This window comes from uncultured Brevundimonas sp., assembly GCF_963975535.1.
Classification (GTDB): domain Bacteria; phylum Pseudomonadota; class Alphaproteobacteria; order Caulobacterales; family Caulobacteraceae; genus Brevundimonas.
Window position 1 is genome coordinate 54,870 of record NZ_CAXBHE010000007.1, and the last position, 57,127, is coordinate 111,996.

Sequence of the window (57,127 nt, forward strand, 5' to 3'; positions counted from 1 at the left end):
TTGCCGTCGTCGACGGCGACGGCGTAGTCGACCGATACATAGTCGAGCAGACGCCAGGCGATCTGGGCTTCCGACGCCGTTGAAGTCTGGGCCTGGGCCTGGCCTGCCACCACCAGGGCGAAGGCCAGGAAGATCAACCGGAGGATGGAATACATCGGCGAGCCTTACTGTGAATGGCTCGCATTAGCAATTGTGAACTCAGGAGATCCGGGTGAAGGGCCGGGCCCCGGCGGAACCGTTGTGTCCTTCCGCGCAGAGGGTGTGGTCGTGCAGGACCTCGATCACCTTGCAGGCTGAAATCCGACCGCCCGAGCATTCGGTGGTCATGCGCGAGAGTTCGGCCCTCAACACCTGCAACCGGGCGATCTTCTCGGAAACGTCGGTCAGGTGACGCTCGGCGATTGTGTTGGCCTCGCCGCAGGATCGATCCGGATGATCCGACAGATCCAGCAGGGACCGGATGGCGTCGAGGTCGAACCCGAGTTGCCGGGCATGCCGGATAAACGACAGTCGGCTCAAGGCCGCGTCGTCATAGAGGCGACGATCACTTGCCGTTCGGGGCGGCGGCGCAAGGAGTCCGATCTGTTCATAGAACCGGATGGTCGGGACCTTGACCCCGGTGGCCGCGGCGAGCTTGCCGATGGATCGAAGGGGCGAGGCAACGGAAGAGGTCATGGTTCGAAACTAAGTGCTTGATCCTCTAGCCGCTAGAGGATGCATGGATCGTCGGACGAGAACTGGAGCCTCCATGACCGACCCTCTGAACCAGGACAACCCTGACCCCGCCGCCGGCTCCTGCGGCGCGACGGTCAAGTTCGACGGTGCCTCGCCGGCCTATCGCCGCATCCTTCAGGCGGTGATCGCCATCAACGCCGTCGCCTTTGTGGCTGTGGCGGGCGGCGCCTTCGCGCAGGGCTCCGCATCGCTCGGCGCCAATGCCCTGGATTTTCTCGCCGACAGCGCGACCTATGTCATCAGTCTGTGGGCGATCGGCCGGTCCGTGCGGGTGCGATCAGTCGCGGCCCTCGCCAAAGGTGCCAGCCTGGCGCTTCTCGCCCTGTTCATCCTGGGGTTCGCGATCTGGCGGGCGGTTTCGGGCGCGGCTCCCGAGGGTCTGGTGATCACGAGCCTGGGGCTGTTCGGCTTCCTCGCCAATGTCTTCGCCGCCCTCCTGCTCGTGCGCTATCGCGACGGCGACGCCAATGTCCGCTCCGTCTGGCTCTGCACGCGTAACGACCTGATCCAAAGCCTCGTGGTCGCGGGGGCCGGAAGTCTCGTCTGGATGACCGCCTCGCGCTGGCCCGACCTGATCGCGGGCGCCGTTCTCGCCGTGGTTTTCCTGCAATCGGCCTGGTCGATTGTTCGCCAATCGCGGCACGAACTGCGGGCCGCCACGTGAAGCCCGCAAGGCCTGTCACCCCATCCGGGCGCAAGAAGCCTGCGACGATGGTGCGATTGCGGACGCGTCAGACCGTGTTATGGAGCGCCATGGGATACTCCTCGGCCAGGCACGGTTGGATGGCGGCGCTGCTTGCGTCGTTCCTGGCCCTGTTCGTCCTGGTCTCCGCCGCCGAGGCCGCCACCTGCGCCCCTGAAGCGGTCACGGCACATGCTTCAGAGCAACTTGCCGACGCGCCGGCCGACCCCGACGACAATGACCGGCCCGACCAGCACGCAATCTGCGCGCATGGCCACTGTCATCACAGTTCTGCGGCAACCAACCAGACACCCGAGATCCTGACTCCGACGATGAACAGTCGCGATTCGGTACTGCCTGCGACCGATCGACTCGCATCTCGCAAACCGACGGGACCAGACCGCCCTCCCAGAGGCTGACGGGTTCGCGCGCCCACGCGCGTCTTCCACGTCAACCATCCGGGAAACAGGACTATGCTATCCTCAAATTGCCGTCTGCCGCGCACCGCGGCCGGCGGAGCCGCGATCACCCTCGCGGCGATCCTGGCCATGCTGGCTCCAGGGCCAGTCTTCGCCGAACCCGTCACCCTGGCCGAGGCGCTGGCGCGCACCGCGACCTCATCGCCTGCGTTGGCGGCCGCCGAGGCCGACGTCGCCGCAGCCCTCGGTCGGGCCCGACAGGCCGGATTCAGACCGAATCCGGAGCTCGATCTTTCGGTCGAGAATTTCTCCGGCACGGGGGCCTTCTCCGGACTAAACGATGTCGAGAGCACACTGAGTGTCGGCCAGAGGTTCGAACTCGGCGGCAAGCGGCCCGCGCGTGAGCGCGCCGCCCAGGCCGAGGTCGACGCCGCCCGGCTGCGCCTGGCGGTCGCTCGCGCCGATCTGCAGCAACAGGTCCGTGACGCCTACGCTGAAGCCTGGGCCGACAGTCGAAGGGTGGCTCTCGCCCGTGACCAGTTCGTGCGGGCCGACAACCTGCAGGCCATCGCCACCGAGCTGGTCGACGCCGGCCGCGAGCCCCCGCTTCGAGCCCTGCGGGCGCGCACGGCGGCTCTCGAAGCCGTCGGCCGGGTTCGGGCCGCCGAGGCCGAATACGCGCAAGCCCAGCGGGCGCTCGCCGCGCTCTGGGGCGGTAGCGAGGACCTGCCCGAGCCGATTGCGCCGGAAACGCCATCGGTGTCCGCCGCCGTCATTGATCCGGCCAGCGCGCTCGACGTGCGGCTCGCCGAGGCGGAGGTCGCCACCTCGATCGCCGTCGTGGATCGTGAGCGCACCCTGTCGCGCCCGGATGTGACGGTCAGCGTCGGCGCCCGTCAGTTCCGCGGAACGGACGATACCGCCCTGGTATTCGGCGCCTCGATGCCGCTTGGTCTGTTCGACCGCAACCAGGGCAATATCGCCGCGGCCAACGCCGAACGGACCGGGGCCGAGGCTCGCCGCAACGCCGCCCTCGCCGGCGCCATCCGGCGGACGCGTGACGCCCAGGCCGCGCTTCGCACGGCCGAGGCGCAACTCGCCTTCCTTGAAAACCAGGCCGAACCCGAGGCGATCGAGGCTGTGCGCATCGCACGCGAAGGCTTCTCGGCCGGCCGCTTCACCCTGCTGGACGTGCTGGACGCCGAGGAGGCGCTCAACACCGTTCAGGCCGCCATGATCACCGCCGAGCTGGAGCGGGCGCAAGCCGTCGCCGCCCTGACCCGCGCCTCTGAAACCGAAGGATCCGCCCGATGAAGAGATTGACCAACAAGCAACGCCTCCTGGCGGGCGCGGCCGCGACGGTGCTGGTTCTGGGCGGCGGTTACGCCGTCTGGAGCATGACCCGCGGTGCGGACGCCGCACCGGAAGCCGCCGCCGGGGCTGAGGAGTCCCACGGCGCCGGCGAGGCCCTGGAAATGGACGCCGCCCGCATCCAGGCGGCCGGCATCGTCCTGGCGCCCGTCGGCAGCGGTTCGCTGAGCGCCGAGATCGTGGCCCAGGGCACCGTCGTGGGCACGCCCAGGGGCGAGGCCGTTCTGGCGGCCCGCGCCGACGGGGTGATCACCGGCGTCTCGCTTCGCCTCGGCGACAGCGTCCGCGCGGGCCAGACCGTCGCCCTTATCGAGAGCCGCGAGGCCTCCGCGATCGCCGCCGAACGGGCGACGGCCCAGGCCCGGCTGACCGCGGCCCGGCAGGCCCTGGCCCGCGAGCAGCGCCTGTTCGACGCCCAGATCACCGCCCGGCAGGATCTGGAAGCGGCCCAGACCGTCCTGGCGGAGGCCGAGGCGGAGGCGCGGCGGACCTCATCCGCCGCCGCCGCCGCTCGGGTCTCCCGGGACGGCCGCAGCACGGGTGTTGTCAGCCCGATCAGTGGCCGGGTGACTGCCTCCAACGCGACTCTTGGCGCCTTTGTGAGCGCCGGGACGGAACTGTTCCGGGTCGCCAACGCCAGTGAAATCCAGATCCAGGCCTCGGTCTCCGCCGATGACGCGAACCGGATTGCGCCGGGCGACCGGGCGTCCATCAGCCTGCCCGAAGGCGAGGTCCAGGCCACGGTGCGATCGATCACACCGGGCGTGGATGCGCAAAGCCGCGCCGCCACCGTCCTGCTCAACGTGTCCGGGGTCGGCGGCCTGCGACCCGGCCAGGCGATCGCCGTGCGAATCTACACGCGCGACGCCGCGACACCCGACGGCGTTTCGGTGCCCGAGGAAGCCATCCAGACCGTCGAAGGCCGGGAGGTGGTGTTCGTTCGGTCCGCCTCCGGCTTTACGGCCGTGCCGGTCATCGTCGGCCAGCGCAGCGCCGGCCGGGCGCAGATCACATCCGGCCTCAGGGCCGGCCAGACGGTGGCGACCCGCAACGCCTTCCTTCTGAAGGCCGCGCTGGGCGCCGGCGAAGTGGAGCACTAGGCCATGATCGCCAACCTTATGGCCCTGTCGGTGCGGGCGCGATGGATCATCATCGCCCTCGTGCTGGTCGTCTCCACCTACGGCGCCTGGCAGTTGACCCAACTGCCGATCGACGCCGTGCCCGACATCACCAACAACCAGGTCCAGATCAATACCCAGGACGCCTCGCTGTCTCCCGTCGAGATCGAGAAACGCGTCACCTTCCCGGTCGAGACCGCCATGGCCGGCATCCCCGGCCTTAAATCGACCCGATCCCTGTCGCGCAACGGCTTTTCCCAGGTCACGGTGATCTTCGACGAGAATGTCGATCTGTATTTCGCGCGCCAGCAGGTCAGTGAGCGCCTCGTCCAGGCCCAGGAAAACCTGCCCGACGGCGTTCAGCCGCAGATCGGACCCGTGACCACGGGTCTGGGCGAAGTCTTCATGTACGCCATCGACTACACCAACCCGGGCGGGCGTGGCGCGACCGTGCGCAACGGTCAGCCGGGCTGGCAGTCCGATGGGTCGTTCCTGACGCCCGAGGGTGACCGGCTGACCGACGACGTCTCCCGCGCGGCCTATCTGAGGACCGTTCAGGACTGGATCATCGCGCCACAGCTGCGGACGGTGAACGGCGTCGCCGGCGTCGACTCCATCGGCGGGTTCGAAAAACAGTATGTCGTCGAGCCCGACGCGACCCGTCTGGCCCAGTACGGCGTCTCCTACAGCGAGCTGGCGCAAGGGCTGGAAGCCGCCAACCTCTCGGTCGGCGCCAATTTCGTCGAGCGCGGGGGAGAAGCCTATCTGGTGCGCGCCGACGCGCGCATCCGCAGCCTCAGCCAGATCGAGGAGGCCATCGTCGCCACGCGCGGAGGCGTTCCCGTCGCCGTTCGCGATATCGCCACCGTGCGTCTCGGCGGCGATCTGCGGACCGGCGGGGCGACCATGAACGGCCATGAGGTCGTGATCGGCACCACCCTGATGTTGATCGGCGAGAACAGCCGTACCGTCGCGCGCTCCGTCGGCGAACAGCTGGAAGCGACCGTTCGATCCCTCCCGCCCGGAATCAAGGTCACCCCGGTTCTGGACCGCTCCAAACTCGTCAACGCCACCATCTCGACCGTCCAGCGCAACCTGATCGAGGGCGCCATCCTGGTCGCCATCGCCCTGTTCCTGCTGCTCGGCAACGTCCGCGCCGCTTTGATCGCGGTGGCGATCATCCCGATCTCCTTCTTCATGACCGCCATCGGCATGAACTACCTCGGGGTGTCGGGAAATCTGATGAGCCTCGGCGCGCTCGATTTCGGCCTCATCGTCGACGGCTCCGTCATCATCATCGAGAACTGTCTGAGACGGCTGTCCGAACGCCAGCATCACGAAGGCCGTCTGCTCAGCCTGCGTGAGCGGCTCGAGGAAACCACCATCGCCACCCAGGAGATGATCAAGCCCACGGTCTACGGCCAGGCCATCATCCTGCTGGTCTTCGCGCCGCTGCTGACCTTCCAGGGCGTGGAAGGCAAGACCTTCTCACCGATGGCCATCACCCTGATGCTGGCCCTGGTCGCCGCCTTCATCCTGTCCATCACCTTCATCCCGGCCATGGTCGCCCTGGTGATGCGCAACAAGGTCTCCGAAAAGGACGTGTTCGTCATCCGCTGGATCAAGGCGAAATACGAACCCGTTCTGCACCGGGCCGTGGCCCGCCCCTGGCCCTTCGTCGGCGGCGGGCTGGCCCTGTTCGCCGTGGCGGGGGTGATCTTCACCATGCTCGGCCAGGAGTTCATCCCGACGCTTGATGAACGCAATTTGGCGATGGCTTCCCAGCGCGTGCCGTCGACGGCGGTTGAGCAGTCCATCCGGATGCAGCGCGGCGTCGAGCGGGCGGTGACCGCCTTGCCCGAGGTGGAGGTCATGTTCTCCAAGACCGGCACCGCCGAGGTCGCCACCGATCCGATGCCGCCCAACATCTCTGACGGCTTCATCATCCTGAAACCCCAGGATCAATGGCCGGAGGGCGTCGACAACAAGGAAGACGTGATCGAACGGGTGGAGGCCGCGGCCAACGCCCAGGTGGGGCAGGGCTATGAGCTCAGCCAGCCTATCGAGCTGCGCTTCAACGAACTGATCGCCGGCGTTCGCGGCGACGTGGCCATCAAGATCTATGGCGACGATCTCGACAAGCTGACCGCCACCGCCAACCAGGTCGCGGCGCAGCTGAACGCCACGCCGGGCGCGGCCGACGTCAAGGTCGAACAGACCGACGGCGCGCCGTCGCTGGATGTGACCTTTGACCGACCCGCTATCGCGCGCTTCGGTCTGACCGTGGAGGATGTCGCCGATACGGTCGCCGCCGCCATGGGCGGACGCGAGGCCGGGCAGCTGTTCGAGGGCGACCGCCGCTTCGATGTGGTGGTCAGGGTGCCCGGCGCCAGTCGCAATGATCTCGACGCGATCGGCGCGATCCCGGTCATGCTGCCGGAGCAGGACGGTCGAACCCGCAGCTCCGTGCCCTTGCGTCAGGTGGCGTCGTTCAACTTCACGGAGGGTCTGAACCAGATCAGCCGCGAGAACGGCAAACGGCGGGTCGTGGTCCAGGCCAATGTGCGCGGCCGCGACGTCGGCTCGTTCGTCAGGGAAGCCATGCCCAGGGTCGAGACGGTCGCCCTGCCGGCGGGGTCCTGGATCGAATGGGGCGGCCAGTTCCAGAACCTGAAGGCGGCCTCGGATCGCCTGTCGCTGGTGGTGCCGATATGCTTCCTCGCCATCTTTGCGGTGCTGTTCCTCGCGGTCGGCACTTTCGGGCGGGCGGTGGCGGTCTTCCTGACCGTGCCCCTGGGCCTCGCGGGCGGCGTCTTCGCCCTGGCCCTGACCGGCATCTCCTTCTCGGTGTCGGCGGCGGTGGGCTTCATCTGCCTGGCCGGGGTGGCGGTGTTGAACGGCCTGGTGGTCATGTCCTCGATCCGGCAACGGCTCGATGACGGGATGGAGCTTTCCCGCTCCATCATCGAGGGCTGTATGGAACGGGTGCGGCCGGTGATCATGACCGGCCTGGTGCCCGCCATCGGCTTTGTGCCCATGGCCCTGGCCCACGGCACCGGAGCCGAGGTGCAGAAGCCCCTGGCCATGGTGGTCATCGGCGGACTGGTCACCGCGACACTGCTGACCTTGCTGGTCCTGCCGGCCATGAGCCGGCTGGTCCTGGGCCTCACCGAGGGGCGGCGCCCCAAACCCACCGACCTGCCGGCCATGGAGCCGGCCCCGGCGGAATAGTCCCGATCCCCGCCGTCCGTCCGGCGGCGGGGATCCCCCATCCAAGGAGGCGACCATGCCTGACCCGATCAAACTGATGCGGCTCTACACCGATGAGGCCGCCTATTTCGGCGACCGCAAGCTCTTCGAAATCGTGACCGGACGCGCCCAGGCGGCCGGTCTGGCCGGCGCGACGGTCCTGCGAGCCCTCGTCGGTTTCGGCCACACGCCACACCTTCATCGCCGCCATCTGCTCGACGACGACCAGTCCTTGATCGTCGAACTGCTCGACCGCGAATCCAGGCTCAGGGCGTTTCTGGAAACCCTGTCCGATCTCGAACACCTCGGCCCCGTCACCCTTGAGGCCGTGGAGGTCCTGCGCTGGCCGGAGCCCACGCCGGCAGACGCCCGTCAGGAGACCGTCGAATGACGTCTGGGGATATCGCGCGACCGAAGAGCGAAGCCCCTGCCGAAGGGGCGGGTGGCGGTCACGAACATGGCCACGCGGGCGTTCTGGGTCCCAACACCGAGGTGATTTTCGCCGTGGCTTCCGGCGCCGCCCTGGGCCTGGGCTTCGCGCTCGAAAAACTGGCGGCCGGCGTCCCGGACTGGGGCCCGCTCGCGCTCTATCTGCTCGCCTACGGTTTCGGCGGTCTCTTCACCGTCCGTGAAGCGTTCGAGAATCTCCGCCAGAAGCGGTTCGAGATCGACACCCTCATGCTCGTTGCCGCGGCGGGCGCGGCGGCGCTCGGCGCCTGGGCGGAGGGCGCCCTTCTGTTGTTCCTGTTCAGCATCGGCCACGCCCTTGAAAACTACGCCATGGGGCGGGCCCGGCGCGCGATCGAGGCCCTGGCGGAACTGGCCCCGCGGACCGCCCATGTGCGGCGTGACGGGCAGGTCGTCGAACTTCCGGTCGAGGATCTGCGGGTCGGCGACACCGTGGTGGTTCGTCCGAACGAGCGTCTCCCGGCCGACGGCTTCGTCGTGGTCGGGACGACGAGCATCAATCAGGCGCCGGTCACCGGCGAGAGCATGCCGGTCGACAAGCAGCCGGTCGCGAACGCGGCCGCGGCGCGGGAGCGACCGGCCCAGGTCGGACCGGCGTCCCTCGTCTTCGCGGGCACCATCAACGGCGCCGGGGCCATCGAGATCGAGACGACCCGCCTGTCGGGCGACACCACCCTGGCCAAGGTCGTGCGGATGGTGAGCGAGGCCGAGACGCAGAAGTCGCCGACGCAGCGCTTCACGGACCGGTTCGAACGGATCTTCGTTCCCCTGGTGCTCGCGCTCGCCTTCGTGTTGCTGTTCGCCTGGGTGGTGGTCGACGAACCCTTCCGCGACAGCTTCTACCGGTCCATGGCCGTGCTGGTCGCGGCCAGCCCCTGCGCCCTCGCCATCGCCACGCCCAGCGCCGTCCTGTCCGGTGTGGCGCGCGCCGCGCGCGCCGGTGTTCTGATCAAGGGTGGCGCACCCCTGGAGAATCTCGGCTCGCTCAATGCGATCGCGTTCGACAAGACCGGCACCCTGACCGAGGGCCGGCCTCGCATCACCGAGGTCATGCCGGTGCGCGGAACGAAGGAAGCCGACCTTCTGGCCACCGCCGTCGCCGTCGAGCGGCTCAGCGACCATCCGCTTGCGGAGGCGATTGCGCGCGACGGCGCTGAACGACTGGGCGACACGGGTCTCGCGGCCGCGACGGACCTAAAGAGCCTCACGGGAAAGGGCGTGACCGCCGAACTGGGCGGCGAGACGATCTGGATCGGAAAGCCCGAGATGTTCGGGGCCGACGGCGTGGCCGCCCTCGGCGATGAGGCGACGGCCGTCGTCGCCCAGCTCCGCCTGCAGGGTCGGACCCTGATGGTGGTGCGGCGGGGCGCGCGAGACCTCGGGGTGATCGGCCTGCTCGATACGCCCCGCGCCGCGGCGCGGCCGACGCTCACCGCGCTGCGGGCCCTGGGCATTCAGCGCATGATCATGATCTCGGGCGATCACCAGAAGGCGGCCCAGGCCATCGCCGGTCAGGTCGGGCTGACCGAGGCCTGGGGCGATCTGATGCCCGGGGACAAGGTCGACGCCATCAAACGCCTGCGCGCGGACGGCAAGATCGCCATGGTCGGCGACGGGGTGAATGATGCGCCGGCCATGGCCACGGCCACGGTCGGTATCGCCATGGGCGCGGCCGGCTCGGATGTCGCGCTCGAGACCGCGGACGTCGCCCTGATGTCCGACGACCTGTCCCAACTGCCGTTCACCATCGGCCTGAGCCGACGGACCCGCGGCATCATTCGCCAGAACCTCTACGTCAGCCTCGGCGTCGTCGCCTTCCTCGTGCCGGCGACCATCCTCGGACTGGGCATCGGTCCGGCCGTGGCGCTTCATGAAGGCTCGACCCTGCTCGTGGTGATCAACGCCCTGAGGCTCCTCGGCTACCGGGATCCGGCCCGGGACCCGGTCTCCAATGAAACACCGGTGGCTCGCAAGGGGGCACCGGCGGATACGAGGATATCGTCATGAAACGGATCGGATGGGTTTCCGCCATCGCCCTCTTTCTCGCGCTCTCGGCCTTCGCCTTCGGCATGCTCTCGCGGCAGCCTACCGGCGCGACCGACCGACGTCCTCCCATGGATGCACGCCCGATCGACACCGGGGCCAGCCATGGCGGGATTCCCGCTGACAGCCCGTCGACCCGCGCCTTTCGCGAGGCGAGCGCGCAGATGCATCGCGACATGAGCGTCGACTACACGGGCGACCCCGATATTGATTTCCTGCGCGCCATGATCGCCTATCAGGAGGGGGCGCTCGCCATGGCGCGGATCGCCGTCGAGCATGGCGAAGCGTCGGAGGTTCGAAGTCTCGCCGAAGAGATCATCGCGGGCCGAGATGTCGAGACCGTGCGCATGAAGGTCATGCTCGCGCGTCATGAGGATGCGCCGGTCACGGCCGGCAAGAGTTGACGCGGTGGCAGGCAAGCGCGGCCCCATTCCAAGCCGCGAACTCCGCTGGCGCGAAGGTCGTTGTGGCAAGCGGCGGCGCGTTCGGCCTCTGAGGCGGCCCGCGGAGCCGCGACCCTTGCGTGACGCGGTCATGGCCGTCGCCGTCGGGCTGGCCGCGGCCGGCATCGTTATCTCTGTGTCGTTCATGCTGCTTAGCGTGCACAAGGTGCCGCTTCACTACGGTTATGGCGTACTCCTCGGGATCTGGACCGTCGGCTGCCTGTTGGCGAAACCGCGCGATCGTGGAGACTTGATGATCACATGCGGGATCGCTTTCGTTTGGATATTGGGAACCGGCTACCTTTATTCCGCCCGCGATCAGATCCACCTCTATCTTCACGAGCACAATAGGCTGGCGGTCGTCGCCTTCCACCGGGAACCCGCCTAAAGTTTGGAGGCTATTGCGTCCCTCCCATCGTCTGGTCCTGCGAGCGCCGCGTTACTGACCCGACCTCCTGCAGGCCGCGGAGGGGTGCTGTCAGGCAAACGCTAAAAGGTCTCCGACAAAGTCGGCGTAAGCCGCTGTCAGGGATGGATTATTGTGAAGCCGATTTCGTTCAAGCGTCACCGGTTTCCGGCGGATGTGATCCGTCATGCCGTGTGGCTGTACTTTCGGTTCAGCCTGCGTTTCCGGGACGTCGAGGAGCTTCTCGCCCAACGGGGGATCGACGTCAGCTACGAGACGATCCGGTGCTGGACCATCAACTTCGGTCCCCTGATCGCCAGGCGGCTGAAGAAGGGGCGGTGCGCGCCCACGCCGCGGTGGCATCTTGACGAGATGGTCTACTGAGTCGGTGGGAAGCGGATGTATCTGTGGCGCGCGGTCGATGACGAAGGCGAGGACCTTGAACTCCTAGTCCAGCGCCGGCGGGACACTGAGGCCGCTTTGAGGCTGTTGAAACGCCTGCTGCACAATCAACCGATCGAGCCTGAAAAGATCACGACCGACGGTCTCCTGTCGTACGGGGCAGCGCTCGACCGGCTGGAACTGCGCCACATTCATCGACCAGGTCGCCTGCGGGACAACAATCGGTTGGAGAACTCGCACCTGCCGATCCGACGACGAGAGCGACAGCAGCAGCGGTTCAAATCGCAGGCCTTAGCGCAGAGATTCCTCACCACCCATGCGGCGATCTACAACACTTTCAACATCCAGCGGCATTTGATCCGCAGACCCACCCTTCGTCGCTTCCGCGCCGAGACGGCTTCCGATTGGGCGTCGGCGGTTGCCTGATTTCAGGCCGGGTAGGGCGGCCTTCGACTTGGCGCGGTTAACCTGACAGCACCATCTCCGAAACCGGCACTCCGTCCGCTCCCTGCTTCAAAATGAACGCCTTCTGGGCGTCCGAAAATGTTGATGCCTTCATGGTCTTCCGCTCCTTCCCAGCCAGGGAAATCTCAGCGGAAAACTCTAACGTCCAGTGATCCAGTTTCCGGGGAGCAGATCATTCACAGCTGATCTTGGGCTCCGGTGGGAGCGGCCGGGCGGCGCAGCTGTTCACGTCGCGCAGCCCTGCGTCGCTGGCAGATTGCCAATGGCCGGATCGCCGACGGCTATCTGACTGCGGTGATCGCTGACGAACTGATGAGCGCGCGCTAGAGCAGAAAACGGACCCGCCGCTAACCCGAAGGCCGGCGGCGGGCGCTGGCCTCAGTGTTGGTGGGCCGGTTCAGCCGCGGCGGCTGTGGCCGGGTCGTGCGCACCGTGATCCATACCCGCCATACCGCCGGCACAGGCCGCCATCATGGCCTCGTGCTTCGCCTTCATCGCCGCATGCTCTTCGCTCGACATATTGGAATGGTCCATGCCGGCCATCATGGTCTGATGTCGTTCCATCATCGCGGCCCGCTGCTCGGGGGTCATGGACGAATGATCCATACCCGCCATGCCTGCCATACCGGCTCCATCGGCCGAGGCCGCGCCATGGGTAGCCATCATGGTCTGACGGCGTTCCATCATCGCGGCCCGCTGCTCGGGGGTCATGGACGAATGATCCATACCCGCCATGCTGTGACAGGCCGACATGTTCGTCGCCGGCGCTTCCGGTGCCGCCGGTGCCGCCTGGGCCGCTGCGGCGTGGGCGGCATGGGCGTTGGCCACCGGAGGCGCGGTCTGGGCGGCCACGGGACCGGACGCCAGCGCAGCCAGCAGACCGGCGATGGCGAGCGACGAAGTTCGGGTTCTGGTCATGAGGTGTCTCCAATGATCACCGCCGGATGGCCATGCCATTGGGCACGGTCTCGACCGATCGGTTTTCTCTAGATTCTACGCACCGTCGGCTGTCTGCCCCCAAGGATAGCCGGCACTGCGGCCGCATGCCGCATGCCGCATGCCGCAGTGCCGGTGCAAATGATCTGTCATCCCTTCAGCCGCGAGGTTGCGCCGCCGGGGCTGCCCATCACCACCACGTTCAGGGCGTTGAGCCTGTCGCGGAACGGCTTACCGAGCGACTAAAGTTTGGGCTGACAGGACCGACTGGAGGCTCAACCCTCGCTTGGCGTTCTTCCAGGTAGGGTCAGCTATGGTGTTTGAAGCGCCAGCTGTCGTTGCCGGTCTCGACGATGTCGCAGTGGTGGGGGATGCGGTCGAGCAAGGCCGTCGTCATCTTGGGATCGCCGAACGCGAGGTTGGTCGTGACGTGTGGATGGACAGCAGAACGTTCGAACATCGGCCCTGTCAACCTCTCCCCAACTGATCAGTACGACGGAGGCACCCACGTCGATGTGACCTGTTTCGTCCACCTGGACGGAAGGCGTCGATGCAGCGCGATACATGTACTTGCGACCTACGACGGTACTGCGGATTTCACCCTGCGCGCTCCGATCCTTGCATGCTGCCATGACGGGCTCCCCACTGAGCGACGTCGAAAAACCTTGATCCAGGGACGACTAAGTCGATCCAGAAACTGCTTGCCTCAATTAAAGAACGTACATCAGAACCACGAGGCGGATGATCTCGGGCGAGCTGTCAAACCAGCGGAACGGGTTGGTCGATTTGGCCATGCCGGGAGCGTGGCGCGGACCGCCTTACCGGGCGACTAAGGTTTGGACCGACAGGACCGGCGCGACGGCTTTCAGGGTCGATGTGGGCTGGGCGGTTGTGGTGCCATGTCTGCGCCGAGCCGCAGACGTTTGAGCAAGAGGGCGTTGACCGCCACCAGCACCGAACTGCCGGACATCGACAGGGCGGCAATTTCGGGGCTGAGGGTGAAGGGATAGAGGACCCCCGCGGCCAGTGGGAAGGCGATCACATTGTAGCCGACGGCCCACCAAAGGTTCTGATGCATCTTGCGCAGGGTCGCACGCGACAGCTCGATGGCCTTGACGACATCGCCAGGGTCGCTGCGCATTAGCACCACGTCAGCGCTCTCGATGGCGACGTCGGTCCCGGTGCCGATGGCGAAACCCACATCGGCCTGGGTCAGGGCGGGGGCGTCGTTTACACCGTCGCCGACCATGCCGACCCTGCGACCTTCGGCCTGGAGCTCCTTCACCTTGAGCGCCTTGTCGCCAGGCAGAACCTCCGCCAGCACAATGTCTATCCCCAGTTCGCTGGCGATCCGCCGAGCCGTTCCGAGGTTGTCGCCGGTGATCATGGCCACCTTCACACCAAGTGCCTGCAGCCGCTGAATGGTCGCTGCGGCGGTGGGGCGCACGGCGTCAGCCACTGCGATCAGGCCGATTACCCGCCCGCCCCGGGCGACGTGGACCACGGTGCGGCCAGCACCCTGTAGTCGTTCGGATTCCGCCGCCAGCTCACCGAGCTCGACGCCGTTGTCGGCCATCAGCATGCGATTTCCGGAAAGTACGGTCCGCCCGCCTACCGTCGCCCGTAGTCCCTTGCCGCCGAAGGATTCAAAACCGGTCGCCGGCACTTCGGAGAGATGCTTCGCTCGCTCCAGCACGGCCTTGGCGATGTGGTGCTCCGACCCACGTTCCAGGGCCGCAGCCGTGGTCAGAAGGTCGGTCTCATCCACCCCAACCGCCGGGGTTACCTGGACCACTTTCGGCGCGCCCAGGGTCAGGGTGCCGGTCTTGTCGAAGACGATCACGTCCAGCTTGACGGCATCCTCGAGAGCGCCAGCGTTCTTGATCAGCACGCCGTGCCGCGCTCCCAGACCAGTGCCCACCATGATGGCCATGGGCGTGGCGAGGCCCAGCGCGTCGGGGCAGGCGATGACGAAGACGGTGATGGTCAGGGTCAGGGCGAACAGCAGGGTATGGCCCAGGACCCAGAACCAGATTCCGAAGGTGAGCAGGCCGATGACGATGGCCGCCAGCACCAGCCACTGGGAAGCGCGGTCGGCGAGGAGTTGGGCGGGGGCCTTGGAATTTTGCGCCTCCTGCACCAGCTTGACGATCTGGGCTAGGGCGGTGTCGACCCCGACCCGCGTCGCCCGATAGCGGAAGGCACCGGTCTTGTTGATCGCGCCGCCGGTCACGGAATCGCCGACGCCCTTCATCACCGGCAAGGATTCGCCGGTCAGCATGGATTCGTCGACCTCGGAGCCGCCGTCCTCGATGATGCCGTCCACGGGAATCCGGCCGCCCGGACGGACCACTATCCGATCGTCCACCAGTACCGCAGAGGTCGCGACCTCGACCTCGACGCCGTCGCGCAGCACACGGGCGGTCGGCGGAGCCAGATCCATTAACCTGCGGATAGCGTCCGATGCGCCTGCCCTCGCCCGCATCTCGAGCCAGTGGCCCATCAAAATGAAGACGAGCAGCAGGGCCGAGGCTTCGTAGAAGTCCGGCGCGTCGTAGAGGAAGGTGGCGCCGACACTGAACAAATAGCCGGTGCCGACGCTGAGTAGCACCAGCACCGCCATGTTGAGCACGCCGCGTCGCAGCGCTCGGATCGCGGCGATGTAGAAGGGCCAGCCGGGATAGAGGATGGCTGCGCTGGCCAGCACGAACAGCAAGGGCTTCAACGGGAGGCCGAACGGCGGCTCCACTCGCATGAAATCCATGCCCATCGGGGCGAGGAAGAAAATCGGGACGGTGAAGACGACCGCGACGAGGAAGCGGTTGCGCATGTCCCGGGCCATGGCCTGCATATCCATGCCGGGACCGTGTCCCATCTCCGCCATGTCGTCCGGGTCGGCGTGGGTCGAGGCGTCCTCATTGGCCGCCGCCCCAGCTTCGGGATGGTGGAGGTGTGAGGTCAGGGCGTCCAAGGTGTCCCTATGCGGCACGCAGAGGTGCCGGGGCACGACCTCGCCGCGGCAATGGAAGCCGCAGTCCCGCACGGCCTGTTCCAACTCAATCTGGCTGACTCGAGTCGCGTCATATTGGATTGTCGCAGTCGCTGAACCGAAGTTGGCGGCGACGTCCAACACGCCCTTTAGGCCACGCAGGTGTTTTTCGATCACCAGGGGATCGAGCGGCGTGCTGAAACCCGAAACATCAACGGTGGTGGTCGTCATATACAGAAACTCCGGTCTAATTAGATTTGGGGCCGTGAGGCACTGGTCCCGGGTATGGGTCGGAATCTGGGGATGAAGGCTGGCGTCGCTCGTCTGTATCCGGCCCATGCCGGGCCGAAGCGGGCGGCGGTTTCGCGCTCTTCCACCACGGCTAGGTGCCAGTACAGGACGACGAGCACCGGAAACATCGCGAGGGTGAGCAGCGTCGGCCACTGAATCAGGAAGCCGATCATGATCAGCACGAAGCCGGCATATTGTGGGTGACGGAGGGATCTGTAGGGACCGGTCATCGCCAGCCTGCCGTCGCGTTGGGCGCTATGCAACACCGGCCAGGCCGCGGAGATGAGCCAAAATCCGCCGCCGACCAGCAGCAAGCTGAGAATATGGAAGGGTCCGAAATGCGGGCTCGCCCTCCAGCCGAACACGGTCTCGAGAAGATGGCCCGCATCATGTGACCACCAGTTCACGTCGGGAAAACGGCTCTGCAGCCAGCCGGCCAGCAGAAAAATCGTCAGCGGGAACCCGTACATTTCCGTGAATAGGGCGATCAGGAAGGCGCTGAAGGCTCCGAAGGCCCGCCAATCCTGCGCCGTCTTCGGCTTGAAGAAGATGAAGGCGAAAAAGATGAACAGGATAGAGTTGAGAACGACCAGCGACCAAAGGCCGTATGCTTGCGGTTCCGCCATGGTCAGGCCTCAGGCGCTGGAGGATGGGCGCGGGTACCCGGATGATCGGCACCGTGTGCCGTGCCATGGCTGCCGTGCATGCCCATGTGCAGCAGGGGACAGAGCAGCAGAAGCAGCAGGAACGGAGTCCAGCCGAGCAGGTGAACCCGATGCTCGCCGATCAACAGATAAGCCAGCCCGGCGGCGAAGGCGGCCAGGGCCAGAAGCCTGAATATCCGGCCTGTCCCGGGGGAATAGGAGGTCATGCGACGTACCTTCCGTATTGAACACTATCCACCTTCTGACGTCGCGCCCAACAATCCATTACGGACGAGGAAGACCGACAATCGTAAGCTTCCCCGCTCGCAAGACGCCGACGCATTGGCCCGAAGCGAAGCGACCTAGCGACCAAGTTCCGCCAGGAATGTCATTTGGTACGGCTTGATCTCCCCGCCCGTGTTGCCGATCCGTCCCTCTTTTGATAACGCTGAGACCCGATATGAAAATGCAGAAGCGACAGGTCGCCGACCTAGATTTCACGCCAGCTGCCGGCCATCACTGGCTGACTCCCTTCTATGACTTCGGATTGGCTGTGCTCACCAGGGAGCGCCGCTGGCGGGATGCGTTGATCGCTCAGATGCAGCCCGCAGGGGCAGATGTCATTGCGGATTTCGGTTGCGGGACGGGATCCCTCCTTGTGAAGATCGCATTGGCGCAGCCAAGCGCCACATTGATCGGGATCGACCCTGATCCGACGGTGCTAGCTCTAGCCAAGGCTAAGCTCGCCCGAGCTGGCGCAAATGCAGAGCTTTTGCAGGGATTTGGTCGAGACGCCAATCGGATGTTGAGTAAACGCTCTGTGACCAAGATCGTCTCAAGCTTGGTTTTCCACCAAGTATCGATGGCAGAGAAATCTGCGGCGCTCGCGGCCGGCTACACGGCGATGTCGTCCGGTGGCGAGTTGCACATTGCCGACTACGGCCTCCAGCGCACACCGCTTATGCGAGGTCTCTTTCGGGCGACTGTCCAGAAACTGGACGGATTCGAGAATACCCAGCCGCAGGCCGACGGAGTCCTACCGGAACTGATTCTCGCAGCAGGCTTCAGCGAGGTTGAGGAGACTCAGGTTATTCAAACACCGAGTGGTTCGATTTCCCTTATCCGGGCCAATCGTCGGTGAATTTCCGAGCCGGATTTCCAGTGCTCGGAAGGGACAGAAACACTCCGAGTTCCTTCTTGCACGGATCGTCGCAGCGGCCCCATTGAGGGCTTGGTTCGCAGGCCGTGACTTCCCAGTGCCGCGACAACTGCTTCTCGTGCTTTCGCACTTCAAGGGTGTGGGGATTTAGTTTGAGTTATGCCGCGATTTGGCAGAATCAAAATCACCGGAAAAGTTGACCTGGATCACACCCACTACTCGACGGCTTGCGCTATAACGTTCAGTGGCTCGCAATAGGACAACGCAGACTCTTGCTCACTGCGCCACACAATCACTGAACTGACGCGTAGGCCGGTCTTCAGTGATCGTGGATCGCCTGCGGTGCTAGCCAGCGTGACAGGTACATGCGTTCAAAGGCGAAGACCGCCGCGATAGCTATGCCCGCAATGAGGACAATGGCCGGATCACTTTGCAGCTTCATTGCCGTGAAGGCCGAAAGAACCACGGCGTCGAAAGCCAGCGCAGCCAAGACAACGGCCCCTGCGGCACCGACCTCCTTTCGGCGGAAACGAAACACGCCCCAGTGCACGGTCATGTCCATGACCAGGTAGAAAAAGGCACCCAGCGATGCGATCCGGCCGAGATCAAAGAAGATCGCGAGCGTCGAGGCGATGACCACCGTGTAGACCAGCGTGTGCCGTTGAATGTTTCCAGGCATGCCGAAATGCCGATGCGGGATCATTTTCATATCGGTCAGCATCGCCAGCATGCGGGACACCGCGAAAACGCTGGCGAGAACGCCGGAGGCCGTCGCAACGGCGGCCAGAAGGACCGTCAGATAGAAGCCCGTCTGACCGAGCGCCGGCCGGGCGGCCTCCGCCAGGGAATAGTCCCGGGCGGCGACGATCTGGTCGATGGTCAGGCTCGATCCCACACCGAAGGCCACGAGCAGATAGACGAGGACGCAGAGCGCGATAGAGATCACGATCGCCCGGCCCACATTGCGATGGGGTTCGGTGACCTCCGCACCGCTGTTGGTGATCGTGGTGAAGCCCTTGAAGGCAAGGATCGCCAGGGCTACCGAGGCGATGAAGCCCGTCACAGTCGCGGCCTCTACCGAGGTTGAAGCCGCAGCGAACTGGAATCCGCTCGACCAGAGTGCGGCAATACCAAACAGCGCGATTCCGCTGATCTTGACCGCGGCCATGACCAGGGAGAACCGCCCGACCGACCGGTTGCCGGCGATATTGACCAGGAAGGCGAATATGATCACGGCGACAGCGAGGATCGGCACCAGCGGCCCGCCCACGATCTCAAAGGGCCGCAGGACATAGGTGGCGAAGGTCCTGGCCACGAGGCTTTCTGCGATGATCATGCTGAGCGCCATCAGCAGGGCGGCCCCAGCGGCGACGGCACCCGGGCCGTAGCATTTCTGCAGGATCATCCCGATCCCGCCCGCCGAGGGCCAAGCGTTCGATGCCTTGATGTAGCTGTAGGCGCTGAAACTCGTGATGATCGCGCCCGCGACGAAGGCGAGCGGAAACAGCGGTCCAGCCAACTGGGCGATCTGGCCTGTCAGAGCGAAGATGCCGGCACCGATCATCACGCCGGTGCCCATGGCCACCGCTCCGCCCAGGGTTATCGAGCCCCTCTTGTAGTCACTGCCCTCGAGATCATGCTGCATATCGTCTTGCCTCTGGTCGGTGCTGTTCAGTCAGTACGCGGTTGGTCGGGTCGCCCCCTCTCGCGATCTGATTCAGTTAAGCCAACACTAGCGTGCAACCAGTCTGCGGTTACAGGGTCTATCGGGCCCGGGGAGGCGCGCGACCGCCCACACCCCGGCATCAACGGCCTCACCCGGTGGGCACGAGCGAACAACCTGATTGGAAACGACAGGCAGGCCCTCGCAACAGGGAGGGGCGGGGCTATTGATTTTGAGCATATCCGAATGCCAACGAATCCTCGTGTTCACTGCCAATGGGATTGATTTCTATCAACGTTGGGTGCCCTATGAAAAAGTTGCGGAGCCGGAACTGGTTTGGAGAACGTTTTGCGGTTGATCGCGATTGTCGGCGTATTGCTGCTGATGGGATGTACGGCTGGGCCGACAAATCGCGAAGCTGAACGGACTGCCGAAGCCGCCCGATACTATCCAGCAGAAGCCGTGGACGTGAACGCAGTGGCGCGGGGCAGGGCGCTCGTGGACAGTCGTTGCGCTGCGTGTCACGCCGTCGGACCTGTGGGCAACAGTCCTCGTCCGACCGCCCCTGCGCTACGCCACCTCGGGACTCGCTATCCTGTGACGGACCTGCAGGAAGCCTTTGCCGAGGGCATATCCAATGGGCATCCGGATATGCCTCAAATCGCCCTGGAGGGGGACGAGGTAGCGGACCTGATCGCCTACCTCCAGCATATCCAAAACCACACAAGCCCCTAGCCGGATCGCCAGCTTTTTGACCCTTCGCGCACTCATTACCATCCGGTGCCACCACGCCGCCCTAGACGGTGATCAGGCTGCCGTTGATCACATCTGCTTCGCCAGGGTTTAACGTCAGTCTCAGAAAAGACTTCTGGCGGCTGGTCAGGCACGTGATCTGAGGCAAGCTCCCGTATGGTGCTGATAGGCTAACGATGAAACGTTTCTGGATTTGACGTCATGGTATGGAGCAAAATGAACCCAACCGGTTCCACTCTTTACCGGTTCCCTACCGCGTCGACGACGTGGGCGAGGTGCTCGACGTTTTGGTCGGGATATACCGGTACGAGCTCGCGGTATAGAATCCGCTGACGAACCTTCTTCGCAATACTGAGGTTCACCCGGAAATCGTTACTTCTGACAAAGTTAGCATCATGCAAGGTAGCGATGAAGGTTCGACCTCGGCGGGGTCCTCACAAGTCAGCGTAGGAGCGTCTTCCATTTCGACCGACGGAGGGGACCGGTAGACTCGAGTTTTTCGACAGGTTCAGGTTTTCCTGCGGGCTCTTCGACCGACCGTCTATGGGTGAAGCGGAGCGGCGCTTCTTGCTCACGATATCAACCATATACTTCTGATGGCTGCCGAGACTCTGGTTGATTAGCGCAGCGCCGCGTTGATCCCGTCGAGGGCGGTCGCTCCGGGGGTCAGTTCAGCATCGGACATGGCATTGAGAGGTTTGGCGACCGTCGCGAGGGCGTCATGCAGGTCTTCTGACTCGGGATCGACATAGAGCAGGCCAGTGAAGATCTCGCCGACGGCCTGCCGTTCATGCAGATGGGCCGTGGCCTTGACCCAGTCTGTCGCGTCGTAGTCCTGGGCGACCTTGCGCAGCATCAGGACGGACCCGTCATGCTGGGCCACCTCGACCAGCGAGCCCGGTTCATAGGAGGTCGTCACCGGCGCGCGGCCGAGGATCACATCCAGCCAGTTGACCGCCCCATTGTGCTCGCGCACCCAGTCGAAGCTCTTGGTCGGGCCCTTGTGGTTGTTGAACGCCCCGCAGGGAATTTGAGCGAAGATGCACTTTTGAGACGGGCTCAAACCTCCCTGCCGTCACTTTTGGCGGATATCGCGGATGTGACTTCCCGTGTCGCACTGGCAGTCTAGGTAACCGTGCTCCGGACAGGTCAGGCAGACATCCTCCAGGCGAGCCTTGAGCGCCCGGCGGGCGCGGTGTAGTTTGACATTGACGTTGTTCAAGTTGAGTCCAACGCTAACGGCGACCTGATCGCGGGGCTCACCAAGCAGATCTATACGCCAAATAAGGTCGCTATAATCTGCCTTGATCGTCGGCAGGAGTCGATAAAGACAGTGGCAAACGGCCGCATCTATTTCGTCGTCGGGTACGAAGGCAATATCTTCCATCTCACTGGGTTCGCGGAGCGTTTCTTTGCGACGCGAAGTCCGACGATGATGGTCGATGAGTGTGGTGGCTAGAACCCGGCTCAACCAGCCACGCAAGGACTGGATGTCTCGCAGGTCGCCGGCGCGCTTCAGCGCACGCTCCATGAAGTCCTGCAGCACCTCCTCGGCGTCGGCGTGATTGCTGAGACGCCGACGAAGGAACATCAGAAAAGCGCGATGGCATTCGACCAGTTCCCTTCGAACGGCATCGTCGGCGACTTTGGCCGCATCTTCGGTGTCCACTGAAAGCGTCACTGATGCATCGCTCGGCTCTATCATCCGCAATCCTCGCGCCGTCCCGGCACCGCTGGCCGCCCAGCTGAGATTAGCGTTGCTATTGTGCTCGTGGAAGGGGTGAACAATCTCAACGACAGGAGGACTGTCCCTTCAGTCGGTTGGAAGGCAATTGGTTTCCGGAAGGCGAACAAGTCGCAGCGCCTTTCGAGTTGCCGTTCGGCCGCGAACCTGCTGGGCACCGTCGGTGTCGGAGGTATCCTGCTGGCTGAACGCGCCTAGGACAGTGACGCCCTGCGTTAGAGGCTTTCCGAACGGACCTCTGGGCCATCGCCAAGCCAACATCCTACCGGACCAACGTCCCTGCCTTAAGTCGCATCCTGTACCGCTACGGTTGCGGGCCGGAGCGGAGGCCGGTCTATTTCGTGCCTCTTGCTAGAGCGGTTGCGCTAAACTTGTATATCGGGCCGGACGCCGTTGGATTCGAACGGTTCAGGCCACTGCGACCGCGTCTGATCGTCAGCACTCCGTTAGGTTCGAAATCCAAATCGACGCTCGCCAGCCATAGCGACGTCAGAATGCCTTCGGGGCAGATCGAAATTTGGGCGGGCTTGCAGCCTTTGACGTTGTCGCGCTTCAGCAGCGCAGGCGGACGCTGAACATTGTCATGGAGCTGAGGGCTGCGAGAGTAGCAGCAAGGACTGCGCCGGAGTGTCATCATCGCCACTGGAAGGTGTTCGTGCGTGCGTGTCGGCTTCCAGCCCCGCTGCTGGGAATTTGCGGTCGGAATGCCAAAGTTTGCGGATCCACATGTCAGCAAAACCCCACGCGGCCCCATGGTTCAATCCGCCCGCCGGGCGACGCTCGGACATGGATGAACGACCCAACGATTTCACTCTGTCAACATTGGTAAACCGCAACTGTAAGGCACTGGCGGGTTCACCGTCTTATTCGTGAAATCCTGATGCCAATCCACAGGGCAAGAAGAGACCATCCGATGTTGAAAAAAGCCCTGCGTGCTGTTTCACCCGATCGCGCAGCATTCACGGTGCTGGCCAAGGTGCTGGAACGGGCCGTCAAGTACGGAACGCTCGTTGTCCTCGATCCTTGGAACGGGCGTCACGAGTTCGGGACGGGCACTAGGCCCTTCGCGACCGTGCGCCTGACCGATCCTGAAGTACCGGCTCGCTTGCTCGCCAGCCCCAGCCTCCGGGCGGGCGAAGCCTATATGGATGGCGACCTCATCTTACAGGACGGTTCATTGCGCGACTTCCTTCTCATCGCGGTGGCTGCGGCGGAGGCTCTGACCAAGGAGGCCCAGATTCTTCGTAGCTTCGCGGCTCGGGTCCAGAGGCTACAGCGTCATAATCCGGTCGAGCGCGCGCGGGACAATGTAGCCCACCATTATGATCTGTCGAAAGATCTATACAAACTGTTCCTTGATGAAGATCTCCAGTATTCATGTGCCTACTTCCAGACTGGTGCTGAAACACTTGATGAAGCCCAGATGAAGAAGAGGCGGCACCTCGCCGCGAAGCTCTGCCTCGAACCTGGCGCTCGCGTCCTAGACATCGGATCGGGATGGGGTGGTCTCGCGCTCGACCTTGCGAGGAATCATGGGGTAGAGGTCGACGGCCTTACGCTGTCGAAGGAGCAGTTGGCGCTTGCGCAAAAGCGCGCGCGAGAGGAGCGCCTTGATGATCGAGTGCGATTTCACCTGCAAGACTATCGACATTCATCAGGCATATTTGACCGAATTGTCTCGGTCGGCATGTTCGAACATGTCGGGGTGCCGCACTTCGGCGAATTCTTCGATGTGGTCCGTCGCCGGCTCGCTCCGGATGGATTGGCCGTGATTCACGCGATCGGCCACCGCAATCCACCGGGCGACAGTGATCCGTGGATCGACAAATACATCTTTCCTGGTGGCTATTGTCCGTCGCTTTCCGAGGTGTTGGCCAGCGTCGAGAAGAATGACCTGTGGGTGACCGACGTTGAGATTCTTCGGCTACACTATGCCGAGACCTTGCGGCACTGGTCGGAACGCTTTCAGGCTCGGCGGGCGCAGGCCGCCGCACTCTACGACGAGCGCTTCTGCCGGATGTGGGAATATTATCTCGCTGTCTGTGAGGCCGCATTCCGCGTCGGAGGCCTGATGGTATTCCAGATCCAACTGGCGCGGCAGCCGACCGCTGCTCCCCTTACTCGAGATTACATGGTCCACACTTAGTTTTCCATCATCACCAACCCGGTTAGGTGGAACTGCTGATGTCCTATCCGGCAGCTCATTAAGCCTAGACAATCTCACTCATGTTTCCGAACAAATTCGAGCAGGTGTCATCGGCTATCGCGTGCTCAGGCAAGGTATTTGGTGCGCGGTTGCTACCCCCGGAAGGGATGACTCTGGGTGGACTGGTTGATGTGGGTACCAGCTGCAATCTCAAATGACCGTAGTCAGCGAATGCGGCGACCCGCTCATGATTTCGCGTCTTCCGTCATCGGCGTCAAATTTACGGCCTCACCCGTCGTTCTTAAGGAACGACACGCGTCACTGGAACCAATCATTGATCAGCGTCAATGTGCTTCCCGCCTGTTACCTGCTTTTGGACTACGAGGAGAGATGTCGTCATGACAAAACCAACGCGGGTCGCCGTGAACGGGTACGGCGTCATCGGTAAACGGGTCGCCGATGCGGTCCGGGTCCAGAGGGATATGACCCTTGTAGGGGTCGCTGACGTCGCGACGGACTGGCGCACGCGTGTCCTTCAGGACCGGGGTGTGCAGCTTTTTGCCGCCACGCCCCAGGCAGGCGTTGAACTTCGTGCCGCGGGCGTGCCGACGGCCGGCGACCTGGACGATCTGTTGGATGAGGCCGATGTCATCGTTGATTGCACGCCCAAGCGGGTGGCGGCCGACAATGTCCCGCTCTACCGGGACCGGGGACTGAAGTTCGTCCTGCAGGGCGGAGAGAAGCACGCGGTCACCGGCCATTCCTTCGTCTCGGAGGCCAATTTCGAGACGGCGGTCGGGCGCGAGGCGACCCGGGTCGTCTCCTGCAACACCACAGCGACGGTGCGGACGCTGGGCGCTCTCAAACGCGCAGGATTGCTCCTTCGGGCCCGCGGCGTCCTGCTTCGACGCGCGACCGATCCGTGGGAAAGTCACCTGGGCGGCATCATGAATACCCTCGTTCCGGAGCCCGAAATCCCCAGTCACCAGGGCCCCGACGCCCAAACCGTCGATCCTGACCTCGATGTGGTGACCATGGCCGTCAGGGTTCCGGAGACGATCGCCCATCTCCACTACTGGTCGATCCAGATGACCCGGACGGCGGACAAGGACGAGGTGCTCGACGCCTTGCGATCCTCATCACGCATTCTGCTGATGAAGGATGCGTACGGTCTTAACGCCCTCAACGCCGTCAAGGAGCTGATGGCGGATCGGTGCCGATCTCGCAGCGACCTCTATGAGGTGGCGCTCTGGGCCAACATGCTCAAGGTGCAGGGCGATGAACTCTTCTACGCCTATATGGTCGACAACCAGGCGATCGTGGTGCCGGAGACGATAGACGCCATAAGGGCGCTCGACGGTCGCGAGATATCGGGACGCCGCTCGATCGCCGCAACAGATCTGGCCATGGGCATCGAAGGCGGTCTGTTCTCTGAAGCCGGGTCCCGGACTACCTAGAAACCCGCTCCCAATGTAGACGCGACGGCTATAGCCCATCGCTCCAGGGCGGGGCGCAGACAATCGAACGGGGCATCCTTCGGATCCTTCGTCACCAGACGGAACGCAGCCATGACCATCCGCACACTCGACGTTGGCAATCTGTTCTCGATCCTTGGGGCGGGAGGGACCCAGAAACGACAGGGCCGTATTGATAGAGTCGGTCGTGTGTCGGTGAACGCAGTTTCTGATTCCGCGACGGTTGCTTACGACGCGTCCAGGACCAACCTGTCCGCAGTCATGACCGCGACCAAAGCATGTGGCTTCTCCTGCGCCGGCGAGGCTATGCTCAAGCTTGTCTGTCAGGATCACGCCGAGCCTGTCAAAAGCGCGTCCGGTCGAGACGGGCCGGTGCCTGCCGAGGCACATGGGGACCATGCGGGAAGCGCAGGCCAAGTGTTCGCTGACGTCCTGCACGGCGACAAGGCGAGCAAGGTCAAGGAGCTCCAGGCGCAACGCAGAAAGGTCGGCATGGTCGGCGACGGCGTCAACGACGCCCCGACCCTGACCCAGGTCGACGTCGGCTTCGCCATTGGCGCAGGCACCGACGTCGCCATGGCGAGTGCTGATATCGTGCTGATCAAGAGTGACCCGTTCGACGTCGTGGGTGCCGTCGAGCTGTCGCTGGCTACGCTCGGGAAGATACATCAGAACCTGCCGTGGGCGGTCGGCTATAATGTCATCGCCTTGATGTTGAAGCGGACCAAACTGACTGGCATCCACCGCCCGGGCGAGGCTCCCGCGGCCTCCCCGTTACCGACGGCGGCCGCATGAAAGACCTCGCTCCGCAAGGCATACCGACCGCGACGATGGCCGTCCTCATGGCAGCGGTCTTTACGGTGTCTATGGGCTTCGGCGTTCTCCTTCCGTTGCTGCCGTTCATCATCGAGCGGCTGCTTGGCGCGGGGGCGGAGGTCGGGGAGATTTCCCAGTCAACGGGCTTGCTGACCGGCCTTTACATGCTGTCGTTGTTTCTCTTCGCGTCGATGTGGGGGCGCCTGTCCGACAGGTATGGACGTCGGGCGATCCTGCTGATCGGGCTTGTGGGTTTCGGCGCCACCATGCTGGTGTTTGCCTTCATTGAGAGCCTCGTCGCCGTCTATGCGGAACGGGTTCTAAGCGGCCTGTTCGCCGCTGCGGTTACACCAGTTGCGTTGGCCACCATCGGCGATCTGGCGGCAACCGAGGAGGCGCGGGCGCGCCGGCTGACATTCGTCAGCCTGTCGGGCATCTCGGGATTCCTGCTGGGGCCGATGCTGGGCGTGTTCATCGCTAGCGCTGCCGCGGATCTGGTCTCGAGTAGCGATCCGATGGGGTCTCTAGCGTTTCCGCTGGGCGCGACCGCCGTTCTCGCCTTTGCCGTGGCCGGTGCCGCAGTCTTCGTCTTGCCGCGAACCAGGCACCGGGTGCAGGTGAGCAGGCCCGACCTGGCCGTGGCGGTGACAAGTCGCTGGCTGATTCCCAAACTACTGATTCTGGCGTTCATCGTTGCCGCCGGGGTCGGGGTATTCGAGGTCGGTCTGTCGCTTCGTGGGAAACAGGAACTGGGCATGAGCACGACCCAGATCGCCCTTATGTTCACGGAGTGCAGCGTGGTGATGATCGTGGTGCAAGCGATGGTGTTCTCGCCCTGGGTCAGACCCTCAACAACCCGTTGGATGATCGCGCCTGCCCTGGTCGTCCTGACGATCGGACTGCTTTTGCTGCCACGCGCGACCAATTTCAGTTGGATGCTCGCGGTGATCGGGGCGGTGGCGGCAAGCGCCGGCATACTGACACCGATCCTAGTCTACTGGATCTCCAGCCGGGCCGGCAGGGCGCAGGGGCTCCAACTCGGCCGGCAAACCGCCGCGGCAAGCCTAGGGGCGGCCGTCGGTTCGGCCGCGGGGGGCCTGTTGTATGATGTCGCCTGGTTGCCCGGTGGGTCGTTCCTCATCATGTCGACATTGACTGGGATTGGCGTCGTGCTCAGCCTCGGCCTGCCCCGGATGCTCAGCCCACCCTGTTCCGGTTCGACCGAGAGCGCGCTTTGACAGCTGAACTGAACCAAGCACGCCGGTGTTCGTTGAATCAGAAGCCGCCGCGATCGGGACGTCACGTTCTGTTGGCAGGTGGCGTGATCCATAGGATCTCCTCCATGTTTGAAGTCACTCAACGCTCCGTCAGGCGGACTGCGGTCGCCGTGTCGATTCTTTCCCTGCTCGGAGCCGCCGGGTGCGCCGCCACCGCCGCGGACTCCGGAACGGCGATGCCGGATCGGCCGATGGCCGGGATGAGCATGCCACACGCCGGAGAGGGTCACGGCATGATGGGCCAGGATCATGCCATGCCCCCGGGGATGAACATGCCTCGGACCGCCTTCTCGGAGGCCGAGATGGGCATGCACCGCGCCATGATGATGGCGACCGATGTGAACACCCAACGGATCTGGGCGCGCAAGATGATCGCCCACCACCAGGGGGGCATCGCGATGTCGCGGGCTCTTCTGGCGAGCGATGCGACGGATGTGGAGGCCCGCCGTATGGCGCAGGCCGTCATTGACGCACAGACACGGGAAGTCGCGGAACTGGAATCCTGGCTTGAGCGCCATCCGGGTTGATCGCTCGAGGACAGGGCGGCGGAGCCGCGACATGCTCCGCCCGTCTCCGTCCGATGTCCCCGACACGTTGGAGGGTGTGTAGTGGAGTTTGAGCAGAGGCGGCTGATCCTCTCCATTCTCGGCCAGGCCGGGACCCTCACCCTGGCGACAGTGCGCGAAGATGGCTGGCCGCACGCCACCGTCGTCAGTTTCGTGAACGACGACCTGAATCTTTATTTCGGGACGGATCCTCTGTCGCAAAAGATCAGCAACATCGTCCGGGACCCCCGGGTGTCGGCGACCGTCACGCTCGGCTTCGAGACCTCGAGAGACATCCAGGCGCTCTCCCTCGCGGCTGAGGCGGAGCGCGTTACCGACGACACCGAGCTCGCGAGAGTGGCTGATCTTGTTCTGAAGAAGTTTCCCAGATCTGGACGTCCTGCGCCGGCTGAGGTTCTGGAGGGTGTCGCGGTCGTTCGCCTGCGCCCGACCATCTTCTCGATCCTGGATTACAGCAAAACCTTCGGTAAGACGGATCTGATCGACCTGCGTGCCGATCCGGCATCACCCGGTCGGAGGGACAGCCGGTCTCCCTGACCGTGATGCCCGGAAGGTCAGGGCGGGGTTGGCGCGCCCGGCCGGTGCGCACCGGCGTGGAATGGGCGATCCCGCTGTCGGTCTCTCCGCAACGATGTAAGCGTTCCGGGTAGGGGACGTCTTATCTCCAGAGCGGGCACTGCGCCCGCCTGTTTATGGCAAGGCGGAACCGTGTCGATCACTTGGGCGGAAACGTGGAGATCCGGCTATGGGCCGCTGGCCCGACGCGCCGAAACAATCACGCGGATCGAAAGCATGGCGCAGCGTCTGGTGCGGCGCGGCCTCAGCCCGGACGAGGAGTCGGTCTACCGTCTGGTGGCCGCTGCAGATCGGCTCGCGAGCGCCGGAATGTGGCTGGTGGCGCACATGACTTACGCACGCCGTGTCGACCTGTCCGGTGCGCCCCTGCCGGCGGAGGCTTTCAAGGTCCCGCCGGAGGGCCATACCGGCGGATCCCTGAACATGGTCACCGCCTTCGTCGGCTATCTGCTGGCGAACGCCCTGTCCGGGACCACGCGGTCGTGGATCATGGGCCAGGGGCACTGCGTGGCCGCCATTGAGGCGGTCAATGCCCTCACCGGCGATGTGTCGCCCCGACAGAAGGGTCGCTACAGCCGTTCGGACGCCGGCCTGTCCCAGCTCGTTTCGGACTTCTACAGCTATGCCATAGGAGCCGACGGTCGGCCCGCCACGCCGCTCGGCAGCCACGCCGGGCCGGACACCGCCGGGGCCATCTCGGAGGGCGGCTACCTCGGGTTCGCCGAGCTCGAATACGTCCACATCCCGCTGCCCGGCGAGAGTCTGGTCGCCTTTCTCAGCGACGGTGCTTTCGAGGAGCAGCGCGGCTCCGACTGGTCTCCGCGCTGGTGGCGGGCAGAGGACAGCGGTCTGGCGACGCCGATCATGATCCTCAACGGGCGCCGCATTGAGGAGCGCACCGAGATCGCCCAGGACGGCGGCGCGTGCTGGCTCGAACGGCACCTGCGGCTGAACGGTTTCGACCCGGTCCAGATCGACGGACACGATCCGGCCGCGGTGGCGTGGGCCATTCTCGACTCCGAAGAGCGGATGGCACGCTTCAAGGCGGATCCCGACCGGGTCTATCCAGCGCCGTTGCCCTATGTGATCGCCCGGGCGGTCAAGGGGTTCGGTTTTCCCGGGGCTGGTACGAACCGGGCGCATAACCTGCCGCTGGAGGGCGACCCCCGCGCAAGCGAGCAAGCGCGAGCCGCTTTCAACGCGGCGGCGGCGGCGCTGTTCGTGCAAAAAAGCGAACTTGAAGCCGCGCTGGGGGCTCTCACAACCCACAGTCTGCAGCGCCGCCCCTTGGAGAGCAGCCATCCGGCCGCGCGGCGGGCGCCGCCGGCACCCATGAGACCCGTCCCGGATTGGTCGGACGGGCCGAGGTCGCCGATGGAGGTGATCGATCACTGGTTCGTGGAATTCGTCGACGCCAACCCGGATCTGCGCGTGCGCCTGGGCAATCCCGACGAGCTTAGAAGCAACGGCATGGGGCGCACGCTCGACCGGCTTCGCCACAGGGTGAACCGACCGGAAGCCGGCGTCGCCGAGGCGATCGACGGGGCCGTGATCACCGCTCTCAATGAAGAGGCGGTCGCGGGTGCCGCACTCGGCAACAAGGGCGGCCTCAATCTCATCGTGAGCTACGAAGCGTTTGCGGTGAAGATGCTGGGTCTTCTGCGCCAGGAGATCATTTTCGCGCGCCATCAGCGCGAGAGCGGTCAGGTCCCAGGATGGCTCGCCGTCCCGCTCCTGGCCACATCCCACACTTGGGAGAACGGCAAGAACGAACAATCGCACCAGGATCCAACCCTCGCTGAGGCCCTGCTCGGAGAGATGTCGGACACCGCCCGTGTGCTGTTCCCTGTAGATGCCAACAGCGCCGTTGCCACGCTCCGCGGGGTCTACGGCCGGCGCGGCGAGGTCGCCTGTCTGATCACGCCCAAAAGGATCTTGCCCCAGGTATTCAGCGGGGAGGGAGGCCTGGATCTTTGGGAACGCGGCGCAGCCCTCATTGGAGGGGATCTCGACAGGGCCGAGATCCAGATCGTTGCGGTCGGCGCCTATCAGGCGCGAGAGGCGCTGGCGGCGGCCGCGCGGCTCAATCGAAGTGGCCGTCGCGCCTGTGTAACGGCCCTGCTCGAGCCCGGGCGGTTCCGGGTCCCGAGAGACGAGATCGAAGCCGCCCACGCTGCCTCGGCCGAGGAGCTCGAAGCACTCTTTCCCCGACGTCTTCCCCGTTTGATCCTCACCCATACCCGCCCGGAACCGATGCTTGGGCTGTTGCGTCGCCTCGACGGAGGGCCGGAGCGCACCCGGGCGCTCGGTTATCTGAGCCGCGGCGGAACGCTCGACACGGCCGGCCTCCTATTCGCCAACCGCTGTACCTGGGCGCACGCGGTCGCCGCTTCGGTTGAACTGCTGGGTATTGACCCGCACGAGGTCCTGACGCTCGAGGAGGCCGCTGCCGTGGCCGGCAAGGCTCATCCCCGCATCCTGCAGCCCGCATGACATACGAAGGAGCAACATCGTGATCACCCTCACAAGTCTGGGCGGCGCAGGCACAGTCACCGGTTCCAAGCATCTGCTGGAATCGGATGGCCGCCGTATCCTCGTCGATTGCGGTCTCTTTCAGGGTCTGAAGAAGCTCCGCGAGCAGAACTGGGATCCGTTTCCGATCAAGCCCTCCAGCATCGACGCCGTAGTCCTCACCCACGCCCATCTTGACCATTCGGGCTATTTGCCGAAATTGGTCAAGGACGGTTTTCGGGGGCCGATCCTGGCCAGCGCGGCGACGCGGGACGTCGCCGAGATTATCCTGCGGGACAGCGGTCATATTCAGGAAAAGGACGCCGAGAACGCCAACCGGTACGGCTACTCGAAGCACAAGACTGCGCTACCCCTCTACGGCGTGCACGACGCCGAGCGGGCCGTGGAGCGCTTCTCTTCCACGGCCTTTCGGCAAGAGGTCCGTTTGCCGGGCGGTGCCTCCCTCATGCTACGCCGGGCCGGGCACATTCTCGGGGCCGCGACGGCCGAGGTGACGTGGAACGGAACGAGGATTCTGTTCTCCGGGGATCTCGGCCGTTACGGCGACGCCACCATGGTCGATCCGGAGCCGGTGACGGAGGCGGACTACGTCGTGGTCGAGTCGACCTACGGGGACCGGCTCCATGATCCGCAGGACCCCACTCAGACCCTGGGGGACGTTATCGAGCGAACCACCGCGCGGGGCGGCACGATTGTCATCCCTACCTTCGCCGTCGGTCGCGCCCAGTCGCTGCTGTACCATCTCTGGCAACTGAAGGAGGCGGGCCGCATCGGCCTGGTGCCGATCTACATGGACAGTCCCATGGCGATCAACGCGACCGACCTCCTGTGCGCGCACCTGGAGGATCATCGCATGCCGCGCGACGTCTGCGAGGCCGCGTGCGGGATCGCCACCTATGTGCGGGACGTCGAAGCGTCGAAGAAGATCACCGCCAGTCCCATGCCGAAAGTGATCCTGGCGGCAAGCGGGATGGCGACGGGCGGCCGGGTGTTGCACCACATCAAGGCCTTCGGCCCGGATCGCCGCAACACCATACTCTTCTCGGGCTACCAGGCGGCCGGCACCCGAGGTCGGTCGATGGTCGAAGGTGCCAGGGAAGTGAAAATCCACGGTCAGTGGGTTCCGATTAACGCGGAGGTGGCTACCCTGCCGATGCTTTCGGCCCACGCTGACTACGAGGAAATTCTGCGCTGGCTTTCCGGGATCAAGCGGCCGCCACGCAAAACTTTCATCGTCCATGGCGAGCCCCATGCGTCCGACGCCTTGCGGGTCCGGATCCAGGACCGGTTCGGATGGGACTGCGTTATCCCCGAGATGATGGAGCGTCACGAACTGTGAGCGACATGGTCAAAAACGCCCCCGAGGCGGCAGCGCCCTTGAAAGCGCGCCGCTTCGGCCTCCACGCCCAGCACGACTCGATCGTACTGATGCGTCGGGATTGCCCCGCCTGCCGCTCGGAGGGTTTGTCGGCCCGGTCGCAGGTCGTGGTGAAGTCCGCAGACCGGGAGGTCTACGCCACCCTTTATCAGATGGACGGCAGCGTTCTCGCCATGGACGAGGCCGCGCTCTCCGAGGAAGCTTGGCGAGCGCTGGGCGTAAAGGCTGGTGACCCCGTCACCGTGCGGCACGCGCCCGCGATCGAATCCATGTCCAGCGTGCGACGGCGCATCTACGGTGCCAGGCTGGACGACACAGCGATAGACGGCATCATCCGGGACGTGGCCGCGGGCCAGTACACCCCCATTCACCTCGCCGCCTTCCTCACCGCGACTTCGGTCCTGCCGCTGGATGACGCCGAGACCGTAGCCCTCACACGCGCCATGGTCGGGGCGGGAGAGCAGCTCGACTGGGCGTCCGACGTCGTAATGGATAAGCACTGCGTCGGCGGTCTTCCGGGCAACCGCACGACGCCGATCGTGGTGGCCATTCTTGCCGCCTGCGGCCTGGTTACCCCCAAGACATCCTCGCGGGCCATCACCTCGCCGGCGGGCACAGCCGACACCATGGAAACCCTGGCGCCGGTCGATCTCGATCTGCCCGCCATGCGTCGCGTGGTGGAAGCCGAGGGGGGCTGCGTCGTCTGGGGCGGGGCCGTGAGGCTAAGCCCCGTCGATGATATCTTCATCCGGGTCGAGCGCGTTCTGGATGTGGACACCGAAGGGCAGCTGATCGCCTCGGTCCTGTCAAAGAAGATCGCGGCAGGTTCGACCCATGTGGTGCTGGACCTTCCCGTTGGTGCGACCGCCAAAGTGCGCACAAGAGAAGCCGCCGGGAAGCTGTCGCAGCGTCTCATAGAGATCGCAGCACGGTTCGACCTGAAGGCTCGCTGCGTTCAGACCGACGGGACCCAACCGGTCGGCGTCGGCATTGGACCGGCGTTGGAAGCGCTCGATATACTTTCGGTACTGCAGAATAGTCCCGAAGCGCCGCAGGATCTTCGCCAACGCGCCTGTCTGTTGGCGGGTGCTGCGCTCGAACTCGCCGGCGCGGCGGAGGCTGGTCTTGGGGCCACCACTGCCGAAGCGGTCATTGCCGACGGTCGCGCCTGGATTAAATTTCAGCGGATCTGCGAGGCGCAAGGGGGTATGCGGACGCCGCCCGTCGCGGCCCAGCGAACACCAATTCATGCGAGTCGATCCGGCCGCGTCATCCTGATCAACAACCGCCAGATCGCCACTCTGGCCAAGCTGGCGGGGGCACCCGAACGGAAGGCGGCCGGCGTCGAGATGCAGGTGCGCCTGGGAACTGAAGTCGCAGTTGGCCAGCCTCTGCTGACAGTGCACGCCGAGACGGCGGGCGAACTGGCCTATGCGCTGGACTATGCGGCCTCCCATGGCGACATGATCGAGATTGAAGGCTGACGCGCAGACCCGACGACTGGTCTCTGCAGTGCCGTAAGAGTGCAGGATTCGGATCAGACGTCGCTGCGCACCTGATTCATCCGCCGCTTCTGCGCGCTGCTGCGGTCGAGGTTTGACCTGTCGGGCCGACGGCTGATCGCCACCGTGCCGCAAGAGCGCAGGGGTCGGAGCAGGAGCCGCAGCGCACCTGCATCGCCCGGCGCAACGTAGCGCGGGCCCGGTGCACCCGAACGCCGACGTTGTTGGCGGTGAGCTGCATCTCACGGGCGATTACCTTGAGAGGCGTCTGCTGGAGCTCGGCGCGCCGCAGGAGTTGGGCGGTTTCCGGTTTGAGGTCGCCGAGAGCGCTGGACAGGCACTGCAACGCCCGGTCCAGGCTCTCAGGCGCATCATCTCCGGTGGATACGGGAAGCTCCGACAGCATGGCCTCGTTCAGCCGGGTACGGCTCGCATTTCGACGGTAAAGATCGAACAGGGCATTGCGCAGGACGATGCCGAGCCATGCATCGATCTTGCCGGGATTGGTCAGGTATCGCACGCCCTGCGTGGCCTTCAGAGCGAACTCCTGCAGAACATCCTCGGCATCTTCCTTCGACCGAAGGCGTTGCCTCAGGAAGCGCAAATGAGCAGCTCGTCCCTTTTGAAGGCTCAATTCCACGAGGCGCAGAATTTCCTGCGGACAAGCTAGTGCTGGCACCAGAACAACCTGGCGAAACCCTGCGGTTGGCGCACCCGATGCGGAGGTACGTTGGGCGTTCATCTGACAAGTCCCGTTCTTCAATCGAAAAGCAGGATATGTTCGGAATCTGCGCGCGAACATTGTTTAGGTCAAATGATCCCATCAAGACTATTTGAAACCGAATTTATGAGGGGTCAGTGTTTGTGATGCGTATTAGCCGATTTGTTCAAGTTAGTAGCAACGGGCGAGATTGACATCGAATTGAGCCGCGCGCTTCGAACACCGTTTCGAATCCTCCGACGCTTATGGATGTCTAGAGGTGGGAGTGAAAGGTCTTGATGGAGGTCAGGCCGGACGGATATTTCAGGTGCGAGAACGGGCGAGCCCGCCCCTTCGTCGCAGTCGCGGAACGAAGGCCGGTGTGGCCAGCCTGTAGACCCTGTATTGAAGTGTGACGCGGGCGTCGATCTCGCGCTCCTCACCCCTGGTAAGCCGCCAGTAAACGAGCCAGCACTGGGAACATCGCCAGGGTGAGCACGAGATCAGCCAGAAGCCGCCGCCGACAAGGGCAAAGCTGAGGATTTGAAAAGGTCCGAAATGGGGGTTCGCTCTTCAGCCGAACATCGTCTCGACGAAATGTCCGGCGTCGTGCGACCACCAGTCGGTGCCGGGGAAGCGTGTCTGGGTGGGATCTCTCAGGGCGAGACGGAACGTCGCTACCTGTGTGACGCCGGGCCAAGCCATTACGCCGGGCCGGGATCGCAGGGGAGGCGACTACCGCGGTCGGCGCTGCCGGAAGCGTAAGGAGAGCGGGTTGGCCGCGTCAGGACATGATAGGCACGCCGGACGTGCGCCAATCAGGGACCATCGCCAGGATGCCGTCCATCCTCGCTCTCAACACCGGATCCTCCACGGTCAAATTCGGCGCGTTCGAAACCGCCCGGGGGGCTCTTACATCGGTGATGCGTGGCCGGATCGAGTTCCACGGCCCGGGCCGACGGGTCTTGAGCCTGGATACTGACGGCGTTGTCCTGACTGAGGCCCCTTGGGTGGACAGGGGCAGAGACACGGCACCGGACCTATTGCGGTGGGTTGAGGCGCGTCTGACCCGGCCCGTGGCCGCGGTCGGACATCGTGTCGTGCACGGCGGGCCGGACTTCAGCCAGGCGGTCGTCGCCTCTGAGGCGGTCCTGGATAGCCTGGCGGTCCTGACCCCGCTCGCGCCTCTGCACCAGCAACAGGGACTTGCGGGAGTCCAGGCGCTCCGGAACGCCTATCCCGATCTGCCCCAGGTCGTGGCGTTCGATACTGCCTTTCATGGCGGTCACGAGCCGGTGGTGGATCGGTTGGGCCTGCCCAGGGGCTGGGAAGCCAAGGGGCTTCGTCGATACGGCTTTCATGGTCTGTCCTACGAGTCTGTAGCGGAGCAGCTCGCGACGCTCGATCCGTCGACAGCGACCGGACGCGTGGTCACGGCCCATCTTGGCTCGGGCGCGAGCCTCTGCGCACTCAGGGACGGTCGCAGCGTCGATTCCACCATGGGGGCCACCCCGCTCGACGGCCTAGTCATGGGAACGCGCTGCGGGAGCCTGGACCCTGGGGTGGTGCTCTACCTGCAGCAAGTCGCGGGGCTCGACGCCGCTGAACTCGTCGATCTGCTCTACCGGCGCTCTGGCCTGCTGGGCATCTCGGGCCTCAGCGACGACATCCGTGTCCTGTTGGAGAGCGACAGCCTTGCCGCTCGGGAGGCGGTCGATCTGTTTGTCTACCGGGCGGCGCGCGAGGTCGCGACCCTGGCGGGGGGGCTGGAGGGGCTTGACGGCCTGGTCTTCACCGCCGGCATCGGCGAGAACTCACCGCGCATCCGGGAGAAGATCTGTGCACGGCTCGCCTGGCTGGGTGTCGAGCTTGACCCGGCCGCCAATAGCCGCGGGACTGGACGCTTGAGCGCAGCTGGTAGTCCTGTCACCGTCTGGATGATCCGCACTGACGAAGAACGGATGATCGCACGCCATGCTTCCCGGCTGCTTGGCCTCGACCGGTGACTCGACGCAGAGCAAGTCGGTTCGCCACCCAGAAGGAGGCTCGTTCGTTGATGTCTGATCTGTCGCCCTTGGCCGGCTCCGTACGTGCAGACCAGCTGAACGGCGGCTGCTTTTGCGTGGGGGTGGATCAGGCAGCCCTCGCGGCCGCACTCGATCGCGAGACGGAGATCCCCGGGTTCGCCAGTGAACTGGCTGAAACCCACCCCTGGTTGTTCGCGCGGTCCCCCGTCTTCTTGCCCGCAGAGACGCTCGGCCGGATGATGGACGTGGTGGCGGCGGCGGAGGTGGCTGTCGTGCTGCCCGCTTATCGCGAAGTGGCCTTGGCCTGGACCCCGCCGCTCGCGCGTCGGGATCCGGGTCCTCTGGGTGCCTTCATGGGTTACGACTTCCACGTGACACCCGCCGGCCCCAAGCTCATTGAGATCAACACCAACGCCGGAGGTGCCTTCCTGAACGCCGTTCTCGCCCGGTCGCAGCAAGCCTGCTGCGCGGGCGTCGTAGCCGGCTTCGAGACTCCGGGGCCAGCGACGTTTCAGCAGCACGTCGGAGAGATGTTTCGCAATGAGTGGCGGCTGCAGAACGGGAAAGGGACGCCGGAAACGTTTGCCATCCTTGATGATGATCCCTTGGCGCAGGCACTTTATCCGGAGTTCAGGCTCGCTCAGACCCAGCTGCGGGCGGTCGGATTCGAAGCGCTGATTGGCGATCCTCGCGATCTGAAGCTCGAAGGTGATGTGCTGACGCTCGGCGGCGTCCGGGTAGACATTGTCTACAATCGTCTGGTCGATTTTCTGCTGGAGGAGCCGACCCACGCGGTCCTCAGACAAGCCTATGAACGTGACCTGGTCGTAGTCACGCCCAACCCGCATATATATAGCCGCTTGGCCGACAAGCATAACCTTACCCTGCTGTCCGACCCCGAAAGACTATGTCGTTGGGGACTGGCGGCGAACCATGCCGCAGTTCTTGCGGCGGCCGTTCCCCGTACCGTCCTCGTGCGATCGAAAAACGCCGCAGAGCTTTGGGCAGACCGGCGGAACTGGTTCTTCAAACCGGTACGGGGCCACGCCAGCAAGGCGGCCTACCGCGGTGCCAAACTCACCCGGCGGGTCTGGGAAGAGATCAAAGCCTCCGCCTACGTGGCGCAGGCCTATGCCGCTCCGGGACAACGACGAATCCAGCCCGACGAAGCGCCTGTCAGTCTGAAGGTCGATGTCCGCGTTTACACCTACGGCGGGCGGATTCTGCTTGCTGCAGCCCGGCTCTACCAGGGGCAGACCACCAATATGCGCACGCCGGGCGGTGGTTTCGCGCCGGTCCTCGTTCTACCGGCAGTTGTAGTGGACACCGATCCGTGCGCCGGTGCCGGAACGTCTTCGACCGGTACGGCCTGTCACGATCGTTGGTAGACGAAGATGGCCCTGACTGGATCGTCGCGCCGACTTGGGCGAGCCGTATGGAGAATCAGCAGGTAGTGCCCGGGATTCTGGAGCGAAACATAGCCGCCGTAGGTGATGGAGCCGTCCAGATGCATAGGGTCAAGTCGTTCGGCTCCGGGGCCGGAGTTACGCGGCCCTTCAATGCTCAAAGACACCTCGGCGTCATTGATGCGTTGGTTTATTGCAGCGTCGAACACGGCAAGCGTGGTGTGGTCGGTCCCTGGTGGTGGCCCGTCGTGCATCCGGGTCTCAAGATGGGACTACGGGTGATCGGTCACCTTTGCACTTTCGATGACGTCGTAGACAAGTCGAAGGCCGTCGACGGTCGGCGACTGACGGTCAATAGGCTGGGCCTGGCAGGAACCGAGCGTCAGCGCGACGGCGGCAACCAACAGGAGCGGTCGTGCCCTGTCGCGCATGTAATGGATGTCAGACATCCTCCGGTCCGTCCGCGATGGACTGCACTCTCCCTCTATCGACGAATGACGCATATCCGCCTCACGATAATTACAGCGTTTCGGTCTCCGACGGTTGGATATCTTTCCCCCTTGCTTAGCATTGTCCAGACAGTTGATCGGTTCGTGGAGCATCCTCAGGCGGCAGGTTCTGACCGCCGTTCATCTGCCGAAGGCAGTACCCCGGGGGCGTTTGCGGTCACTATTGCCGACCTCCTGCAAGAGGCGATGCCGGAATGATTTATGGGCCCGATTCTGCGGCTCTTTCGCTTAGGGAGTATTGCCCGCGGTCGGGTGCGTGTCGCTGCAGTGGAAGATCGCTTTTCTCGCCTGTCTCCAGTGACCTTGTGGGTATCCTGGGCGGTCTATTCGAGCGAACGAGCATGGCCGAGCCCTGTCCTTCCGCTCCACCCCGGCCAGGATTGGCGGCTCCAGATTCATCGGGGTCGGATTCTGGTTTGGCATCAGCGGCAAAGTCGAACGTCAGGATACAGACATCGGTGTTTCTTATACGAGGGGGCGACTCTAATGGTATCTGCGAATCCGCGCGTATTCCTCTATTGCGACGTCGTGTGCGAGCACTCGTCGCGCCGGATACCTCGGTCAATCGGATCGTGGCGAAGGCTCCCCGTGTCAAGAGGGTGGTGTGTTTGGCCAAGCGGCGAACTGCACCCGCACATGACCGGCTGGCCCCCTTCACCCAAGCGAAAATCCGCCCCATTTCGCCCGCCCCCGCGAGATGGCTATGAGCCCTTCGCTCTAAAGGCCAAAGTACGTTGTAAGAATGGGCAGACCGCAGCGTCTGAACGTGCATCCGGCCATTGGGAGCCAGCGCGTCGAGCTCTCAGGGGCCACTCGTAGCTTTGGTTCTCAGCCCTTGTTTCGGGAGTTCACATGCGATTGATCCTGCCTCTGCCAGGAAACGAGGTGTTCGCCGAGCGAATCGCCAAGGCCGGCGGGTTTGAACTGGGGAAGCTTGAAACCCGTCACTTTCCGGACGGCGAGAGCTACGTCCGGTTGGTGTCAGACATAGCGGGACGCCCTGTTGACCTGGTCTGTAGTCTGGCGCGTCCGGATCCAGGGTTTCTGAGCCTGATCTTTGCAGCTGATGCAGCTCGGGATCTCGGCGCGGCGGAGGTGACCCTGGTCGCACCCTATCTGGCCTATATGCGCCAGGACCGGCGCTTCACGCCCGGTGAGGCCGTAACCTCGCGTGCATTTTCCCGGCTCATCTCGAGCAGTTTTGACCGACTGGTCACTGTCGATCCGCATCTGCACCGCTATTCAGCGCTGGCTGCCTTGTACGACATTCCGGCGCGGACGCTGCATGCCGCGCCCTTACTGGCCGACTGGATCGCCGCTGAAGTTCCCCATCCGTTGATAATCGGACCCGATGAAGAAAGTGAGCAGTGGGTCCAGGCGGTTGCCGCAGCAGTCGGTGCGCCCCACGTTGTGCTGAGAAAAATTCGGCACGGAGATCGGGAGGTCGAGATCGCATTTCCGGACCTTACGCCCTGGCAAGACCGCCGCCCGGTCCTGCTTGATGACATTGCTTCCTCCGGGCGGACACTCATTGAGGCCGCCCATCAGTTGCAACGAAAAGGCTTGCAGCCGCCCGTCAGCGTCGTCGTTCATGGAATCTTCGCGGGGGAGGCCTTCGCGGAACTCTCCCTGCTCTCCGAAAGGGTCGTGTCCACCGACAGCGTTCCCCATGCAAGCAATACCATCACGCTCGCGCCGCTCATAGCGGCGGCGTTACAGACCTGGGAGGAGGATGGCCCCATGCGGAGTCGACGCCGTCCCGGATTTTCCGGAAGTCTTGGTTGACGCCGCCTGCTCCAGCACCTTTGGCCGCGCCGCGCCGCGCCGCGCCGCGCCGCGCGGTTGCAGGGCTCCGCTTGCGCAATTGTCAGGTTCCAATCCACGTGACTCCGCAGCAGCCGACAATCGCACTGTAGGCGGGATCAGGTGCAACGGAACAGAGACCTTCACCGTGGTGGGCGAGCAGGAGTCTCATTTGAGACCGGCGACCTGGGCATCGCTCGGGCGCAGCTTTCCAACCGGAATTCAGTAGTAGGCAAACAACCTTAACCTGGGGGGGGGCACTCAGCAGCTAGCCAACGACAGACAGCAGCTGGTGTCTGTCATGATGGTCTCATCTTTCCCTCGTCCCCTAGCTCTAGCCCCGCCCCCAGCGCCGGTTCAGCCAGTTGTAGATCGGGCAAAAAACCAATCCGGCGTAAGCTCCGTAGAGAAAGCTTTTTGCAAATCCCAACAGGAATCCGGGCCAGGTTAGCCACGTGAAGCCAGGCAACAACTGCTCCAACATAGCCGGTGCATGCAGGTTCTCAGGCGCGATCAGTCCGTAGACCACGCAAATGAGAAACGTTACGGAAGCCCAAATTCCGAGAGTCCAGCTCACAATTTTCGTGTCTATCATAGGTCGACTCCGCCGAGATTTCTGCAAAGCTGCCGAGGTGAGCTCGCTCAGTGCTCATGGGGCGGTTTCAGGTCGCCCTTTCGTGAGCGAGCGCCATCGCTACCCTTCGTGGATCGATGCGACCCATGACCGCCGTGGCCGCCATGACCCACAAGGTGCAGTCCCACAAAGGCTGCCCCGATCAAAAGCCAGGGCCAGTTTTCCACCATCCAATTCATCAGTCTCTCCTGGATCTTCGTTGGAGCGTATTGTCCGCGTGCCGGCCCGGTCACCAAATTGCCGGGGTCGCGCCCACAGAGCTATGACGCGGTGAGTCAAAATTTCTTACAGACCAGCCTCGGCTCTTCCCAAGTCTCTCTCGGCGGATACGTCGATGAAGCCGCATGCCCAAGAAGGTGTCGCTCGGACGAAGCGCAACTCAGAGTGTCCGGCTGGCCCCAATGCCGACCGAGATTGATCACCGCCAGTTTCGGCTCGGAAATTCGGTGGGAAGGTGCCAGTTTACTGCTGTAAACCCACCCCTAAGTCTGTTGAGATCCGAGGACTTACGATCGCATGTGCTTTTCCGCTACAGCCAGTTTCACGGCAGGGGCTTCGCTGCTGATCATTGGCTCGATAACAGCTCGTCGCGCACGGCGGCGCGCCGAGCTGCCCTTTGCATTGATCCCCGTCCTGTTCGGCATTCAGCAGCTGATTGAGGGAACCATCTGGCTAACGTTTCCCGACAAGGCACCGATGATGAATACCGTGCTTACGCTCGTCTATTCGATCTTCTCGCACGTCCTTTGGCCGATCTATGTACCAATCGCGATTCTGTTGATCGAGCCGGTGCTCTGGCGTCGCCGGGTATTGCTTGCCATCGCGTTGGTCGGGGCCGCGGTGGGCCTCTACCTCCTGTATTTTTTGGTAAGTCTGCCGATCGTCTCACAGGTGCAGGGACGGCATATCGCCTACGTCTCCACGCATTTCTATATCGTCGTTGTGATGTTGCTGTATGTCCTCAGCACTTGCGTCAGCATGCTCTTCTCCAGTCACACGAAAGTCAGGCTGTTTGGTCTCGCGGCCTTTGTGGCATTCGTTGCGGCCTACGTTTTTTATTCCGTGTGGCTTATCTCCGTGTGGTGCTTTTTCGCAGCAGTGCTCAGCGTCATCGTGCTGCTGTACTTTCCTCCACGATCGAAAAAGCCGTCCGGGCAACCGCCGACTTCAGAGCTTCAGTCGCCGGCAATGTGACTGTGCGTCACCGTTCGAGCGGGTAAGGCATGGGGGCTCGTAATGCCTGGCACCCGAAGGACCAGGGCGGTTCTGTAGCCGAAGCCAGCAGGTCGGTTGATAGGCGTGAGGCGGAATGGGCGCCTCACAGGCGCTCGACCGGCAACAATATCCTTATGGTCCACCAGGTCTTTCAACGCGGAGTTTCCGGGTGGCCGGGATCGGGGCTGCGGCGACGAACAATCCCGTAGGTCCGGCACTAGGCATCCGGAATGGGCTGTGGCGACATGCCCATCTCCCCCGCACGCATGCGCGGAACCCCGGGTCAGGATCCCCGGGCCGCAAGTGCGATGGGTAGTGCACGGCCCGCCGAGGGGGATCGACTGTGCGGTTGAGGACGAACCGCGAGTCGCCGGGCCTTGAGATTGGTTTTTTTCAACGATGGCGGCGTGGGTAAGTTCCCCCGATCGACGGTTCAGATCAGCGCAGGGTGTAGGCAGGTAGGTCGGGCGCTGCCGCCGGTGTGGGGTTGCTTTCAAGGTCGGCGATGAGCGCGTCCATCTCGGCGATCTCATGCTTTTGGGCCTCGATGATGCCGTCGGCAAGTTCACGAACCCGCGGGTCGCGGATATGGGCGCGTTCGCTCGTCAGAATCGCGATTGAATGATGCGGGATCATCGCGCGCATATAGTCGACGTCGTTGACCGTCGCCTGGCTACGGACGAGCCAGAGCGATCCGGCGAACACTAGGACCGCCCCGCTGATGATGGCCAGGTTCAGACGCTTCTCCGTGTACATCTTGAGCATGAAGAGCAGCATGATAACGATCATGACCGCGCCCATCACCAACGCCATCCACGCCCGGGTCTCGCTGAACCGGACGTGGTCCAGCTGGTAGGTGTTCAGATACATCAATCCGAACATGACCAGCGTGGATGTCGCGATCATCGCGCCGAAACGCAGATAGCTTTTGGCTTCCATGGTAGATCTCCGTTCTCTCAAGTCCGACCGCAACGTGTCATGACGCCTCGAGGTTGCAGGGAGGAAGAAAGATCAGCCGACCCGATGAATTCAGCGAATGTCGACGAGGGAATTCGGATCCCGCTGCGTAATCCACCTACCGTTCCGGGACGACTTGAACCTCCCGATCCGGGCCAGATGAAACGAAGGTACCAGCGGACGGACGTCAGACTGTGCCACTGGGGGGAGTTGCCCGGCCTTCAAACCGTCGCCGAATCCAGCGGCGTCCAGGTTTTTCCACACCCAGATGCAGCGCGGCGGCTACGACCATGGTGACCACGAACAGGCCCGCCAGTTCCAGGGGCGACATGTAGAAACTACTGTCTATCCCGCGAAGCTCTGATGCGACGCCCTTGTAGGCCACCAGCAGCGGCATGTGCACCAGGTAGAGCGCGAAAGAGGCCTCGCCGGAGAAGACCGCGAGGGGCGCGGACAGGGGCCCGGCTTTGGCGGTTCTGGCCAGCATGGACCAGGTCAGGATAAGCGGGGCGGCGAGAGCGACCACCAAGCGATCGTCCAGACTGAACTGCATGGCCAGCAACAGGCACAGGGTCGCGACTGCGCTGGCGCTGATGGCGGAGCCGCGCGACCACTGCCATCGACGGCCCAATCCGTAGAGGGCCATGCCGATCAGAAACTCCGGAAGAATGCGCAGAATGCCCATGTCGTCCTCGGCGCGCGGCAGCACCTTGCCGAACACCTGGCCATAAATGGCGTCGATCACGACGAAACCGAGAACGCCCAGGAACAGCAAGGCCCAGGGGCGGGTCTTCAGCTTCATCGCGATCAGCGCATAGGCAGGGAAGAGCAGATAGGCGAACCATTCGGCCGAGAGCGACCAGGACGGGCCGCTCCAGTTGTAGCCGACGAGACTCGGAAACCAGGCCTGGACGAGCAGCAGGGTCTTGAAGAAGCCCTCGGCTGTGTAGGTGGCCGGATCATACTGGACCCCTGCGGCCCGGGCGACGATCACCATGACCAGCACGCTGCCCAGCACCGCGAGGTGCAGCGGGTAGAGTCGGGCGATGCGGGCGACGATGAAGCGCCGGTAGCTGAAGGTACCGGCGGCGAAGGCCGGGCCATAGACGTGGGCCAAGATGAAGCCCGACAGCATGAAGAAGGCGTCCACCGCCAGCCGGGACCGCTCGATGATCGGGCTGAAACCCAGGGCGGGATCCCACTGGAGCTGGTAGTGGAACAGAACCACGCCCACGGCCAGGAAGGCCCGCAGGCTGGTCAGGGCTCTCAGATCGGCGGGATAGCCTTCGCGGGTGGGCGATACGGACGTCATGTGCGATGGCCCCCGGGGCAGGACGGGACCGGACTGTCCGCCTAATTGGATTACGCATGGTCCGGCGACATCCCTCATTGAGGCGAGGAAAGGCGGAGCCGTCCAACCGTCGGGGCTTCCCATTCATGCCGGGCGAGATCAGGCATCTTGCCGGATTGCTGAGGAGCGAAGATGGAGCCAGGGTCGGGTACGGCGACAGGGCCGACGAGGGTGCCGTGAGACGATGACCAGGCCTTCATCAAGCATGGACTTCGCCATCGGTGATGGTTGGGCGGCGTATGAGGGACCGCACGCGGATCACCTTGCCCATGCCCATGTCGCCATCCAGTTGGCCATCGCGCGCTCGGGCATGGTTCGGGTGGTCCTGGACGGCGATCGCGTGCTGACGGGGCAGGCGGTCATTGTCGGGCCTCGCGTGCGACATCAAATGGTGGACGTGGGCGACCCGCTCCTGTTGCTGTACCTGGAGACGCATACGGCCCTCGCCTCGCGACTACTTGCATCCATTGCCCCGGCCGGCGCCGCCGTCGCTCCTCCGGCGGTTATGGCGAGCTTGAACCTGCGGGCATCCGCGATGACCATTGTCGAGGGTCTCTCGGTGGGGCTTGGGTCAAGGGAAGGGCGCCTGGACCCGCGGCTTGAAGAGGCCTTGTTGAAGGCGTCGAAGGACCCCGCGCCCGGGGCCGTCGCCCGGGCCGCCGCCAGCGTTGGCCTGTCGCCCGCGCGACTCAGGGCGCTGGCGCAGACACAAATACGCGTCCCGTTGTCACAATGGCTGCTGTGGCAAAAGCTGCAGAGAGCCGGGCATGAGATGGCCCGCGGCGCCGGACTGGCAGAAGCGGCGGTCGCCGGCGGCTTCGCTGATCAGGCACACCTCACCCGTATCACCAGGCGCATGTTCGGCGTGACACCGTCACAGGCGTCGGGCGCGGTTCGCGCGGTCGGCAATCGTTTCGTTCAATAGAATGCCGCCTGGGTGGAGCAGGTAGGGGCGTCAATGGAGCCTCCCCATGCCCCTGCTCAGGTTTGTCGTTCGCGTCCTTTATGCACCGGTGTTCTTCACGGTTTTCGTCTGGTCAGCCCTGACCCTGGTCGAGAGAGGCGCTCCGCTATGGGGATTGCCGGTCCTGCTGGGCCTGGCGCTGGCCGTCTCCTTTGCAGCCGAGCGCATTGCCCCCTACGAGCGGGCGTGGAACCGCTCTCACGGGGACGATGGTCGCGACTTGATTCATGCGTTGGTCAATGAAGCCTCGATTTTTCTGTCGGTGCTGGCCTTGCCCGCGGTCGCCGCGTGGGGTCCCGAACTGGGTGTCTGGCCGGCTGGATGGCCGCTGTGGGGCCAACTGGCGTTCGCCATTCTGATGGCCGACCTGGGGATCACCCTGGCCCACTACGCCAGCCACCGCTTCGCTATATTGTGGCGACTTCACGCGGTGCATCATTCCGTCAAACGCATGTACGGGTTCAACGGTTTGCTGAAACATCCCCTTCATCAGGCGATCGAGCTGACTGCGGGTATTGCGCCTCTGGTCCTGATAGGGCTCCCCCAGGATGTCGCCTGGCTCCTGGCCTTCTCCGTGGCGATCCAGCTCCTTTTGCAGCACTCCAATGTCGACATGAAGATCGGACCCCTGATCTATATCTGGGCGGTCGCGCCGGCTCACCGCCACCATCACCTGGCGTCCCGGACTGAAGGGGACGTCAATTTTGGCCTTTTCACCAATCTGTGGGATCACCTTCTGGGCACGTTTCGATCCGGTATCGACACGCCGAGAGCCGGTGAGATCGGTGTCCATGGTCGATCCGACTACCCGCGGGGATATCTTCTTCAGCTCGTCGAGCCGTTCCGCCGGCGTGGTTGAACGCGGGACCGCCGCCGCTACCGTGACGCGCGGGCCAGCAGGGCGATCAATTCCTCCGCCTTGGCCTTGCGGTCGGCGGGATCGTCGCCGGTCATCGCGCCCATGACACAGTGGTCGAGATGGTCCTTCAGAACCTCGCTCTCGACGCGCAGCAGGGCTGCCCGCACCGCCTGGAGCTGGGTCAGCACGTCCACGCAATAACGGTCCTCGTCGACCATGCGCGCGATGCCGCGCACCTGTCCCTCGATGCGATTGAGGCGGTTGATCAGCCTGGGCTTGGTCTGGGTCTGCATCCGAATTCCTCTGTTGGTCAATTGCATATACCCCCTGGCCGTATATTGCGATATACCCCCAGTGGGTATATGTGGCACCATCGAGAACAAGGAGAGACCCCCATGTCCACGCCCTCCAAGTCTGGCTCGACCGGCCACAGCTGCTGTGCCGGCAAGAACGACAAAGCCGCCGTTGTGACCCTCGATCCGGTGTGCGGCATGTCGGTCGATCCCGCGACCACGGCGCATCGCGCGGCCCATGAAGGTGAGGACTATTTCTTCTGCTCGGCCGGTTGCCGGACCAAATTCATCGCCGATCCGGAGCGCTATCGGGGTGACCGGCCGGAGCCCGAAGCGGCCATCCCCGGGGCGATCTACACCTGTCCGATGCATCCCCAGATCCGTCAGGAGGGACCGGGATCGTGCCCGATCTGTGGCATGGCGCTGGAGCCCGAGACGGTAACGGCCGAGGCACCCGTCAATCACGAGCTGATCGACTTCACGCGGCGGTTCTGGATCGGGCTGGTGCTGACCATTCCGGTGTTCGCCCTTGAGATGGGCGGCCATCTGTTCAGCCTGCATCAGAGGATTGACGGCCAGACGTCGAACTGGATCCAGTTCGTGCTGGCGACGCCGGTGGTGTTGTGGGCGGGTTGGCCCTTCTTCGAGCGCGGCTGGGCCTCGCTGCGCAGTCGCAGCCTCAACATGTTCACCCTTATCGCCATCGGGGTCGGGGCGGCCTGGATCTACAGCGTGGTCGCGGTGCTGGCCCCGGGCCTGTTTCCGGCGGCGGTGCGCGGCATGGACGGCAGCGTGCCGGTCTATTTTGAGGCGGCCGCCGTCATCACCGTGCTGGTGCTGATCGGCCAGATTCTGGAGCTGCGGGCCCGGGAAAAGACCTCTGGCGCGATCCGGGCCCTGCTGGATCTCACGCCCAAGATCGCGAGACGCGTCCGCGACGACGGATCGGATGAGGACGTCACCCTGAATCTTGTTGTCGTCGGAGACCGCCTGCGGGTTCGGCCCGGTGAACAGGTGCCGGTCGACGGGGAAATCCTCGAGGGACGGGTGTCCATTGACGAGTCGATGGTGACCGGGGAATCGATGCCGGTGACCAAGGAGCCCGGGGCCGGTGTTGTCGGCGGGTCGCTCAATCGCACCGGATCATTCGTGATGCGCGCCGACAAGGTCGGGGCGGACACCCTGCTGTCGCGGATCGTGCAGATGGTCGCCCAGGCCCAGCGCAGCCGGGCCCCGATCCAGCGGCTGGCGGATACGGTTTCAGGCTGGTTCGTGCCGATGGTGATCGCCACCGCCGTCCTGGCCGCGATCATCTGGGGACTGTTCGGGCCCTCACCACAGCTGACCTATGCGCTGATCGCCGCCGTCTCGGTGCTGATTATTGCCTGTCCCTGTGCCCTGGGTCTGGCCACGCCGATTTCGATCATGGTCGGCGTCGGGCGTGGTGCCCAGGCGGGGGTGCTGATCCGCAACGCCGAGGCGCTGGAACGTTTCGAGAAGGTCGATACGCTGGTGATCGACAAGACCGGCACCCTGACCGAGGGTCGCCCGTCCGTCATCGCGATCCAGCCCGTGGCCGGTTTCGACGAAGACGAGCTGTTGCGCCTGTCCGCCAGTCTGGAGCGGGGCAGTGAACACCCGCTGGCTGACGCCATCGTTCAGGCGGCCAAGGATCGCTCCCTGACCCTGTCCGAGGCCAGTGAGTTCGACAGCCCGGTCGGGCGCGGCGTCACCGGCCTGGTCGACGGCCGCCGCGTGGTGCTGGGCAACAGCCGCTATCTGGCTGAGCTCGGCATCGCGGTTACGTCGCTGGAAGCCGGGGCCGAGGCGCTGCGTCACGACGGGGCCACCGCCATCTTCGTCACCGTCGACGGTAAGGCCGCCGGGGTGCTGGGCATCGCCGATCCGGTCAAGGCGACCACTGCCGAAGCCATCATTGCCCTGAAGGCCGCCGGCCTGCGGCTGGTGATGATGACCGGCGACAACCGCACCACGGCCGAGGCCGTGGCCCGACAGCTGGGGATCGACGACGTCCGGGCTGAGGTCCTGCCCCAGGACAAGGCGGACGTGGTCGAGCAGTTGCGCGCCGAGGGCCGGATCGTGGCCATGGCCGGCGACGGGGTCAACGATGCCCCGGCCCTGGCCGCCGCCGATGTCGGCGTGGCCATGGGCGCGGGGTCCGATGTGGCCATCGAGAGCGCCGGCGTCACCCTGTTGAGCGGCGACCTGCAGGGGATCGTGCGGGCCCGGCATCTGTCGAAGGCGGTCATGGCCAATATCCGCCAGAACCTGGTGTTCGCCTTCGGCTATAACGCGCTGGGTATCCCGGTCGCGGCGGGTCTGCTGTACCCGACCTTCGGCCTGCTGCTGTCGCCGGCTATCGCGGCGCTGGCGATGTCGCTGTCCTCGGTCAGCGTGATCGGCAATGCCCTGAGGCTGCGAGCCGTCAAACTGTGAGAGGCCGGCTCGAGGCGGTCCGCAATCAAGGACGGGCGCCGCCGACAGGCACCGGGCGAGCCGGGCGTCGGCCGCCGGTCGTTTGCATCCGTGTTTCCGTCCAGGTTGGAACCGTGGCCGCTGGCCTGGATTAGGCGAGAAGCCGCCAATCTGGCCGACCCGACCCAACGACACGCCTGTGCACCTTTCAGCCGACTATTGCCGTGCGTCAGCCTGTCGCGAGGGGAAGCCCCGCCGCGTGCGTAAACATCTAGAGGTCGTCGCTCGATCAAGCGAGCCGGCCGCATGAAATCCAGGAGTACCCCATGAAGCTCGATCGTCGAGGATTGCTGCGCGGCGCGGTGGCCGGGGGCGGCCTGCTGGGACTGCAAGGCCTGATGCCCGCCTGGGCGCAGACAGGATCGCCCGGCCTGCGCGCCGACCTGCCGACCCTGACAGGTTCGAACATCGATCTGACGATCGGTCAGTCTCCCTTCACCGTGAACGGACGCACCGCGACGGCGACCACGATCAACGGCGTTCTGCCGGCCCCGCTGTTGCGCCTGCGTGAAGGGCAGAACGTGCGGCTGGCGGTGCACAACCAGCTCGAGGAGGACACCTCGATCCACTGGCACGGCCTGCTGCTGCCGTTCCAGATGGACGGCGTACCGGGCGTCAGCTTTCCCGGCATCAAGCCGCGCGAGACCTTCGTCTATGAGTTCCCGGTCAAGCAGTCGGGCACCTTCTGGTACCACAGCCATTCGGGCTTGCAGGAAGCGCTGGGCCATTACGGCCCGATCGTCATCGACCCGGCGGGGGCCGACCCGGTCGGCTATGACCGCGAGCATGTGCTGGTCCTTTCGGACTGGAGTTTCATGCATCCGCACGAGATTCTCGAAAAGCTGAAGAAGAGCCCCGGCTATTTCAATCGCCAGCGCACCACCCTGGCCGGGCTGCTGGACGGCAGCGACCGGATGAGTCTGGAAGAGCGCCGCATGTGGGGTCAGATGCGGATGGATCCGCGCGACGTTCTCGATGTCAGCGGCACCACCTACACCTATCTGATCAACGGCCACGGTCCGCAGGAAAATTGGACCGGCCTGTTCCGGCCCGGCGAGCGGGTGCGGCTGCGCGTCATCAACGCCTCGGCCATGTCGATCTTCAACGTCCGTATTCCCGGCCTGGCCATGACCGTGGTGCAGGCCGACGGCGAGAATGTGCGCCCGGTCGAGACCGACGAGTTCCAGATCTCGGTGGCCGAGACCTATGACGTCATCGTCCGCCCGACCGAGGACCGCGCCTACACCATCGTCTCCGAAGCCATCGATCGCTCCGGCATGGGCCGCGCCACCCTGGCGCCCCGTCTGGGCATGACGGCCGAGGTCCCGCCGCTGCGCGAGGTCCCCAATCTGACCATGGCCGACATGGGCATGGGCGGGATGGATCATGGCTCCACAGGGGCGGGGTCGATGGCCGGCATGGACCACGGCGGCATGAGCGGCATGGAAACCGGCGGCGACGCCATGGCGGGTATGTCGATGAGCGGCATGAACATGCGCGATCCGGAGAACGCGCCGCCCGACATGGTCGTCGGCGTCGGCGTCGACATGGTCAATATGTCGCCGAAGAACCGGCTCGGTGAACGCCCGACCGGCCTGGCCGACGTCGATCACCGGGTGCTGGTCTATACCGATCTGGTTTCTCTGGAGCCCAACAAGGACCAGCGCCCGCCCAGCCGCACCATGGAGATCCATCTGACCGGCAACATGGAACGGTTCATGTGGGGCTTCGACGGGCGCAAATTCTCGGAGCTGGTCGAGCCGATCCGTTTCGAACGCAATGAGCGGGTGCGGGTGACCCTGGTCAATGACACGATGATGGCCCACCCGATCCACCTGCACGGTCATTTTTTCGAACTGGTCACAGGCGGTCCGGCCGGCCACCAGCCCCTGAAGCACACGGTCAATGTCGCGCCGGGCGGCAAGGTCACCTTCGACCTGACCGCCGACGCACCCGGCGACTGGGCCTTCCACTGCCATCTGCTGATGCACATGCACGCCGGGATGTTCAACGTCGTCACCGTCCGACCCATGGAAGGAGCAGCCGCATGATCCGGACCTCGGTCGCCTTGCTGCCGCTGATGCTCGTCGCCGCACCGGCCTTCGCCCAATCCCACGCCGGTCACGCGTCGACGGCCCAGGTCCAGCCTGCCCCGCTGCCGCCCGGCTGCGTCCGTCTTGGCGCGCCTGACGCGGATGCAACCCGGATCGGAACCCCCGGAGCCCCGATCTGTCCGACGGGTGCCGTTCCGGCCCGGTTGCAGACATCCGCGCCAGATCCGCAGGCGGGTCATGACATGTCTGGCATGGCCATGGGTCAGACACCGGCGACAGCTCCCGCCGACCCACACGCCGGCCACGATATGTCCCCGATGGGCCAGGCGTCACCCGCGCCGGCGATGCCTGCGGGTCATGACATGTCGACGATGGACCAGAGCCAGAGCCCAGCGGGCTCGCACGCGGGTCACGACATGACCGGCATGACCATGGGTCAGACGCCGGCGACACCTCCCGCCGACCCACACGCCGGCCCACACGCCGGCCACGACATGACCCCAATGGGCCCTTCGTCACCTGCACCGGCGATGCCTGCGGGTCATGACATGTCGACGATGGGCCAGAGCCAGACACCGGCGGACCCGCATGCAGGCCATGATATGGCCGGTATGGCCATGCCGCCCGACATCCAGACCAGCGCGAACAACCCGGGACGTCCTCCTGAAGCCCCCCCTCCGGCCTCGGCATTCGGAGGGCCGACCCACGCCGCGGACCTGATGTTCGATCCGGCGGAAATGGCGGCGGCTCGCGAACAGCTGCGCGTCGAGAACGGAGACATTCGCACCACGGCCGTCATTATCGACCGGCTGGAAGCCTCCTTCTCGGATGGCGAACAAGGCTACACTTGGGATGCTCAGGGCTGGATCGGAGGCGACATCAACCGTTTCTGGTGGAAGTCGGAGGGCGAAGGCGCGTTCGGCGACGGGGTGGAGGATGCAGAAATTCAGGCCCTCTACAGCCGGGCCTTCCGGCCCTTCTGGGACGTTCAGGCGGGTTTGCGCCAGACCTACCGGCCCGAAGGTGATCGGACCGATCTCGTGGTCGGAATACAGGGTCTGGCCCCGTACTGGTTCGAGGTCGACGCCGCGGCCTTCCTGTCCAACAAGGGCGAACTGACGGCCCGCGCCGAGGTGGAATACGATCAACGGATCACCAACCGCTGGATTCTTCAGCCGCGGGCGGAGATCAACCTCTCCGCCGAGGACATTCCCGAGCTTGCGATCGGCTCAGGCCTGACCTCGTTGCAGCTCGGGGCGCGCCTGCGCTACGAGATCCGCAAGGAGTTCGCGCCCTATGTGGGTGTCGAGTGGAGCCGCAGCTTTGGCAGGACTGCCGACTTCCTCAAGGCCGATGGGCGGAGCGCGGAGGACACCCGGCTGGTCGTCGGCATTCGGGCCTGGTTCTAACGCCGCCAGGAGGACCCGCGGCATGTCACGGAGGGGCATCCGGGATGGAGATTCTCAAGGACGTTCGGGCCGTCGTGATGGATCTCGACGACACCCTGATCTCGGCCTATCGCCGTCCGGATCTGGTCTGGCGGGGGGTCTGCCGGCGGTTCCGGTCCGAGCTGGGCGTCCTCGAAGCTGATGAGGCGGCGCATGCGCTGACGAGGGCCGGAGCGGCGTTCTGGGACGATCCGGACCGCCATGCCCTGGGCCGCCTCGACCCCCTTGGGGCCCGACGCATCATCGTGACCGAGGCGTTCCGGGAACTGGGGGACGGCGGGCGACGGCCCCCGTCCCCCCAGATCGGTGAGCTGATGGCCGATGCCTTCAGCCTTCAACGCGACCGCGACATGCGGCTTGAGCCGGGCGCGGACGCCGTGCTGGACCATCTGCGCGAGGCTGGTTACCGGCTGGGGCTGCTCACCAACGGCGCCGGCCCGCTGCAGCGCGCCAAGATCGAACGGTTCGATCTGACCTCGCGTTTCCACCATATCCAGATCGAGGGCGAGGTCGGTCTCGGCAAGCCGGATCCGGCAGCCTTCAACAAGGTGTTCGAGGCCCTGGCCGTCGATCCGGCGGCCGTCTGCATGGTCGGCGACAGTCTGGAATGGGATATTCGGCCCGCCCGGACGTTGGGCTGCCGCACGGCTCTTTACGATCCCGACGCGCCGAACGGAGACCAGGCGGATCAGGTTGAGGCGGATATCGTCGTGCGAACCCTCGAGAGCCTCCTCATCCATTTCCCGGGACCGCGCGGTCGAGGCCGGATGAAAATCTGATCGGCGCGGCGATTTCCGCCAGGTCGGGCCGTCGATCGACCACAAACCGATACTTTTCTGGAGCGCGATGCGACACCGGACAGACGGAAAAAGCGCCGCGCGGTGAACCGCGCGGCGCTTCCTTCAATCAGGCTCCGGTCCTCGGGAAGGAAGAGGCCGGCACCTCAATGAACCATGAAGCGGACGACGCCATTCATCTGGTGGCCGTCGGCGCCGGTTGCGGCCCAGGCGGCGGAATAGGATCCGGCCGCCAGGGCGGGCAGGGGCACCCGGACCGTCGTGGCCGGCGACGCGTCCGCGATCACGGTGACGTCCGTGGCCTGACCGCCGGAGCCTGTCAGCTTGAGAGATGACAGGGTCATGGCGTGCGGGAACGTCACGGCGAACGCCGTCGGTGCGGCGGCCAGCATGGCGTTGTCCGCCGGCGTCGTGGAGACGCCGTTGGCCGAGGACGCGGCCGGCATGGCAGCGTGATCCTGCATCGGCATGCCCGCGTGGGAATGGGACTGGGCCTGGGCGAACGATATGGGGGCGAGGGACGTCAGAACGGCCAGAGCGGCGAGGAATGAACGGTTCATGGGAAAACTCCTGGTTACGCGAACTATTGCTGGGGCGGCATGGTCATGCCGTCCATCTTGGACATGTCATGGCCGGCCATCGGATCGGCGGGGGGAGGCGTGGGGGTGGGCGCGGGTGTCGGGACAGGGCGGGCTGGCCGGGGCGCCGAGACCCTGGGTGACGGGGTGGGCCCGGGCGTTGCGACCGGGGGCATCGGTGCCGGCTCGGGCATGGCCGCCGGAGCGGTCTCGACGGGTGCAGCCGCCGGGGCGTCAGGCGCTGTCTGGGCGTCGACCGGCTTTGGCTCGGCGGCGGGCTGACAGGCGGCAAGGCCGACGGCGGCAAGGGCGGAAAGGACGAGAATTCTCACGTGAACAGCTCCTGGATTGGGGACGAAGAACAGGCTCTCGACTTGGCGACCGCCGAAAAACGAGGACCGGTCGCCCGGCACCGCCCGCGTGAACGAGCGGCGCCCTCATATCAAGAATACGCGCGCGTGCGCCGGAGCCCTCGCCTCGCCGTGGGGATCACCCGGACGCCGCTTCTCTCTTGATGACCGGCATCCGGTTCCGTGCACGTCAGACTGATCCCTCGGGAAACGGCGGCCCGGCCACCGTCTCGCGCAAGGCGTCGGACAGCTTGCGTCGCGCCCGGGCCACGCGGGTTTCCACGGTTTTTACGGAGATCCCGAGAATCCCCGCCGTCTCCGCCTGACTGCGTCCCTCGATCGCCGTGAGCAGAAGCGGCGCCTTGAGGTGAGGCGGCAGGCGGTCCATTTCCTGGTTCAGCCGGAGCAGTCGGTCGGTGGCCTCCATCCGCTCATCCGCCGGGTCGCTCCCGTCCGGCACGGCCAGGGCCTCGGGCGCCGACAGATCGATGCCGCCACGGATCAGCCGCCGAACGAACCGGCGGCGACTCCAGTCGCGGCATTTGTTGAGGGCGATGGTTCGAAGCCAGGCCTCGAAAGGGCGCGCGGGATCATAGCGGCGAATGCTGATCCAGGCCGCGGCATAGGTCTCCTGCAGGAGATCCCACGCCTCCTGTTCGTCCCCGACATAGCGCCGGATGACCCGAAACAGGGCAGCCTTGGTCTGCCGCATCAGTTCGCTAAACGCCGCGCGCTCACCGCTGGCGGCGCGCGCTGAAAGATCGTCCGGAGCCTCCACCCGAACGGCTAGCGTTCGTCGGGCGCGAGGGCCGAAACGATACGCTCGTCGAAGACCTTCGCCTGGGCGGCGGTCAGCACGGATCGCATCTCGAAGACGTGTGTGATCGTCTCCTTCTGCAGCGCGCCCATCGCGTCATGAATGTGGTCGACGGCGGCCTGGACCTGGGGGCCGTCCCCGGCGCCCTGCTCAATTGCCCGGGCGAGTTCCAGATTCGCCGCCCTGACATTCGCTTCGAGCACCGGCCGCCGCGCCGCGAATCTCGCCTCGATCGCTTCAATTCGGCTGTGTTGGTCGGGCGACAGCGTCAGATCGTCGTGGACGATGTCGTGAAGCGAGGGAGGCGCGCGGTTGCTCAGGACCCAACTGGCGCTGATCCATGTCCCGGCGCCGCCGGCCAGGGCGGCCAGCAAGGCCGTGACGACAATGGCCCGCCAGCCGCGCATCATCGACCCACATCCAGTCTCGCCAGGGGAGCCAGGCTGGTATCGGCCGTGAAGATCGTCAGATCTCCAGGGGGTCTCGGCGCGGCGATCGCGCCGAAGCCGCCAGCCGTCAAACCGGTCGCCAGGGCCATGGCGACGGCGCCCAGACGCAGTTGTGACACAAGCCGTTCCCCTCGCAGGATGTCGACCCGTTTCCAGACGAGGGGCTCAAGCCCCTCGAGCGATGTATCGACGGGCGCGGCGGCCAGTCCTGTCAGAAGGTCATCCAGATTACGCGGCATTGAAACTCTCCTTCACGGCCCCTGATAACTGCTACGCGTGCCTTCGCCGAATCCCTCGGGTGAGGGGGCTGTCCCCGTGCTGCGTAGTTAGCAGAAGAGGCGGAACCGGAGTGGGTCATGGGATTGCGGAAAATGTTGGCGGCGTTCGCCGTCCTGGTCGCCGTGTCGGTCAGTGCGCCGGCCTTCGCCCATGAAGATCACGATCCTCCAGCCGCAGCATCCGTCGCCGCCACGCCGATGGCGGACGGTCATGGATCGGACATGGCGGGGATGCCGGCGATGTCGGCGGGCATGGATCACGGCGGCATGTCGGCCGATGCCGCGCGCCGCACGATGTCCCAGCGTCTCGTCCGTTGGTTGGGAGCCATGCATCCCGCGGCCGTGCATTTTCCTATCGCCCTGTTCCTCGTGGCCGCTGTGCTCGAGATCGCCGCATTGACCCTGCGTCGACCGGTCCTCACCCAGGGCACCCGGGTGATCATCGCCCTGGCCGCGATTTCGGCCGTGGGCGCCGTGGTGCTCGGCTGGTTCGCCATGGGCCTGCCCGGATCCGATGACGTGACCCATACCTATCACCGCTGGCTTGGCACCTCGATCGCGGCGCTGGGCCTGTTGAGCTGGTGGGCCAAGGAGCATTGGGTCCGCAAGCCGGGCCCCAAGCGCGAACTGCTCTATATCGGCGCGTTGACCGTCACCGCGTCCGCCATTCTGGTGAATGCCCTGCTGGGCGGCATACTGACGCATGGCGTGAAACACCTGATGTTCTGAGGGGGCATACTAGCCTGTCCCCATCCGGCAGGTCCTGAACCCCCGTCCCCACCTGCTTCTTCGGCGGCCGACATGTTCGCCGTCGGCACGTCCGCAACCTTCGCCGATCCCATGTCCGGGCGGCCACCTTGGAGATACCCATGAAAGCACGTTCCATCTTCGCCG

At 64.6% G+C, this 57,127-nt stretch carries 52 protein-coding genes and 2 pseudogenes (2 of these 54 only partly in view); 32 read left to right on the forward strand and 22 right to left on the reverse strand.

Annotated elements, in window-relative coordinates:
- Together AACZ75_RS11040 and AACZ75_RS11045 are read right to left on the reverse strand one after the other, a co-directional pair.
- Positions 1-155 carry the 5' portion of a cytochrome c/FTR1 family iron permease gene (locus tag AACZ75_RS11040; protein ID WP_339872909.1) on the reverse strand. The gene continues 1,786 nt to the left of window position 1, outside the view, so the window shows 155 of its 1,941 coding nt (coding positions 1-155); its start codon is at positions 153-155; the stop codon falls past the left edge of the window.
- Positions 156-198: 43 nt separating this feature from the next.
- Positions 199-675: a helix-turn-helix domain-containing protein gene (locus AACZ75_RS11045; RefSeq protein WP_339872910.1), complete on the reverse strand. Its 477-nt coding sequence runs from the start codon at positions 673-675 to the stop codon at positions 199-201.
- A 73-nt stretch (positions 676-748) separates the two neighbouring features.
- Between AACZ75_RS11045 and AACZ75_RS11050 the strand changes: the two genes are divergently transcribed.
- The 10 genes and pseudogenes from AACZ75_RS11050 (at position 749) to AACZ75_RS11095 (ending at position 11,762) form a co-directional block, all read left to right on the forward strand.
- The gene (locus tag AACZ75_RS11050) at positions 749-1,399 is read left to right on the forward strand and encodes a cation transporter (protein ID WP_339872911.1); all 651 of its coding nucleotides are present in this window, start codon (positions 749-751) and stop codon (positions 1,397-1,399) included.
- Positions 1,400-1,518: 119 nt separating this feature from the next.
- Positions 1,519-1,836: a hypothetical protein gene (locus AACZ75_RS11055; protein WP_339872912.1), complete on the forward strand. Its 318-nt coding sequence runs from the start codon at positions 1,519-1,521 to the stop codon at positions 1,834-1,836.
- Positions 1,837-1,890: 54 nt separating this feature from the next.
- Positions 1,891-3,150 carry a TolC family protein gene (locus AACZ75_RS11060; protein ID WP_339872913.1) on the forward strand — a complete coding sequence of 420 codons (1,260 nt, stop codon included), beginning with the start codon at positions 1,891-1,893 and terminating at the stop codon, positions 3,148-3,150.
- Positions 3,147-4,307 carry an efflux RND transporter periplasmic adaptor subunit gene (locus tag AACZ75_RS11065; RefSeq protein ID WP_339872914.1) on the forward strand — a complete coding sequence of 387 codons (1,161 nt, stop codon included), beginning with the start codon at positions 3,147-3,149 and terminating at the stop codon, positions 4,305-4,307. The genes AACZ75_RS11060 and AACZ75_RS11065 overlap by 4 nt, the downstream gene beginning before the upstream one ends.
- Before the next feature lie 3 nt (positions 4,308-4,310).
- Entirely contained in the window at positions 4,311-7,556 is a 3,246-nt protein-coding gene (locus AACZ75_RS11070) for a CusA/CzcA family heavy metal efflux RND transporter (protein WP_339872915.1), read from the forward strand.
- 55 nt (positions 7,557-7,611) lie between these two features.
- Positions 7,612-7,965: a DUF190 domain-containing protein gene (locus AACZ75_RS11075; protein ID WP_339872916.1), complete on the forward strand. Its 354-nt coding sequence runs from the start codon at positions 7,612-7,614 to the stop codon at positions 7,963-7,965.
- On the forward strand, positions 7,962-10,049 hold the full coding sequence (locus AACZ75_RS11080; protein WP_339872917.1) for a heavy metal translocating P-type ATPase: 2,088 nt from the start codon (positions 7,962-7,964) through the stop codon (positions 10,047-10,049). Before AACZ75_RS11075 ends, AACZ75_RS11080 begins: the two co-directional genes overlap by 4 nt.
- A complete protein-coding gene (locus tag AACZ75_RS11085) occupies positions 10,046-10,489 on the forward strand; it encodes a DUF305 domain-containing protein (RefSeq protein ID WP_339872918.1) in 444 nt (147 codons plus the stop codon). Before AACZ75_RS11080 ends, AACZ75_RS11085 begins: the two co-directional genes overlap by 4 nt.
- 115 nt (positions 10,490-10,604) lie before the next feature.
- Complete coding sequence (locus tag AACZ75_RS11090; RefSeq protein ID WP_339872919.1) at positions 10,605-10,916, forward strand: hypothetical protein; 312 nt, start codon at positions 10,605-10,607, stop codon at positions 10,914-10,916.
- 153 nt (positions 10,917-11,069) lie between these two features.
- Positions 11,070-11,762 (forward strand): annotated as a pseudogene (locus AACZ75_RS11095) (IS6 family transposase).
- 417 nt (positions 11,763-12,179) lie between these two features.
- Here the strand turns inward: AACZ75_RS11095 and AACZ75_RS11100 are convergent.
- The 5 genes and pseudogenes from AACZ75_RS11100 to AACZ75_RS11120 form a co-directional block, all read right to left on the reverse strand.
- A complete protein-coding gene (locus AACZ75_RS11100) occupies positions 12,180-12,719 on the reverse strand; it encodes a hypothetical protein (protein WP_339872920.1) in 540 nt (179 codons plus the stop codon).
- A gap of 325 nt (positions 12,720-13,044) precedes the next feature.
- A pseudogene (locus AACZ75_RS11105) lies at positions 13,045-13,197 on the reverse strand (ATP-binding protein); the annotation flags it as partial.
- 405 nt (positions 13,198-13,602) lie between these two features.
- Positions 13,603-16,065, reverse strand: coding sequence for a heavy metal translocating P-type ATPase (locus tag AACZ75_RS11110; protein WP_339872921.1), 2,463 nt, complete (start codon positions 16,063-16,065; stop codon positions 13,603-13,605).
- Positions 15,978-16,643: an isoprenylcysteine carboxylmethyltransferase family protein gene (locus AACZ75_RS11115; RefSeq protein ID WP_339872922.1), complete on the reverse strand. Its 666-nt coding sequence runs from the start codon at positions 16,641-16,643 to the stop codon at positions 15,978-15,980. Before AACZ75_RS11115 ends, AACZ75_RS11110 begins: the two co-directional genes overlap by 88 nt.
- A 2-nt stretch (positions 16,644-16,645) precedes the next feature.
- Positions 16,646-16,888 (reverse strand): DUF2933 domain-containing protein, encoded by a 243-nt coding sequence (locus tag AACZ75_RS11120; RefSeq protein ID WP_339872923.1) that lies wholly within the window; start codon positions 16,886-16,888, stop codon positions 16,646-16,648.
- 233 nt (positions 16,889-17,121) lie between these two features.
- On the opposite strand from AACZ75_RS11120, the gene AACZ75_RS11125 reads away from it, so the two are divergent.
- The gene (locus AACZ75_RS11125; RefSeq protein WP_339872924.1) at positions 17,122-17,802 is read left to right on the forward strand and encodes a methyltransferase domain-containing protein; all 681 of its coding nucleotides are present in this window, start codon (positions 17,122-17,124) and stop codon (positions 17,800-17,802) included.
- A gap of 337 nt (positions 17,803-18,139) precedes the next feature.
- Here AACZ75_RS11125 and AACZ75_RS11130 read toward each other — a convergent pair whose 3' ends face one another.
- The 3 genes from AACZ75_RS11130 to AACZ75_RS11140 form a co-directional block, all read right to left on the reverse strand.
- A complete protein-coding gene (locus tag AACZ75_RS11130; protein ID WP_339872925.1) occupies positions 18,140-19,465 on the reverse strand; it encodes an APC family permease in 1,326 nt (441 codons plus the stop codon).
- 1,390 nt (positions 19,466-20,855) lie between these two features.
- Complete coding sequence (locus AACZ75_RS11135) at positions 20,856-21,299, reverse strand: hypothetical protein (protein WP_339872926.1); 444 nt, start codon at positions 21,297-21,299, stop codon at positions 20,856-20,858.
- 12 nt (positions 21,300-21,311) lie between these two features.
- Positions 21,312-21,941: an RNA polymerase sigma factor gene (locus AACZ75_RS11140; RefSeq protein ID WP_339872927.1), complete on the reverse strand. Its 630-nt coding sequence runs from the start codon at positions 21,939-21,941 to the stop codon at positions 21,312-21,314.
- A gap of 952 nt (positions 21,942-22,893) precedes the next feature.
- Here AACZ75_RS11140 and AACZ75_RS11145 point away from each other — a divergent pair.
- The 9 genes from AACZ75_RS11145 to AACZ75_RS11185 all read left to right on the forward strand — a co-directional run bounded on the left by AACZ75_RS11145 (position 22,894) and on the right by AACZ75_RS11185 (position 34,230).
- Complete coding sequence (locus AACZ75_RS11145; protein WP_339872928.1) at positions 22,894-24,126, forward strand: cyclopropane-fatty-acyl-phospholipid synthase family protein; 1,233 nt, start codon at positions 22,894-22,896, stop codon at positions 24,124-24,126.
- A gap of 398 nt (positions 24,127-24,524) precedes the next feature.
- Positions 24,525-25,583, forward strand: coding sequence for a type II glyceraldehyde-3-phosphate dehydrogenase (locus tag AACZ75_RS11150; protein ID WP_339872929.1), 1,059 nt, complete (start codon positions 24,525-24,527; stop codon positions 25,581-25,583).
- 111 nt (positions 25,584-25,694) lie between these two features.
- Entirely contained in the window at positions 25,695-26,396 is a 702-nt protein-coding gene (locus AACZ75_RS11155; RefSeq protein WP_339872930.1) for an HAD-IC family P-type ATPase, read from the forward strand.
- Positions 26,393-27,655 carry an MFS transporter gene (locus AACZ75_RS11160; protein WP_339872931.1) on the forward strand — a complete coding sequence of 421 codons (1,263 nt, stop codon included), beginning with the start codon at positions 26,393-26,395 and terminating at the stop codon, positions 27,653-27,655. The genes AACZ75_RS11155 and AACZ75_RS11160 overlap by 4 nt, the downstream gene beginning before the upstream one ends.
- Positions 27,656-27,759: 104 nt before the next feature.
- Entirely contained in the window at positions 27,760-28,221 is a 462-nt protein-coding gene (locus tag AACZ75_RS11165) for a DUF305 domain-containing protein (RefSeq protein WP_339872932.1), read from the forward strand.
- A gap of 81 nt (positions 28,222-28,302) precedes the next feature.
- Positions 28,303-28,797, forward strand: a complete 495-nt coding sequence (locus AACZ75_RS11170) for a pyridoxamine 5'-phosphate oxidase family protein (RefSeq protein ID WP_339872933.1) — start codon at positions 28,303-28,305, stop codon at positions 28,795-28,797.
- Between the two features lie 255 nt (positions 28,798-29,052).
- Positions 29,053-31,329 (forward strand): xylulose 5-phosphate 3-epimerase, encoded by a 2,277-nt coding sequence (locus AACZ75_RS11175; protein WP_339872934.1) that lies wholly within the window; start codon positions 29,053-29,055, stop codon positions 31,327-31,329.
- Between the two features lie 19 nt (positions 31,330-31,348).
- Positions 31,349-32,707, forward strand: coding sequence for an MBL fold metallo-hydrolase (locus AACZ75_RS11180; RefSeq protein ID WP_339872935.1), 1,359 nt, complete (start codon positions 31,349-31,351; stop codon positions 32,705-32,707).
- Between the two features lie 5 nt (positions 32,708-32,712).
- Entirely contained in the window at positions 32,713-34,230 is a 1,518-nt protein-coding gene (locus tag AACZ75_RS11185) for a thymidine phosphorylase family protein (protein ID WP_339873031.1), read from the forward strand.
- A 76-nt stretch (positions 34,231-34,306) separates the two neighbouring features.
- Here the strand turns inward: AACZ75_RS11185 and AACZ75_RS11190 are convergent, their stop codons facing one another.
- Positions 34,307-34,990 (reverse strand): sigma-70 family RNA polymerase sigma factor, encoded by a 684-nt coding sequence (locus tag AACZ75_RS11190; RefSeq protein WP_339872936.1) that lies wholly within the window; start codon positions 34,988-34,990, stop codon positions 34,307-34,309.
- A 794-nt stretch (positions 34,991-35,784) separates the two neighbouring features.
- Between AACZ75_RS11190 and AACZ75_RS11195 the strand changes: the two genes are divergently transcribed.
- Together AACZ75_RS11195 and AACZ75_RS11200 are read left to right on the forward strand one after the other, a co-directional pair.
- Positions 35,785-36,954 (forward strand): acetate/propionate family kinase, encoded by a 1,170-nt coding sequence (locus AACZ75_RS11195; protein WP_339872937.1) that lies wholly within the window; start codon positions 35,785-35,787, stop codon positions 36,952-36,954.
- Between the two features lie 50 nt (positions 36,955-37,004).
- Positions 37,005-38,363, forward strand: coding sequence for a hypothetical protein (locus tag AACZ75_RS11200; RefSeq protein WP_339872938.1), 1,359 nt, complete (start codon positions 37,005-37,007; stop codon positions 38,361-38,363).
- Here the strand turns inward: AACZ75_RS11200 and AACZ75_RS11205 are convergent.
- Together AACZ75_RS11205 and AACZ75_RS11210 are read right to left on the reverse strand one after the other, a co-directional pair.
- Positions 38,348-38,635, reverse strand: a complete 288-nt coding sequence (locus AACZ75_RS11205; RefSeq protein ID WP_339872939.1) for a hypothetical protein — start codon at positions 38,633-38,635, stop codon at positions 38,348-38,350. The genes AACZ75_RS11200 and AACZ75_RS11205 overlap by 16 nt on opposite strands.
- Before the next feature lie 18 nt (positions 38,636-38,653).
- Positions 38,654-38,830, reverse strand: a complete 177-nt coding sequence (locus AACZ75_RS11210; RefSeq protein ID WP_339872940.1) for a hypothetical protein — start codon at positions 38,828-38,830, stop codon at positions 38,654-38,656.
- A 912-nt stretch (positions 38,831-39,742) separates the two neighbouring features.
- Here AACZ75_RS11210 and AACZ75_RS11215 point away from each other — a divergent pair.
- On the forward strand, positions 39,743-40,675 hold the full coding sequence (locus AACZ75_RS11215) for a ribose-phosphate pyrophosphokinase (protein WP_339872941.1): 933 nt from the start codon (positions 39,743-39,745) through the stop codon (positions 40,673-40,675).
- A 352-nt stretch (positions 40,676-41,027) separates the two neighbouring features.
- On the opposite strand, the gene AACZ75_RS11220 is transcribed toward AACZ75_RS11215, so the two are convergent.
- Positions 41,028-41,288 (reverse strand): DUF5676 family membrane protein, encoded by a 261-nt coding sequence (locus tag AACZ75_RS11220; RefSeq protein ID WP_339872942.1) that lies wholly within the window; start codon positions 41,286-41,288, stop codon positions 41,028-41,030.
- 555 nt (positions 41,289-41,843) lie between these two features.
- Between AACZ75_RS11220 and AACZ75_RS11225 the strand changes: the two genes are divergently transcribed.
- Complete coding sequence (locus AACZ75_RS11225; protein ID WP_339872943.1) at positions 41,844-42,521, forward strand: DUF6629 family protein; 678 nt, start codon at positions 41,844-41,846, stop codon at positions 42,519-42,521.
- 459 nt (positions 42,522-42,980) lie between these two features.
- On the opposite strand, the gene AACZ75_RS11230 is transcribed toward AACZ75_RS11225, so the two are convergent.
- Both AACZ75_RS11230 and AACZ75_RS11235 read right to left on the reverse strand, forming a co-directional pair.
- Positions 42,981-43,481, reverse strand: a complete 501-nt coding sequence (locus tag AACZ75_RS11230; RefSeq protein WP_339872944.1) for a DUF305 domain-containing protein — start codon at positions 43,479-43,481, stop codon at positions 42,981-42,983.
- Positions 43,482-43,686: 205 nt separating this feature from the next.
- Positions 43,687-44,811: an acyltransferase gene (locus tag AACZ75_RS11235; protein ID WP_339872945.1), complete on the reverse strand. Its 1,125-nt coding sequence runs from the start codon at positions 44,809-44,811 to the stop codon at positions 43,687-43,689.
- Positions 44,812-45,055: 244 nt separating this feature from the next.
- On the opposite strand from AACZ75_RS11235, the gene AACZ75_RS11240 reads away from it, so the two are divergent.
- On the forward strand, positions 45,056-45,775 hold the full coding sequence (locus AACZ75_RS11240) for a helix-turn-helix transcriptional regulator (protein ID WP_339872946.1): 720 nt from the start codon (positions 45,056-45,058) through the stop codon (positions 45,773-45,775).
- 46 nt (positions 45,776-45,821) lie between these two features.
- Complete coding sequence (locus tag AACZ75_RS11245) at positions 45,822-46,673, forward strand: sterol desaturase family protein (protein WP_339872947.1); 852 nt, start codon at positions 45,822-45,824, stop codon at positions 46,671-46,673.
- A gap of 17 nt (positions 46,674-46,690) precedes the next feature.
- On the opposite strand, the gene AACZ75_RS11250 is transcribed toward AACZ75_RS11245, so the two are convergent.
- A complete protein-coding gene (locus tag AACZ75_RS11250) occupies positions 46,691-46,966 on the reverse strand; it encodes a metal-sensitive transcriptional regulator (RefSeq protein ID WP_339872948.1) in 276 nt (91 codons plus the stop codon).
- Positions 46,967-47,068: 102 nt separating this feature from the next.
- Here AACZ75_RS11250 and AACZ75_RS11255 point away from each other — a divergent pair, with 102 nt between their 5' ends.
- The 4 genes from AACZ75_RS11255 to AACZ75_RS11270 all read left to right on the forward strand — a co-directional run bounded on the left by AACZ75_RS11255 (position 47,069) and on the right by AACZ75_RS11270 (position 53,743).
- On the forward strand, positions 47,069-49,423 hold the full coding sequence (locus AACZ75_RS11255) for a heavy metal translocating P-type ATPase (RefSeq protein ID WP_339872949.1): 2,355 nt from the start codon (positions 47,069-47,071) through the stop codon (positions 49,421-49,423).
- Between the two features lie 305 nt (positions 49,424-49,728).
- Positions 49,729-51,513, forward strand: a complete 1,785-nt coding sequence (locus AACZ75_RS11260; RefSeq protein ID WP_339872950.1) for a copper resistance system multicopper oxidase — start codon at positions 49,729-49,731, stop codon at positions 51,511-51,513.
- A 614-nt stretch (positions 51,514-52,127) separates the two neighbouring features.
- Positions 52,128-52,925 carry a copper resistance protein B gene (locus tag AACZ75_RS11265; protein WP_339872951.1) on the forward strand — a complete coding sequence of 266 codons (798 nt, stop codon included), beginning with the start codon at positions 52,128-52,130 and terminating at the stop codon, positions 52,923-52,925.
- Positions 52,926-52,969: 44 nt separating this feature from the next.
- Positions 52,970-53,743, forward strand: a complete 774-nt coding sequence (locus AACZ75_RS11270; protein ID WP_339872952.1) for an HAD family hydrolase — start codon at positions 52,970-52,972, stop codon at positions 53,741-53,743.
- Positions 53,744-53,907: 164 nt separating this feature from the next.
- On the opposite strand, the gene AACZ75_RS11275 is transcribed toward AACZ75_RS11270, so the two are convergent.
- The 5 genes from AACZ75_RS11275 to AACZ75_RS11295 form a co-directional block, all read right to left on the reverse strand.
- A complete protein-coding gene (locus AACZ75_RS11275) occupies positions 53,908-54,321 on the reverse strand; it encodes a copper resistance CopC family protein (protein ID WP_339872953.1) in 414 nt (137 codons plus the stop codon).
- 23 nt (positions 54,322-54,344) lie between these two features.
- On the reverse strand, positions 54,345-54,671 hold the full coding sequence (locus AACZ75_RS11280) for a hypothetical protein (RefSeq protein ID WP_339872954.1): 327 nt from the start codon (positions 54,669-54,671) through the stop codon (positions 54,345-54,347).
- A gap of 208 nt (positions 54,672-54,879) precedes the next feature.
- Positions 54,880-55,467, reverse strand: a complete 588-nt coding sequence (locus tag AACZ75_RS11285) for an RNA polymerase sigma factor (RefSeq protein ID WP_339872955.1) — start codon at positions 55,465-55,467, stop codon at positions 54,880-54,882.
- 8 nt (positions 55,468-55,475) lie between these two features.
- Complete coding sequence (locus AACZ75_RS11290) at positions 55,476-55,916, reverse strand: periplasmic heavy metal sensor (protein WP_339872956.1); 441 nt, start codon at positions 55,914-55,916, stop codon at positions 55,476-55,478.
- Positions 55,913-56,194, reverse strand: coding sequence for a hypothetical protein (locus tag AACZ75_RS11295; RefSeq protein WP_339872957.1), 282 nt, complete (start codon positions 56,192-56,194; stop codon positions 55,913-55,915). The genes AACZ75_RS11290 and AACZ75_RS11295 overlap by 4 nt, the downstream gene beginning before the upstream one ends.
- Positions 56,195-56,311: 117 nt before the next feature.
- On the opposite strand from AACZ75_RS11295, the gene AACZ75_RS11300 reads away from it, so the two are divergent.
- Together AACZ75_RS11300 and AACZ75_RS11305 are read left to right on the forward strand one after the other, a co-directional pair.
- Positions 56,312-56,962: a DUF2231 domain-containing protein gene (locus tag AACZ75_RS11300; protein ID WP_339872958.1), complete on the forward strand. Its 651-nt coding sequence runs from the start codon at positions 56,312-56,314 to the stop codon at positions 56,960-56,962.
- A 140-nt stretch (positions 56,963-57,102) separates the two neighbouring features.
- Positions 57,103-57,127 carry the 5' end (the start) of a nuclear transport factor 2 family protein gene (locus AACZ75_RS11305; protein WP_339872959.1) on the forward strand. It continues 446 nt past the right edge of the window, so only the first 25 of its 471 coding nucleotides appear in the window; the start codon lies at positions 57,103-57,105; the stop codon falls past the right edge of the window.

Coding starts and splice junctions, on each gene's coding strand:
- AACZ75_RS11190 (WP_339872936.1), bottom strand. CDS start 34,990: ATGAACGCCCAACGTACCTCCGCATCGGGTGCGCCAACCGCAGGGTTT.
- AACZ75_RS11225 (WP_339872943.1), top strand. CDS start 41,844: ATGTGCTTTTCCGCTACAGCCAGTTTCACGGCAGGGGCTTCGCTGCTG.
- AACZ75_RS11215 (WP_339872941.1), top strand. CDS start 39,743: ATGCGATTGATCCTGCCTCTGCCAGGAAACGAGGTGTTCGCCGAGCGA.
- AACZ75_RS11210 (WP_339872940.1), bottom strand. CDS start 38,830: ATGTCTGACATCCATTACATGCGCGACAGGGCACGACCGCTCCTGTTG.
- AACZ75_RS11100 (WP_339872920.1), bottom strand. CDS start 12,719: ATGACCAGAACCCGAACTTCGTCGCTCGCCATCGCCGGTCTGCTGGCT.
- AACZ75_RS11265 (WP_339872951.1), top strand. CDS start 52,128: ATGGCCATGCCGCCCGACATCCAGACCAGCGCGAACAACCCGGGACGT.
- AACZ75_RS11070 (WP_339872915.1), top strand. CDS start 4,311: ATGATCGCCAACCTTATGGCCCTGTCGGTGCGGGCGCGATGGATCATC.
- AACZ75_RS11130 (WP_339872925.1), bottom strand. CDS start 19,465: ATGCAGCATGATCTCGAGGGCAGTGACTACAAGAGGGGCTCGATAACC.
- AACZ75_RS11155 (WP_339872930.1), top strand. CDS start 25,695: ATGACCATCCGCACACTCGACGTTGGCAATCTGTTCTCGATCCTTGGG.
- AACZ75_RS11260 (WP_339872950.1), top strand. CDS start 49,729: ATGAAGCTCGATCGTCGAGGATTGCTGCGCGGCGCGGTGGCCGGGGGC.
- AACZ75_RS11250 (WP_339872948.1), bottom strand. CDS start 46,966: ATGCAGACCCAGACCAAGCCCAGGCTGATCAACCGCCTCAATCGCATC.
- AACZ75_RS11240 (WP_339872946.1), top strand. CDS start 45,056: ATGGACTTCGCCATCGGTGATGGTTGGGCGGCGTATGAGGGACCGCAC.
- AACZ75_RS11255 (WP_339872949.1), top strand. CDS start 47,069: ATGTCCACGCCCTCCAAGTCTGGCTCGACCGGCCACAGCTGCTGTGCC.
- AACZ75_RS11050 (WP_339872911.1), top strand. CDS start 749: ATGACCGACCCTCTGAACCAGGACAACCCTGACCCCGCCGCCGGCTCC.
- AACZ75_RS11160 (WP_339872931.1), top strand. CDS start 26,393: ATGAAAGACCTCGCTCCGCAAGGCATACCGACCGCGACGATGGCCGTC.
- AACZ75_RS11080 (WP_339872917.1), top strand. CDS start 7,962: ATGACGTCTGGGGATATCGCGCGACCGAAGAGCGAAGCCCCTGCCGAA.
- AACZ75_RS11055 (WP_339872912.1), top strand. CDS start 1,519: ATGGCGGCGCTGCTTGCGTCGTTCCTGGCCCTGTTCGTCCTGGTCTCC.
- AACZ75_RS11165 (WP_339872932.1), top strand. CDS start 27,760: ATGTTTGAAGTCACTCAACGCTCCGTCAGGCGGACTGCGGTCGCCGTG.
- AACZ75_RS11075 (WP_339872916.1), top strand. CDS start 7,612: ATGCCTGACCCGATCAAACTGATGCGGCTCTACACCGATGAGGCCGCC.
- AACZ75_RS11195 (WP_339872937.1), top strand. CDS start 35,785: ATGCCGTCCATCCTCGCTCTCAACACCGGATCCTCCACGGTCAAATTC.
- AACZ75_RS11145 (WP_339872928.1), top strand. CDS start 22,894: ATGTTGAAAAAAGCCCTGCGTGCTGTTTCACCCGATCGCGCAGCATTC.
- AACZ75_RS11300 (WP_339872958.1), top strand. CDS start 56,312: ATGGGATTGCGGAAAATGTTGGCGGCGTTCGCCGTCCTGGTCGCCGTG.
- AACZ75_RS11245 (WP_339872947.1), top strand. CDS start 45,822: ATGCCCCTGCTCAGGTTTGTCGTTCGCGTCCTTTATGCACCGGTGTTC.
- AACZ75_RS11270 (WP_339872952.1), top strand. CDS start 52,970: ATGGAGATTCTCAAGGACGTTCGGGCCGTCGTGATGGATCTCGACGAC.
- AACZ75_RS11205 (WP_339872939.1), bottom strand. CDS start 38,635: ATGCACGACGGGCCACCACCAGGGACCGACCACACCACGCTTGCCGTG.
- AACZ75_RS11185 (WP_339873031.1), top strand. CDS start 32,713: ATGGTCAAAAACGCCCCCGAGGCGGCAGCGCCCTTGAAAGCGCGCCGC.
- AACZ75_RS11230 (WP_339872944.1), bottom strand. CDS start 43,481: ATGGAAGCCAAAAGCTATCTGCGTTTCGGCGCGATGATCGCGACATCC.
- AACZ75_RS11200 (WP_339872938.1), top strand. CDS start 37,005: ATGTCTGATCTGTCGCCCTTGGCCGGCTCCGTACGTGCAGACCAGCTG.
- AACZ75_RS11060 (WP_339872913.1), top strand. CDS start 1,891: ATGCTATCCTCAAATTGCCGTCTGCCGCGCACCGCGGCCGGCGGAGCC.
- AACZ75_RS11275 (WP_339872953.1), bottom strand. CDS start 54,321: ATGAACCGTTCATTCCTCGCCGCTCTGGCCGTTCTGACGTCCCTCGCC.
- AACZ75_RS11085 (WP_339872918.1), top strand. CDS start 10,046: ATGAAACGGATCGGATGGGTTTCCGCCATCGCCCTCTTTCTCGCGCTC.
- AACZ75_RS11295 (WP_339872957.1), bottom strand. CDS start 56,194: ATGCCGCGTAATCTGGATGACCTTCTGACAGGACTGGCCGCCGCGCCC.
- AACZ75_RS11290 (WP_339872956.1), bottom strand. CDS start 55,916: ATGATGCGCGGCTGGCGGGCCATTGTCGTCACGGCCTTGCTGGCCGCC.
- AACZ75_RS11110 (WP_339872921.1), bottom strand. CDS start 16,065: ATGGGCCGGATACAGACGAGCGACGCCAGCCTTCATCCCCAGATTCCG.
- AACZ75_RS11220 (WP_339872942.1), bottom strand. CDS start 41,288: ATGATAGACACGAAAATTGTGAGCTGGACTCTCGGAATTTGGGCTTCC.
- AACZ75_RS11125 (WP_339872924.1), top strand. CDS start 17,122: ATGAAAATGCAGAAGCGACAGGTCGCCGACCTAGATTTCACGCCAGCT.
- AACZ75_RS11140 (WP_339872927.1), bottom strand. CDS start 21,941: ATGATAGAGCCGAGCGATGCATCAGTGACGCTTTCAGTGGACACCGAA.
- AACZ75_RS11120 (WP_339872923.1), bottom strand. CDS start 16,888: ATGACCTCCTATTCCCCCGGGACAGGCCGGATATTCAGGCTTCTGGCC.
- AACZ75_RS11045 (WP_339872910.1), bottom strand. CDS start 675: ATGACCTCTTCCGTTGCCTCGCCCCTTCGATCCATCGGCAAGCTCGCC.
- AACZ75_RS11150 (WP_339872929.1), top strand. CDS start 24,525: ATGACAAAACCAACGCGGGTCGCCGTGAACGGGTACGGCGTCATCGGT.
- AACZ75_RS11065 (WP_339872914.1), top strand. CDS start 3,147: ATGAAGAGATTGACCAACAAGCAACGCCTCCTGGCGGGCGCGGCCGCG.
- AACZ75_RS11175 (WP_339872934.1), top strand. CDS start 29,053: ATGGCGCAGCGTCTGGTGCGGCGCGGCCTCAGCCCGGACGAGGAGTCG.
- AACZ75_RS11115 (WP_339872922.1), bottom strand. CDS start 16,643: ATGGCGGAACCGCAAGCATACGGCCTTTGGTCGCTGGTCGTTCTCAAC.
- AACZ75_RS11235 (WP_339872945.1), bottom strand. CDS start 44,811: ATGACGTCCGTATCGCCCACCCGCGAAGGCTATCCCGCCGATCTGAGA.